This is a genomic window from Streptomyces marincola (assembly GCF_020410765.1).
Taxonomy (GTDB): Bacteria; Actinomycetota; Actinomycetes; order Streptomycetales; family Streptomycetaceae; genus Streptomyces; species Streptomyces marincola.
In genome coordinates this window covers 3437847-3493998 of record NZ_CP084541.1, presented here as the reverse complement: position 1 = coordinate 3493998, position 56152 = coordinate 3437847, and the positions used below count along the sequence as shown (strand labels likewise).

Below are 56152 nucleotides of genomic sequence, written 5' to 3'. Positions count from 1 at the left end.
CTGGGGCCGTGATTGACCTTCGCCTGCTTCGTGAGGACCCCGACCGCGTGCGCGCCTCCCAGCGCGCCCGAGGAGAAGACGTCGGCATTGTCGACGCGCTCCTCTCCGCCGACGAACGGCGGCGGTCCTCCGGCTCACGCTTCGACGAGCTGCGCGCGGAGCAGAAGCAGCTGGGCAAGCTCATCCCGCGCGCCTCGGCCGAGGAGAAGGCGGGACTGCTCGCGCGCGCCGGCGAGCTGGCCGCCGCCGTGAAGGCGGCCGACACCGAGCGGGCCGAGTCCCAGGCCGAGGCGCACGCCCTGCTGCTGCGCCTGGGCAACATCGTGCACCCCGACGTGCCCGTGGGCGGCGAGGACGACTTCGCGGTGCGGGAGACGCACGGCACGATCCGCGACTTCGAGGCGGAGGGCTTCACGCCCAAGGACCACCTGGCGCTCGGCCAGGGGCTCGGCGCGATCGACACCGAGCGCGGCGCCAAGGTGTCGGGCTCGCGCTTCGCCTACCTCACCGGCGTCGGCGCCCTGCTCGAACTCGCGCTGGTCAACGCTGCCATGGCGCAGGCCGCGGCGGCCGGGTTCGTGCCGGTGATGACCCCGGCGCTGGTGAAGCCGCAGGCCATGGAGGGCACCGGGTTCCTCGGCCAGGCCGCGCAGGACGTCTACCACCTGCCGCAGGACGACCTCTACCTCGTCGGCACCTCGGAAGTCCCGCTCGCCGCCTACCACATGGACGAGATCATCGACGCGGACCGGCTGCCGCTGCGCTACGCGGGCTTCTCGCCGTGCTTCCGCCGCGAGGCCGGCTCGCACGGCAAGGACACGCGCGGCGTCATCCGCCTGCACCAGTTCGACAAGGTCGAGATGTTCTCCTACGTGCCGCCCGAGGAGGCCGAGGCCGAGCTGCTGCGCCTGCTCGACTGGGAGAAGCAGTGGCTCACCTCGCTCGAACTGCCCTTCCGCGTCATCGACGTCGCCAGCGGCGACCTGGGCGCCTCCGCCGCGCGCAAGTTCGACTGCGAGGCGTGGCTGCCGACGCAGGGCAAGTACCGCGAGCTGACCTCCACGTCGAACTGCGACTCGTTCCAGGCCAGGCGGCTCTCGGTGCGCATGCGCGGCAAGGACACGGGAACGCGCCCGCTCGCCACGCTGAACGGCACGCTGTGCGCGGTGCAGCGGACCATCGCGCTGCTGCTCGAAAACCACCAGCAGGCGGACGGTTCCGTGCGCGTGCCCGAGGTGCTTCGGCCCTACTTGGGCGGCCGTGAGCTGCTCGAACCGGTGGCCGCGTGACCTCCCCCGCGCCCGAGGGCGCCGCCGCCGGCATACCGCCGTCGCTGCCCGAACGGTTCCCCTACCGGCTGGTGGCGACCGATCTGGACGGCACGCTGCTGCGCGGCGACGGCACGATCTCGCAGCGCACGCGCAACGCGCTGACCGCCGCGCAGGCTGCGGGCGCGCACCACGTGGTGGCCACCGGGCGCAGCGTCAGGTGGACGCGGCACATCCTCGACGGCCTGGGGTACCGGGGCCTGGCGGTGTGCGGCCAGGGCGCGCAGCTGTACCACGCGGGCGAGCACCGGCTGCTGACGTCGGTCACGCTGGACCGGGCGCTGGCGCGTTCCGTGGTCGCGCGGCTTGAGGAGGAGCTGGGCCCGGTGGGCCTGGCCGCGAACCGGGACGGCCTCGACGGCGACATCGTGATGGACGCGCGCTACGCGCACGCGGCCGGCGGCATCTACCGCGCGAACGAGGACGACCCGTACCCGGCGGAGGTGCCGGACCGCGAGGCGCTGTTCGCGGAGCCGATCATCAAGATGTACCTGGCCTGCCCCGGCATGGACGAGGACGCGCTCTCCGCCGCGGCCGAGGCCCTGGTGGGTGACGCGGTGGGCCTCGTAGTGTCGGGACCCTCGCTGGTCGAGATGCTGCCGCTCGGCCTGACCAAGGCCACCGGCCTGTCCCTGGCCGCGCGGCGGCTCGACGTGCGCGCCGCCGACACCATCGCCTTCGGCGACATGCCGAACGACATCCCGATGCTGACGTGGGCCGCGCACGGCGTCGCGATGGCGGGTGCGCACCCCGCGGTGCGCGCGGTGTCCGACGAGGTGACGGCGGGCAACGACGCGGACGGCATCGCGCTCGTGCTCGAACCGCTCCTCGCCGCCGCACGCGGCTGACGTCGCATCACTCCGGTTGTCCACAGGGCGATTGACGCCCTGTGGATAACCAAGCCGGGTTGTCCACAGCCGATTTGACCCGATGTGCCCGCGCGCCCGCAGGGCGCTCCACCGGCGCGTCGCGGGCGCTCGCGGTGGCGCCCGGTCAGTGGCGCGCGCTGCGGCGGGAGTTCGCACTCCGGTCGGCGCAAGTGCCGCAAGGGAACGAGCGCGTGACGTGTGGGGAACCTCTGACCGGCCGTTGTGGCGCGTGTGGCGCATGGGACAAGTGAGGCGGAGGGGGCGCCGCGTTCCCGCACACATCCGTCGGCACACGCGGTCACGGAACGGTTCGACCGGTCGCGCATGGTAACCGCCGGCCGAACGCGCGCCCCAGCGCGACCTCCGGCGGAACGCCCGCGCCCCCAGCGGGTTTTCCACCGTCCGTGCACAGGCGGGCGTGGGAGCGGAAAAGGTTATCCACAGGCTGTGTGCAACGGTCGCGCCGCGCCCCGCGGACGGCCGCCCCACCGGCGGTAGCGCTGACCCGCACCCCCGGGGTGGTGCCAGCGCCACCCCGCATTCTCGTCCCAGGCGGCTGGGTACCGGCGGTGCGACGCGGCAGGCTTGAGCACATGAACCAGTCCCTGACACCGACCCGCCCCCACACCACCGACCCGGTCCGCGCCACCCCGGCGACGGGCAGCCGATTCGGGCGGTTCGGCCGGGAGACGGGCTACCTGCTGTCCGGACTGCCGCTCGGTGTGGCGGCGTTCGTCGTCGCCGTCTCCGGTTTCCTCCTCGGCCTCGGCACGTTGATCATCTGGGTCGGCATCCCCGTCCTGGTCGGAACGCTGGCCATGGCCCGCTTCCTCGCCGGCGCGGAGCGCGAGCACGTCCACACGGCCACCGGCCGCCCGATCCCCCGCCCCGAGTACCGCACGGGCGGCCTGATGCACGTGATCCGCGACCCGCAGGCGTGGCGCGACCTGGTGCACGCCGTGGTGGCCCTCCCGGTCCGCGTCTTCAGCTTCTGCGTCACGGTGACCTGGCTCGCCGGCGGCATCGGCGGCCTGACCTACCTCACCTGGTCGTGGTCGCTGCCCGACGGCGACGACCAGGAGCTTCTGGTCGACCTGATGTGGGGCATCGAGTCCGAGGCCGTCGACATCGCCTTCCACACCGGCGCCGGCATCTTCCTGCTGCTGACCGCCCTCCCCGTGGTCCGCGCCCTCACCACGGCGCAGGCCGGTCTTGCCCGGCTGCTCCTCGCGGACGCCAGGCGCTGACCCCCCGCCCCCTGCCGCGCAACGGCCGTCACAGGCCCGCGCGTTCACTCGATCCGGTGGCCGCCGTCCCCTTTCCGGGACGGCGGCCTCCGCGCGTTCCACAGTGGGCGGGAACGGTCGGGCGCCGGGCGGCCGGGAGCCGCCGCGGCGCGCGGACCGGCAGATCACCGACAGGTGACCGACAGATGGCCGACAGCTGGGAAAGGCGGGGCACGATGCGGACGGAACGTTCGGCAGGGGCGCAGGAGCGGATCAGGCTGGTGTTCACCCTCTTCGACGTCAACGGGAACGGCGTCGTCGAGGCCGAGGACTTCGCCCTCATGGCGACGCGCGTCGTCCAGGCGGCGCCGCGCTCCAGCGAGGCGGACAAGCAGGCGATGCGCGACGCGCTCGACGGCTGGTGGGCCGCCCTCGCGCGCGAGTTGGACCGGGACGGGAACGGCCGGGTGGACTACGAGGAGTTCGGGTCGTTCGTGCTCGTGCCGGAACGGTTCGGCGCGGCGCTCGACACGTTCGCCCGCGCCCTGGCCGCCCTGGGCGACCCGGACGGGGACGGGCGCATCGCCCGGCCCGACTTCCTGGCGCTGATGACGGCCATCGGGTTCAGGCCGGACCGGACGACGGCGCTGTTCGACGCGTTCGGCCCGGATTCCTCCGACCGCATCGCGGTGGACACCTGGATCGCCGGAATCAGGGACTACTACGCTCCGCAGAAGTCGGGGACTCCTGTCGATCTGCTGGTGCCTGCGGCCGGCGCCTGACGGGTCCTGGGGCGCGCCCCCAGGCGGTGTGGACGGCGAGCGAGAGATCGTGGAAGCCGGGGTTCGCCAACTCGATGTAGGCGGCCTCGAACTCGGCGTCGGTGGCGAGCCCGGACTCGATCATGGACGGGCGCGCCGCCTCCAGGTTCAGCTTCCACCACTCGGACTCGTCGTCGCCGCCGTTCACGTGCTGGATGCGGACGTCGAGCCCGAGGCCGACGAGGCCCGCGCGCGCCAGCGGAACGGGCAGGGTGCGGGCCCACGAGGTGTCGGAGCCGATGGACCGTTCGAGGTGCGTGCGGTAGGCGCGCATGATCGTGCGGTACCCGGGGTGCGGCGAGTCGAGCGTCGGGAACGACGTCGGCTCCTCGACCAGCAGCACGCCGCCGGGGGCGAGCCACGAGGCGAGCCGCGCGATGGCCAGGTCCGCGTCCGGCAGGTGCGTCAGCACGAACCGCGTGTGCACGAAGTCGAACGACCCGGGCGGGAAGTCCTCGGTGTACAGGTCGTGCCGCAGCACGCGCACGCCGTGCGAGTCGGCCAGCTCGTCGATGAACCGGGTGTCGAGGTCGGTCACGGTGACCTGGGCGCCCTCTTCGGCCAGCAGCCGGGCCACGGACCCGCCGCCGCCCCCCGCTTCGAGCACCCGGTCGCCCGGCTTGAGCCCGAGGGCGCGGAACCGTTCCCGCGTCGCCCCGTCGAGCAGTGTTTCCAGCAGCGCGAGACGGCGGCGTTCGTTGCTGTGCCCGTGGCTGAAGAAGCCCTCCGAGTACCGGTCGCCCGTCCACTCCCACCGTTGGGTCGTCATGGCTCCCCTTTCTCCGAGGACACGGTGCCAGGAGAAGGCCCAACTGTGGGGAAAATGGGGAGGGTTGGCGTGAACACGTCGGTCAGGGAGCCGGAACGCGCCTTTCCGGCTCCCCGCCGGGCCCCCGGTGGGGCGGAACGAACCTCAGCGGGCGGTGGTGAAGTCCACGAACGCCGACCACGCGGCTGTGGAGGCGGTGAAGGAGGGGCGGGTGGTGTCCTTGGAGTCCCGGACGTGCACGGCGTGCGGGCAGGCCGCGACCTCCACGCAATCACCGCCGTCACCCGCGCTGTGGCTGGACTTGTGCCACCCGACCTCGACGCACTCGCCGCCTTCTCCGCTGCTGTAGCTGGACTTGCGCCACTCGACGGCGACCTCGACGCACTCGCCGCCGTTGCCCGCGCTGTAACTGCTCTTGGACCAGGCCAGTTCGCTGTTCACAGTTCTCCTGCCAGCTTCTCGATGAACCGCGCCGACTCCAAGGGGGACAGCGCCTGCGATCGCAGGATGCCATAACGTTCCTGGAGGAGAGACACCTGTTCCTTGTCGACAATGAGCTGGCTACCGCCGTGGTGCTCGACGTAGGCGTAGTGCTGGTGCTCCTTGCTGATCAGCAGCGACAGCATGCCGTCCAGCGCGACGTGCTCCTCGCTGTCGGTCGGCATCACCTGCACCGACACGAAGTACAGCCGGGCGCAGTCCAGCAGGTGCTTGACCTGCTTGCGCAGCACCTCACGGCCGCCGATCGGGCGGCGCAGCACGGACTCCTCGATCACGAAGCCGAGGAAGGGCCTGGGGACCCGCTTGAACACCTGCTGCCGCTCCATCCGGGCCGCGACCTGCTTCTCGATCTCGTTCTCGTCCCACGACGGTGCTCGCATTCGGAACGTCGCCCGCGCGTACTCCTCGGTCTGCAACAGCCCGGGGATCAGCAGCGGCGCGTACGCGTTCAGCGAGTAGCACTGCCGCTCCAGCGCCGCGAAGTTCCGGAAGAACGCGCGGTACTTCTCCGCCGCCATGAAGTCGCTGACCGAGGCCAGCAGCCCGTGCGCGCCGAGCACCTGGTCCATGTTGTGGATCAGGGCCGTGTCGGGGATGCGTTCACCCCGCTCCACCGCGCCGATCATCGAGCCGGAGACCGAGCACGGCTCCCCGACGTCGTCCCGGGTCAACTTCCGGTATTCGCGCAGCAACCGGCACTGCCGGCCGAAGGACATCCTCAGCGCGGACACTTCCTGCTCAGCCATCTCTCCCACACCGCCTTCACATCGGGGCGCCGGGCACCACCGGGACTCTCAGATCACCGTCTGTGATGCCTCAAATACTGGTCACGCTAGACGGCAAGCGGCACGGTTGGGGCATGAACTGGGAAAATGACCCTCCCGAGTGGATCCCCGCGCAAGGGTGCGCGTTGTCGAAGACCGGTGCGTGGTTCGACGCCGTGCGCGTCGCCGGCGCCGAAGGGGAGCGGGCGGCGGCACTGCTCGCCGCGTGTTGCGAAGGCGAACCGGGGCCTGTGGTGGGCGAGTTGGTCGGCGCGCGGGCGCTGTACTTCCTGCTTCCCGCGGGCGCGGCGCGGGCGTTCGACTGGCCGCGGGGCGCCCGCGCGCACGGCGCGCACGCCGAGGACGCGGTGACGTTCGTGGGCGTTCCGGCGCTGCGCGGGGACACGTGGCCGCTGTTCTGGTTCGCGCGGCCCACGCGGAAACGGCCGTTCGTCGAGGCCAGGTTGCTGCACGTGGCGCTGGGCGCGACGCTGACGGAGGTGAGCGCGCATGCGCCGTCGTGACGGTGGGCGCCGTTCGGCCCCGGGCGCGAGCCGCCGGGAGGCCGTGGCGCAGGTGCTGGCGGGCTGCGGGCTCGTGGTGGCGGTGGCGCTCGCGGTGGTGGCGCGATGAAGGGCGTGCTGGTGGCCGTGGAGATCGACGCGATGACCGTGCGGCGCGGGGATCAGATCATGATCGGCGGACAAGCGTTCACCGTTCGCGACATGACGGCGATCGGGCTCGGCAGGAAGCGGCTCGAATTCGCGAGCGGCGAGACGTTGGTGATGGGGCGCACGACGGTCCTGTGGGCCGCGCGCCGGGTGTCGCCCCGGCTGCGGCGCTACTGACGTTGCGGAGTTGACCGGAGGGCGGCGGGGGGCGGCGGGGGGCGCGTTCAGACGCGCAGGAGGGCCTTGACGGCGCGGCGTTCGTCCATGGCCCGGTACGCCTCCGCCGCCTGGTCGAGCGGGAGGTCGAGGTCGAAGACCTTGCCGGGGTCGATCCTCCGCCGCCAGATCAGGTCGACGAGGTCGGGCAGGAAGCGGCGCACGGGCGCCGGGCCGCCGTGCAGGTGGACGAGGGAGTAGAACAGCTCCTCCGCCGGCAGCGCGACGCCGTGCGTCACGCCGACGAAGCCCACGTGACCGCCGGGGCGGGTGGAGCGGATGGCCTGCGTCATCGACTGCTCGGTGCCCACCGCCTCGACCACCGCGTGGGCGCCGAGCCCGCCGGTCAGGTCCTTGATCCTGGCCACGCCCTCGTCGCCGCGTTCGGTGACGATGTCGGTGGCGCCGAACTCCCGGGCGAGCCGCTGGCGCGGCTCGTGGCGGCTCATCGCGATGATCCGTTCCGCGCCCAGCTGCCGGGCGGCGAGCACCGCGCTCAGGCCGACGGCGCCGTCGCCGACGACCACGACGGTCCTGCCGGGCCCGGCCTGCGCCTCGACGGCGCCGAACCAGCCGGTGCCGAGCACGTCGGAGGCGGCGAGCAGGCTGGGCACCAGGTCCTCGGGCGGCAGGTCGGGGGTGGGGACCAGGGTGCCGTCCGCGAGGGGGACGCGCAGGCGTTCGGCCTGGGAGCCGAACGTTCCCATGAGCACGCGGTGGACGCACGCGCTCTGGTAGCCGGCGCGGCACAGCTCGCAGGTGTTGTCGGAGGCCCAGAACGAGCCCACGACGAACTGGCCCGGCCTGATGTCCCGCACCTCGGCGCCGACCTCCTCGACGACGCCGACGTACTCGTGGCCCATCGGGGCCGGCTCATCGACGGCCTCGACCCCTCGGTACGGCCAGAGGTCGGAGCCGCAGACGCAGGTGGCGGTCAGGCGGAGGACGGCGTCGGTCGGCTCGACGATCCTGGGGTCCTCGCGTTCCTCCACCCGGACGTCGCCGGGGGCGTGCAGCACGACACCACGCATGGGTTCTTCTCCTGACTGCCGGGGGGTGGGGCGGGTCGGCGGTGCGGGTCGCGCGGGGCGCGCGGCCAGGGGCGTTCCCGCTCATTGAAGGGCGGGCGGCGCGGCGGGGCGCCCCGGCGCCGGGTGTCGCGCGCACAGTCACCCGAGTGCGCGGCGGGGGCGGGGGTAAGGAGGCACCGGGGCGGGGGTCCGGGGGCCGTTCCGGTTATCCACAGGACGGCTGTGGATAACCTGCGGCCGGTCGGGAGGCGCGGCGGGCGCGAGGCTGTGACCTGGGGTTCTTCCAGAGTGACAAGATGTCACTCTGGGGCGGGAAGTTATCCACAGGCAACTCATCGGCCCAACCCCGTGACCGTATGACTATCCGGCTCGTTGGGCCATATGCGCGGAGGCGACTGGAGTACGTGACGTCGAGGGTGCGTGAAGTGGTGGTGGCCGGTGGCGATGAGTTCCTGCCGGTAGTGCAGTTCGTGGCGCGATGAGCAGATCTCCGCTCCTGGGCCCTGGATACGGGCGTTCCTCAGCAAGCCCATACGGGACCGAAAGGGGTCTTTCCCTCATGCACGACGACAACGTGCTGCTTGAGTCGCGCACTCTGCGCGACCGTTACACGGAGCGAGTGGACGCGCTCGACAAGGTCAAGGCGCTCGAACTGCTGCCCGACGGACTGCACGTGACGACGGAGGCCGTGGCGGCGTACTTCGTTGTCCACAGGGAGGTCGTCAGGAAGGTCGTGGAACGTCACCGGGAGGAGCTGAGCGAGAACGGCCTGACCGTGCTCCGGGGCTCTGACCTGCACCTCTTTAAGAGTGACAACATGTCACTCTATCGCGAGAGTTATCCACAGCCACGGAGCAACCTCACCCTCTACACCCGCAGGACCGTGCTCAACATCGCCATGCTGCTGCGCGACAGCGCCGTGGCGCGGCGGGTCAGGAAGTACCTGCTCGACGCGGAGGCGGCCGACAGGCTGCCGTCCGGTGACGTCTCGCGGGCCATCCGTGAAATGGGCCGGTCCCTCCAGGAGTTGGGGCCGGTTATCCACAGGATGTCCGTTCGACTGGAACGTGTGGAAAGGCGTGTGGATAACACGGAGCGTGTTGTCTGCGCGATGAGCGAGCGCCTCGCGACCCTCCAGAGCCGCGACGTCTCGTAACCCTCCGTAGCCCGTGGGGCGGTCGGGACCTGGTCCCGGCCGCCCCACGGCCGTGTGCGCGGCGGGTTCAGTCGTCGTTCGCCACCTTCAGGACGCGCAGCCGCTGCCCCGCGTACCACGTGCCGAGCACGGTGGCCGCGACGAGCAGGATCACGGCGGTGGGCAGGGCCACGTCCGAGGTGATGTCCGCGCCGTCCCCTGCGACGCGTTCGGCCACGGCGAGCGACCACTGCTGGATCGACAGCGTGCGGGCGCCCGGCACGAGGGAGCCGAACAGGGCCTCCCACACCAGGGCGTAGACGAGGCCGAAGACGACGGCGTTGCGCGAGACCGTGCCGAGCAGCAGGAACACGGCGCTGTAGGCGACGGACGCGACGGCCGCGCCCACGGTGAACGCGGTCGCGATCTGCTGGCTGTTGCCGTTGAGGATCAGCCCGGCCACGAGCATCGGGACGGTGGTGAACGCGAGCGTCACGCCGATCGCCACGATCAGCTTCGTCGTGATGATCGTGCGCCGGTCCAGCGGCTTGGACAGCAGGTAGACGATCGAGCCGTCGTCGATCTCCGGCGCGATGGCGCCCGTTCCCGCGATGACGCCGACCAGCGGCACCATGGAGGCGAGCGCGAAGCCGCCGAGGATCTCCGTCGCGGCGCGGTCGTCCGCGCCGCTCAGGGCGCGCACGGCGACGGCGATGATCAGGAGCACCGCGGGCAGGGCGCACAGGATCAGCGCGCGGCGGCGGCCGAGCAGGGCGCGGTAGGTGAGCCGGGCGACGGTGTGGTTGTACAGCATCGTGTCGGGTCCTATCGGCTGACCAGGTAGGAGAAGACGCTTTCCAGCGACTCGTCGGACGGTGAGACCGTGAGCAGCCGGATGCCGTGCTCCCGTGCCAGGCGGGGGAGTTGAGTGGTGAAGCGGCCGAAGTCGACGGCCTGGACGCGCAGCGCGTCCTCGGCCGCGTCGAACTCGATGCCGCTGGTGGAACGGTCGGCGATGAGCGCCGCCGCCAGGGCCCTGTCGTCGCTGGACCGCACGAGGTAGCGGTGCGGCCGGTCGGTCATCAGGCGGCGGATCTTGCGGTAGTCGCCCGACGCGGCGTGCCGGCCCGCGACGATCACCTCGATGTGGGTGGCGAGTTGCTCGACCTCCTCCAGGATGTGCGAGGAGAACAGCACGGTCCTGCCGTCCTGGCCCATCTTCCGCAGCAGGTCCATCAGTTGCATGCGCTGGCGCGGGTCCATGCCGTTGAACGGCTCGTCGAGCAGCAGCACCGAGGGTTCGTGCACGAGGGCCGAGGCCATCTTCACGCGCTGCCGCATGCCCTTGCTGTAGGTGTCGATGCGGCGGTCGGCGGCGTGCGCCATGTCGACCGTGTCGAGGGCGGCGCGGGTGGCGGCGCCTGGGTCGGACAGGCCGTGCAGCTCGGCGTTGGCGAGCACGAACTCGCCGCCGGTGAGGTAGTCGTACATGCCCTCGCGCTCGGGCACGAGGCCGATCTCGCGGTACGCGGCGGCGTTGCGCCAGATCGTGCGGTCGTCGAGGGTGACGGACCCGGACGAGGGGGCGAGGAAGCCGCTCATCATGTGGATCAGCGTGGACTTGCCCGCGCCGTTCGGGCCGAGGAGCCCGGTGATGCCCGGGGCGATCTCCATGGTGATGTCGTTGACGGCGACGACGTTGCCGAACCAGCGGGAGGTCCGGTCGATGCGGATGGTGGTCACTTAGCCCGCCTTCCGGTAGCGGCGCGCCAGCAGCACGTGGCACAGGGCGATGAGGGCGATGATGACCACGGCGTACACGGCACCCGCGGCGCCCGAGAGCGAGTCGATGCCGGGGAACTCGAGCTCCCCGCCGAGGAACGCGGCCTGGAAGCCTTCGAACAGCGTGCCGGGCGAGAAGAGGCCGATCCACTCGACGGCGTCGGCGCTGCCCTGCTCGTCGGCCACGACCATCAGGGAGAGGACCGCGAAGTAGGGGATCGTGAGCACCGAGATGATCGCCGCGACGCCGAAGCCGCGGCGCGGCGTGAGCGAGGCGATGAGCAGGCCGATCGCGGCGTGCAGCACGGCGAACACGGCGGTGGCGAGCAGGCCGCGGGCGAACCCGCTGGTCTGGTCGGCGAAGCCGAGTTCCGCGAGGAGGCCGCCCGCGTAGGCGATGACCAGCGGGACGCCGACGAAGAGGAACAGCGCGGCGACGAGCGCGGCGCTCTTGGCGACGACGTAGTCGGTGCGCGTGATGGGGCGGGAGAAGTACAGCGGGATCGTCTTGTAGCGCAGGTCGAGCGACACCATCTGCGGTGCGGCGAGCGCGAGGTAGAGGCCGAAGATCGGCTGCATGAACACGCCGTAGGACGTGTACTCGATCGGCAGCTCGTCCAGGCCCGCGAACACCGCGACCGCGACCATGACGACCGCGGGCGCGCACATGATGGCGAACAGGCCGAAGGGCAGCACCTTGGAGCGCGCGGAACGGCCGAGGCCGAACGCCCCGCGCAGCGAGTGGACGAACAGCGAGCGCCTGGCGTACAGGGCGCCGAGCCGTTCGCCCTCGTACCTGCGGTACCCGATGTCGTGGATGCGCGCGTCCGGCGCGGGGGCGGTCATGAACGGACCTCTTCCCGGTCGTTCCGGTCGTTCTGGAACACCTCGGCGATGCGGTGGCGGCGCTGCTCCATCCGGATCAGGCCGAGGCCGAGGTCCGCGACGGTGTCGCGGACGACGTCGTACACGCGGTCGGCGTCGGTATCGGTATCGGCATCGGCATCGGCACCGGCTTTCGTGTCCGGGGCGGACGCGTCGACGTGCACGACGTGGCCGGTGCCCGCGGTCGCGGCCAGGCCGCGCGCGGCGAGCGCGTCGAGCAGGGCCCGGGTGCCGTCGGGGTGCGCGTCGCTGTCGGTGACCTCGACGGCGAGGGAGGCCGTGGCGCCGGTGAAGCCGCCGATGCTCTGGGAACGCAGCAGCTTGCCGCCGTCGATGACGACGACGTGGTCGCTGATGCGCTCCAGCTCGCCGAGCAGGTGGGAGGTGACGAGGACCGAGATGCCGAACTCGGCGTGGACGCGGCGGATCAGGCCGAGCATCTCGTCGCGTCCCGCCGGGTCGAGGCCGTTCGTCGGCTCGTCGAGGAGCACCAGGCGCGGGTCGTGCACGAGGGCCTGCGCGAGTTTCACGCGCTGCTTCATGCCCGTGGAGTAGCCGCCCATCGGGCGGTAGCGCTCCTCGTGGAGGCCGACGTGCCGCAGCGTGTCCGCGGTGCGTTCGCGGGCCGACGTGCGCGGCAGGCCCGCCATGCGGGCCATGTGCACGACGAACTCGGTCGCCGACACGTCGGGCGGCAGGCAGTCGTGCTCGGGCATGTAGCCGACCTGCTCGCGGATGGCACCGCCCTCGTGCGCGGAATCCTTTCCGAGCACGCGGGCGGTGCCCTCGCTCGCGGGGGCGAGCCCGAGCAGTATTTTGATCAAGGTGGATTTACCGGCCCCGTTGGCGCCGACAAGACCGGTCACCCCCGGCCCGATATCTACGGTCAGCCGGTCCAAAGCGGTCACTTTGGGGTACCGCTTGGTCAGGCTCTCGGTCTGAATCACGCTCACCCGGGTGACGCTAGTGCGTTCCGTGCCCGGTACGCGTCACACTTTGGTAGGGCGCCCGCGGACTTTGGTAGCCCGGCACTCCGGGGCCTCCCCCTAGGGGGCGGCCCGCCGCGTCACTCCGCCCGCAGGAACGCGCTCGTCGTGACCTGCCCGATCTTGGTCAGCCGCGTGCCCTCGCCCGCCAGGTGCTCGTCCGTCGCCTCCTTCACGCCCGGCCACACGCGGTCGTCGTAGTCGTCGATGACGACGACGGCGCCCGGGGCGGCCAGCTCCTCGACCCAGTTCAGGTCGGCCTTCACGCCCTCCGCCGAGTGGTCGCCGTCCACGACGATGACGCCGAACTTCCCGCCGGCGAGCTGCGCGTGTATCGCCTCGTCGGTGGAGTAGCCGCGCAGCAGGCGCAGCCGGTCGGGCAGCACCCCCGCGTAGTGCAGATTGGCGCGAACGATGTCCTCGTTGATCGGCGTCGCGGAGGGGTCGTGGGTGATCTCCATGCCCTCCTGGAGCTGCACCGGGGCGATCGGGTCGACGATCGTCAGCTGGTAGGGGATGCCGGCCCGCAGCATCTGGCGCGCCAGGCAGCCGGCGAACAGGCCGTAGAGCGTTCCGATCTCCAGCACGTCCCCGTTCGGCGGCTTGAGCAGCGGGGTGGCGGCGAGCTTGCCCAGGATGTTCGACGTGCCGCCGGCCAGGCGGCCCACCCCGCGGTTCTCCACCTCGACCAGCGTGCGGTACGCCTGGATGACGGCGCGGCGCGCGTGCTTCTCGCCGGTGATCTCGCCGACCTGCCGCGCCACGGCGCTGAGCTGCGCGGGGGTCGGGTAGCGGTGGAAACGGCGGCCGTCGCTGCCGAGCAGCATCTCGATGGCGTGCTGATGCTCCTTGAGACGCTTCAGCTCGTCCTTGGTATCGCGCAGTTCCTTGCGCAGCTTCCTGTCGATGCGCTGGTCAATACGCCTGAGTACGGGCTGCGCTGTCGTGCGGAGGAGGCTCATGATGCGACGCTAATGGTCGGAAACGCGTTCGGCTATCGCATCATCCGAATGTCGTACCGAGCCGAGACACTTTTTACCTGGTATTCAACTCGCCTGACCACACAGGGGTTTCCTCCGCACACCGCGGGGAACGGCCGCCGGGGCCCGTTCCCCCACGCTCACCCGGCGAGCTGCGGCAGCCCCTCGGTGACCACGCGCTCGAACACGTCGAGATCGGCGGCGAACACCGAATCGGGCACCGGCCAGTGCAGCACCAGCTCGGTGAATCCCAGCTCGGCGCACGCGCCCGCGTAGTCGACGAAGGCGTCGACCGAGGCCAGCGGGGCGATCCCGGCCGGCGTCCCGCTCGCGTCGAGCAGAATTCTGTCCAGCCCCGCGGGCTCCCGGCCCGCGTCCTCGCACACGCTCTCCAGCTGCTCGACCTGCCGGGCCAGGCCGGTCATGAAGTCGGCGGCCGAGCCGTCGAACGTCTTCGGGTCACCCGTCGTCACCCACGCCTGCCCGTGCCGCGCGGCCAGCCGCATCCCGCGCCGCCCGGTCGCGGCCACCGCGAAGGGCAGCCGCGGGCGCTGCACACAGCCGGGCACCGTGCGGACCTCGTACGCCGAGTAGAACTCGCCCTGGTACGAGACGCCGCCCGAGCCGTTCTCGCTCAGCAGCCGGTCGAGCAGCCGCACGAACTCCTCGAAGCGGTCGGCCCGCTCCCGCGGCGGCCACGCCTCGTTGCCGAGCGCGGTGGCGTCGAAGCCCGTGCCGCCCGAGCCGATGCCGAGCGTGAACCGGCCCTGCGACACGTCGTCGAGCGTCATCAACTCCTTGGCCAGCGACACCGGGTGCCGGAAGTTCGGCGAGGAGACCAGCGTGCCGAGCCGGATGCGCTCCGTGACGGCCGCGGCGGCCGTCAGCGTCGGCACCGCGCCGAACCACGTGCGGTCGCGGAAACTGCGCCACGAGAGATGGTCGTACGTGTAGGCCGCGTGGAAGCCCAGGTCCTCGGCACGCCGCCAGATCCGCCGACCGTCCGGGGACCAGCGGTGAATCGGCAGGATCACGGTGGACAGCCGCAGCGGAAGCTCGGGAGAAGCACCCATGGCAGCAGCCTAGGCCCTTTTCGGTCAGTGTTTCGCCGGTTTCGGAAGCCGCCCCCGGCGTGAGCACATGCGAGTACTCCTCTGCACGCATGTGCGCGCATATGCTGATGGATTGTGCCCACGCTTCCGCGCCTCATCGCCACCGACCTCGACGGCACCCTGCTGCGCAACGACGCGACCGTCTCCCCCCGCACCGTCGCCGCCCTCGCCGCGGCGGAGCGGGCGGGCATCCACGTCCTGTTCGTCACCGGCCGGCCCGCGCGCTGGATGGGCGTGGTCAGCGCGCACGTCCACGGCCACGGCCTCGCCATCTGCGGGAACGGGGCGGCCGTCGCCGACCTGCACCGCGGCGGCGAACTGGTCGAGACCCGCCCCATCCAGCCCGAGAACGCGCTGGCCGTCGTGCACGCGCTGCGCCGCGTCGCGCCCGGCGTGAGCTTCGCGGTCGAACGCGCCGGCGGCATCCACCACGAGCCGGCGTACCCGCCGTTGACCATGGACGTCGCCTCGGAGGTCGCCCCGGTCGAGAAGCTGCTCTCGCCCGCGCGCGACCGCGCGGCGCACCCGGTGCTCAAACTCCTGGCCCACCACGGGGACCTGGACCCGGACGAGTTCCTGCGGCTCGGGCGGGAGGCCGCGGCGGAGCACGGCGAGTTCACCCGGTCGAGCCGCAGCGCGCTGCTGGAGATCAGCGCGCCGGGCGTCAGCAAGGCCAGCACGCTGGCGCAGCGCTGCCGCCGTTACGGCATCAGGCCCGACGAGGTCGTGGCGTTCGGCGACATGCCCAACGACCTGGAGATGCTCGGCTGGGTCGGCACCGGATACGCCATGGCCAACGCCCACCCCGCCGTCCTCGCGGCGGCCCACCGGCGGACCGCGTCCAACGAGGAGGACGGGGTCGCCCTCGTCATCGAGGAGCTGCTGAGCCGCGCGGCCGGCTGAACCGGGCGCGCGGGCGTTCTCCCCCGGTTCCGGGAGCCCGGTCCCGGACGCCGGTGCCGGGGCGCGCCGGGCTCGGTCGTCAGTCGCGGTCGTCAGTCGCGGTCGGCGCCGCCCTCGGCCGGGGACGAGAAGTCGGGCGAGGAGAACCGCGGCGAGGAGAACCGCGCACCGCCGCGGCGCGGGGCCGGTGCCTCGGCGCGGCGTGAGAAGTCGGGCGAGGAGAAGTCCGGCGAGGAGAACCGCGGGCGCGCGCCGCCGGGCGGCCGTTCCCCCGGCGCGTGCTCCCGCAGGAACGGCGCGATCCCGCGGTCGAGCAGCGCGCGCCGCCACTCCGCGCCGGCCCGCGCGAGCTGGTCCCGCGCCGCGGCCGTGTCCTGGCCCGAGGTCGCGCCGTTGCGCGCGGCGGCCACCACGAGACCGGCGACCGCGCCCAGCAGCCCCAGCGCGGCCACGGCGGCGAACGTCCAGCCCGCCGTCCGCATCGGCGCCGCCACCGCGGGTTCCGGGTCGCCGAGGGCCAGCACGTGGCCGAGCAGCAGGAAGACGAGCGCGGCCACGGCGGCGAGCGCGGGGACCAGCGCGAGGACGAGGGCGGTCACGCCCGTTCCCGCGCCCGGCGCGGACTCCGGCGGGCGCGGCGGTTCGCCGGCCGGCCGCCGGTCGCGCAGCCGCACCAGCCGTTCGTGCTCGGGCGCGGCCGTGGCGGCCAGCCGGGGCAGCGCGTCGACGGCCAGCGCGCGCAGCGCCTCGGCCCCGGCCGCGTCGACCCGGCCGGCGGACCTGGCGGAGCGCAGGGCCTCGTCGAGGACCTGCTCGAACGCGGCGCGGTCCTCCGGCGGCAGAGCGTCAGGGCTGCTCATGGGTGACCCCGGATGCTTCTGGTGGCGGAGAGCTCAATGAGCGGGCCCCGATGGTAAGGCCAACCGACCGTTTTTGACAGGGAATTGCCGGGATCTGCCCGATCTGGACCCGACCGGTCACGCCCGGTGACAGCCGACCGGGCCCGCCCGACCGGCCCTCAGCCCTCCAGCGGCAGCCGCGCGACGAGCAGCTTCCCCGCCATGGTGACCCCGCCGTCCATCGCGACGGCCAGGGCGTCCGCGTACACGTGCGGCCCGTCCACGCGCGGCGCGCCGTTCACGCCCTCGCCCCCGTCCCCGTCGGCGCCGCCGGTCTCGCCCGTGAGGTAGGGGATGGGGCTGTGGCCGTGGACCACGCGCCGGCCGCCGTAGGTGTCGAGCAGCTCCCGAACGGCCTGCGGCCCGGCCTCGTCGCGGAAGGCGAAGCGCTTGGTGAACTTGCGGAACAGGTCCCAGGTCTCCTCGACGTCGTTGCGCTGGAGCGCCTGCCAGATCGCGTCGTTGACGTCGTCGATCGTGTCGCCGTAGTCGAGGTAGGCCGTGGTGTCGGAGTGCAGCAGCAGGTGGCCGTCCGCCAGAGCCATCGAGTCGAGGCGCGACATCCACTGGATGTGGTGATCGCGCAACCGCTCCATGTCCGTGCGCTGGCCGCCGTTGAGCAGCCAGGCCGCCTGGAACGACGCGGTACCGGCCGCCGAGTCCACCGGGGCGTCCCCGAACCGGCTGGCGCCGATCAGCAGCAGCTCGTGGTTCCCCAGCAGCGCCTTGCAGTACCCGCCGGCCGCCGCGGCCTCCGCGGACAGCCGCATCACCAGGTCGATCACGCCGACGCCGTCGGGCCCGCGGTCGGTGAAGTCCCCGAGGAACCACAGCCGCGCCGTGCCCGCAGCCCAGCTGTCGTTCTCGTCCGTCAGGCCCGCCGCACGCAGCGCGGACCGCAGCTCGTCGAGGTATCCGTGCACGTCACCGACGACGTACAGCGGGCCGGCGCCGTCGATCACGGGCAGGTCGGGCACCGTTGGGGAGTAGACGGCGTCCGGCTGGTCGGGGCCGCCTTGCCCCGCGTCCCGCCACGCTTCCGGTCCCTGGCCGGCCCCCTGAGTCATCGACCCCTCCACCACTACGCGCCGCCTCGCCTTCACAACCTGCCCGTCCGGCCAGGTCACGGTGCCATTCGCCCATCATAGGAATCCCGGTGCACGACAGTGACACACCCGGGGGCACCATCGGCAGCCGGATAACTGTCTACCCGAAACTACTGGTCGACGGCAGGGGGTGTGAGCGGGGCCGTCACCGTGGCGTGCGGAAGCCGGGGCGACGGGCACCTGCGGCGCTGCGACGAGGCGCGGACGATCAGCTCGGTCGGCATCACCCGCGGGGTGCCGCGGCCCGCGCCCGGCGCGCCCTCGATGGCGTCGATCAGGAGGTGGATCACGGTGGTGCCGATCCGCCCCGGCTTCAGCGACAACGTGGTGATGGGCGGCTCGGTCGTCGCGTAGACGCTCGACTCGCTGCAACAGACGAGGAGCAGGTCGTCCGGCACGCGCAGCCCGTATCTGCGGGCGGCGGCCAGGAGGTCGGTGCCGTTCGGGTCGAACAGGCCGTACACGGCGTCGGGCCGGTCGGGGCGGGCCAGCAGCCGGTCCGCCGCGACGGCGCTCGCGCACGGGTCGTGCGCCGGGTACGCCTCGTAGACGGGCTCCTGCCCGGCCCGGGCGCACCAGTCGAGGTACGCGGTGGTCGACAGCCGCGTGTAGGTGTCGGTGCTCGTGCCGGTCAGCAGGCCGATGCGGCGGGCGCCGGCGGCGGCGAGGTGGTCGAGGAGCCCGGCGACGGCGGCCTCGTGGTCGTTGTCCACCCACGCGGTGACCGGCAGGCTGCCGCCCGGTCTGCCGTCGGAGACGACCGGGATGCCCTGCCTGACCAGCTCGGCGACGACCGGGTCGTGGTCGGACGGGTCGATGACGACCGTGCCGTCGAGCGCGACGTTGGACCACACGTCGAAGTCCCGGTGCCGCGAGGTCGCGGGCAGGATGACCAGGGCGTATCCGCGGGCGAGCGCGGCGGAGGTGGCGGCGCGGGCCATTTCGGCGAAGTAGGCGAACTCCGTGAAGGTGAACGGTTCGTCGCCGTAGGTGGTGACGGTGAGGCCGATCAGCCCCGACTTGCCGGTCCGCAGCGTGCGCGCGGCGGCCGAGGGCCGGTAGCCGAGGCGGTCGGCCACCGAGCGGACGTGGCGGCGGGTGGCGTCCGGCAGCCGCCCCTTGCCGTTCAGCGCATCGGAGACCGTGGTGATCGAGACCCCCGCGGCTGCCGCGACATCCCGAATGCCCGCGCGACCGCCGGTGCGGCGGCCGGAGGACCGGGTCATCTGATGCTTCGCTGCTGTCATGGCGACCTGATGGTAGGCCCGGGTAGGGCGGGGGACAGCGGGATCAAGCCCAACGGCCGACAGTACGTTTCTGCAAGGTCATTCGACCGTTCCGCCTTGCATATGAAGATCATCAGCGGGATTGGTGACCAGAGAACCAACGTGCGACGGCGTACTTCGAGTGAGCGCGCGCCGTTCAACATCCGGGCCCTCACCCTCACGGGTGGAGCGCGCCAGGGCGCCCGCCAGGGGCGCGGAACCGTCGGGAGTGCGCTTCACAGAAGGGCTACGCCGGACGGGGCGTTCCCCATAAAGTGAGGAGGATGAGCACATCTTCTCAGGGCCCCGTGGTGCCGGCGGCCGTGGGCCCTCGGCTGCGCGCAGCGCTCGACGGAATCCCCGCCTACGCCCCGGGCCGGCCGGCCGGCACCGGGCCCCGCTCGTTCAAGCTGTCCTCCAACGAGAACCCGTACCCGCCGCTGCCCGGCGTCCTGGAGGACGCGGTGGTAGCGGCGGGCTCGCTCAACCGCTATCCGGACATGGCCGCCTCGGCCCTGCTCGACGGGCTCGCCGCGCACTTCGGCGTGCCGGCCGCGCACCTGGCGGTCGGCACCGGCTCGGTCGGCGTGGCCCAGCAGCTGCTCCAGGCCACGGCGGGGCCGGGGGACGAGGTGATGTACGCCTGGCGCTCGTTCGAGGCGTACCCGATCATCACCAGGATCTCAGGGGCCGTGCCGGTCGAGGTGCCGCTCACGGCCGACGAGGGCCACGACCTGCCGGCGATGGCCGACGCGATCACGCCGCGCACCCGGCTGATCTTCCTCTGCAACCCGAACAACCCGACCGGCACCGCCCTGGGCCGGGCCGCTCTTGAGGCGTTCCTCGACCGGGTGCCGCCCGACGTGCTCGTGGTGCTCGACGAGGCGTACCGGGAGTTCGTGCGCGACCCCGAGGTGCCCGACGGCCTGGACGTGTACCGCGACCGGCCCAACGTGTGCGTGCTGCGCACCTTCTCCAAGGCGTACGGCCTGGCCGGTCTCCGCGTCGGCTTCGCGGTGGCGCACGAGCCGGTGGCGGCGGCGCTGCGCAAGACGGCGGTGCCGTTCGGGGTGAGCCAGATCGCGCAGGACGCGGCGCTGGCCTCGCTGCGCGCGGAGCCGGAGCTGCTGAAGCGGGTCGACGCCCTGGTGGAGGAGCGGACGCGGGTGGCGGACGGGCTGGCCGCGCAGGGCTGGCGCGTGCCCGTGTCCCAGGCGAACTTCGTGTGGCTGCGGCTCGGCGAGCGCACCGCGGCGTTCGCCGCGGCGTGCGAGGAGGCGGGTGTCATGGTGCGGCCGTTCGCGGGCGAGGGGGTCAGGATCACGGTCGGGGAGCCGGAGGCCAACGACATCCTGCTGGCAACCTCCGCGCGGTTCGGGGCACTTGGGGAACAGGGCTGACACGTCCCCCCGCCGGCCGGTGCCCCGGGCGACCCCCGGGGCACCGCGGGGACACCCCCCTGGTCAGGGGCGTGGAGCGGGGTGGTCCATAATGGCTTGTGAATGTGAATACGTTCACAAGATATGTCCGCGCACTGTGCGGAGGAGAAGGACATGGACCTCGCTCTCGCCCCGGAGACCCTGGCGCGGTGGCAGTTCGGCATCACGACCGTCTACCACTTCCTCTTCGTCCCCCTCACCATCTCCCTGGCCACCCTGACCGCCTGCCTCCAGACGGCGTGGGTGCGCACCCGCAAGGAGAAGTACCTCAAGGCCACCAAGTTCTGGGGCAAGCTGTTCCTGATCAACATCGCGATGGGTGTGGTCACGGGCATCGTGCAGGAGTTCCAGTTCGGCATGAACTGGTCGGACTACTCCCGCTTCGTCGGTGACGTCTTCGGCGCCCCGCTGGCCTTCGAGGCCCTGATCGCCTTCTTCTTCGAGTCGACGTTCATCGGCCTGTGGATCTTCGGCTGGGACAAGCTGCCGCCCAAGCTGCACCTGGCCACGATCTGGACCGTCGCCGTCGGCACCGTGCTCTCGGCCTACTTCATCCTGGCCGCGAACTCCTGGATGCAGCACCCGGTCGGCTACCGCATCAACGAGGAGACCGGCCGCGCCGAGCTGACCGACTTCCTGCACGTCCTCACGCAGAACACCGCGGTCGCGCAGTTCGCCCACACGATCACGGCCGCGTTCCTGACCGGCGGGGCGTTCATGGTCGGCATCGCCGCCTACCACCTCATGCGCCGGCGGCACGTGGCCGTGATGCGCACCTCCCTGCGGCTGGGCCTCATCACCATGGTCGCCGCCGGCATGCTCACCGCCCTCAGCGGCGACCGGCTCGCCAAGATCATGTACGAGCAGCAGCCGATGAAGATGGCCGCCGCCGAGGCCCTGTGGGACACCGAGGGGCCCGCGCCGTTCTCCCTGTTCGCCGTGGGGGACGTGGACGAGGGCCACAACACGGTCGCCGTCGAGATCCCCGGCCTGCTCTCCTTCCTCGCGCACGACAACTTCTCCGAGCCCGTGCCCGGCATCAACGACATGAACGAGGCACTCGCCGAGGAGCACGGACCGGGCGACTACCGGCCCAACATCCCGCTCGCCTACTGGAGCTTCCGCTGGATGATCGGCTTCGGCATGGCCTCGGCCGCGCTCGGCGCGCTCGGCCTGTGGCTCACCCGGCGCCGCTTCCTGCTCGCCCCCGGGCTGCGCACCGGCGAGGACGAACCGCCCCGCCTGGCGTTGACGCCGCAGCGCGAGCTCGGCCCCGTGCTCAGCGGCTGGTACTGGCGGCTGGCGCTGTGGACCATGCTGTTCCCGCTGGTCGCGAACGTGTGGGGCTGGATCTTCACGGAGACCGGACGCCAGCCCTGGGTCGTCTACGGCCTGCTGCGCACCGACGCGGCCGTCTCGCCCGGCGTCTCGCAGGGCGAAGTGATCATCTCCATGACGGTGTTCACGCTGCTGTACGCGGTGCTCGCGGTCATCGAGGTGAAGCTGATGGCCAAGTACGCGAAGGCCGGCCCGCCGGAACTCACCGAGGCCGACCTCAACCCGCCCACCCGCATCGGCGGCGGCACAGGGCCGCGCGGCGGCGATGACGACGACGCGGACGCCGACCGGCCGATGGCGTTCTCCTACTGAGCCCGGCGGCCCGGCCGGGCCGCACCCCGGCCGGGCCCCGCGCCCCCGACACGACCAACCTGCGACAACCCCTGAGTGAGGAGCGTGCGATGGACCTCCCGGACGTCTGGTTCGTCCTCATCGCCGTGCTGTGGACGGGCTATTTCTTCCTCGAAGGCTTCGACTTCGGCGTCGGCATCCTGACCGGCACCCTGGCCAGGAACCGCCCCGAACGCCGGGTGCTGATCAACACGATCGGCCCCGTGTGGGACGGCAACGAAGTCTGGCTGATCACCGCGGGCGGCGCGACGTTCGCCGCCTTCCCCGAGTGGTACGCCACCCTGTTCTCCGGCTTCTACCTGCCCCTGCTGCTGATCCTCGTGTGCCTGATCGTGCGCGGCGTCGCGTTCGAGTACCGGCACAAGCGGCCGGAGGAGCGCTGGCAGCGCAACTGGGAGCACGCCATCTTCTGGACGTCGCTGCTGACGGCGTTCCTGTGGGGCGTGGCCTTCGCCAACATCGTGCGCGGCGTGCCCATCGGCTCCGGCCACGAGTACACCGGGACCGTGTTCGACCTGCTCGGCCCGCACGCGCTGCTCGGCGGCGCGGCCACCGTCCTGCTCTTCACCTTCCACGGCGCGGTCTTCACCGCGCTCAAGACCGTCGGCGACATCCGGCTGCGGGCCCGCCGCGTCGCGACGGGCACCGGCGTCGCGGCCGGTGCGCTCGGCGCCGCGTTCCTGCTGTGGACGCAGGCCGACCACGGCAACGTGCGCAGCCTCGCCGCCCTGGCCGTCGCGGGCGGCGCGCTGCTCGCCGCGCTCGCGGCCAACGGCCGGGGCCGCGAGGGCTGGGCGTTCATCTGGTCGGGGGTCGTGGTGGTCGCCGCGGTCGCCATGATCTTCCTGGCGCTCTTCCCCGAGGTCATGCCGTCCTCGACAGCCCCCGAGTGGAGCCTCACCGTCGACAACGCCGCGTCGAGCCCGTACACGCTGCGGATCATGACGTGGTGCGCGGCCCTGGCCACCCCGGTCGTCCTGCTGTACCAGGGCTGGACGTACTGGGTCTTCCGCAAGCGGATCGGGACCCAGCACATCGCCGGTCAGGCGGACGCGCCGGCGGCGGCGTCCTGAGCACGGCACCGAGCGGGACGAGCGAGGAGTGACCACGTGACCTCGGCACGGATACGGGACGCGGCCCGCGAGCCGGTGGCGGCCGGGCGGCCCGCCGCCCCCGGCGGGGAGCGGCGCAGGGGACCCGTCGACCCGCGGCTGCTGCGGCACGCCCGGGCGACGCGGGGCTTCCTGCTGGCCTCGGTGGCGCTCGGCCTCGCCGGCGCGCTGCTGGTCATCGCGCAGGCGCTGCTGATCGCGCAGATCGTGGCCGACGCGTTCACCGAGGGCCGCGGCCTCGACGACCTGGGCACGCCGTTGCTGCTGCTCGCGGCCACCGCCGCCGGGCGCGCCCTGGTGACCTACCTGACCGAGCTGGCCGCCCACCGGGCCGCCGCCGCGGTGAAGTCCGAACTGCGCCTCAAGCTGCTCGCCCACGCCACCCGGCACGGGGGCGCGCTGCCGGGCGGCCGGTCGACGGGCGAGCTGACCACGCTCGCCACGCGCGGCATCGACGCGCTCGACGGCTACTTCGCCCGCTACCTGCCCCAACTGGGCCTGGCCGCGGTCGTGCCGGTCGTCGTGCTGGCGCGCATCGTCACCGACGACTGGGTGGCCGCCGCCACCATCGCCGTGACGCTGCCGCTGATCCCCGTGTTCATGGCCTTGATCGGCTGGGCCACCCAGGCCCACATGGACCGGCAGTGGCGCCGGCTGGCCCGGCTCTCCGGCCACTTCCTCGATGTCGTCGGCGGCCTGGCCACGTTGAAGGTCTTCGGCCGGGCCAAGGCCCAGGCCGAGAACATCCGCCGCATCACCGACGACTACCGGCGCGGCACCCTGCGCTCGCTGCGGATCGCGTTCCTGTCCTCGTTCGCGCTCGAACTCCTCTCCACCATCTCCGTGGCCCTGGTCGCCGTCGGCATCGGCATGCGGCTCGTGCACGGCGACCTCGACCTGTACACGGGCCTGGTGGTCCTGCTGCTCGCGCCCGAGGCGTACCTGCCGCTGCGGCAGATCGGCACCCACTACCACGCGGCGCAGGAGGGGCTGTCCGCCGCGGACGAGGTGTTCTCGGTGCTCGCGGAGGAGCCGCCGCCGCACGGCACGGCCCCGGCGCCGCGCGCCGAGCGGGCCGTGATCACGCTGGAGGACGTCGTCGTCCGCTACCAGGACCGGGAGACCGACGCCCTGGCCCGCACCAGCCTCAGCATCGCGCCGGGCGAGACGGTCGCCCTGACCGGGCCGTCCGGCGGCGGCAAGTCGACGCTCATCGCCGCGCTCCTCGGCCTGGTCAGGCCGACTGCCGGCCGCGTGCTGATCGACGGCCGGGACCTCGCCGACGTCGACCCGGCCGACTGGCACCGCCAGGTGGCATGGGTGCCGCAGCACCCGTACCTGTTCGCCGGCACGGTCGCCGACAACGTGCGCCTGCTGCGGCCCGACGCCGACGAGGCCGCGGTCGCCGCCGCGTTGAAGGCCGCCGAGGCCGCCGGGATCGATCCGGAACTGCGGCTGGGCGAGGGCGGCTCCGGCCTGTCCGCCGGGCAGCGCAGGCGGGTGGCGCTGGCCCGGGCGTTCCTGGCCGACCGGCCGCTGGTCCTGCTCGACGAGCCGACGGCCGCGCTCGACGGCGCGACCGAGGCGGCCGTGGCCGCCGCCGTGCGCCGCCTCGCCGCCGGCCGGACCATGGTCCTGGTGACGCACCGGCCGGCGCTGCTCGCGGCGGCCGACCGGATGTTTCACGTGGAACCAAGCATCGCCCCGGCCCCGGGCCCGGACTCACCCGAACGGCCGGACCCGGCCGGTGCCACCGGGACGGGACCCGCGCGGCCCCAGCCGTCCGGCGAGACGCCCACCGGCCCCGGCACACCGGAGGAGACCCCGCCCGGGGCCGCGGAGACCCGGCCCGCGCGCCGGGGCGGCCCGCTGGCCCGGGTCCGGGCGGAGGGAGCCACCCGGCGCTGGCGGCTGCTGTGGTCCACGGTCCTCGGCGCGCTCGCGCTGGGCAGCGCCGTCGGCCTGATGGCGACCTCGGGCTGGCTGATCTCGCGCGCGTGGGAACAGCCGCCCGTGATGTACCTGATGATCGCCGTGACCGCGACCCGCGCGTTCGGCATCGGCCGCGCGTTCTTCCGCTACACCGAGCGGCTGCTGTCGCACGACGCGGTGCTGCGCATCCTCGCCGGCCTGCGCGTCACGGTCTACCAGCGGCTCGAACGCCTCGCTCCCGCGGGACTCGGGCGCGCCCGCCGCGGCGACCTGCTCTCGCGGGTGGTGGCGGACGTCGACACGCTCCAGGACTACTTCCTGCGCTGGCTGCTCCCGGTGGCCGCCGCCGCCACCGTCGGCACCGCGGCCGTGGCGTTCACCGGCTGGCTGCTGCCGGCCGCGGGCGCCGCGCTGGCCGCCGGGCTGCTGGTCGCGGGCGTCGCCGTGCCCGCCCTGACCGGCGCCGTCGCCCGCCGCACCGAGCGCCGCCTCGCGCCGGCCCGCGGCGAGCTGTCCGTCCGCACCCTCGACCTGCTGACCGGCACCGCGGAACTCACCGTCGCCGGCGCCCTGCCGGCCCGGCACGCGGCCGTCCGCGACGCCGACACGGAACTGACCGCGCTCGCCGCCCGGTCCGCCTCGGCCACCGCGCTCGGTGGCGCGCTGACCACCCTGACCACCGGGCTGACCGTGACGGCCGCCGCCTGGGCGGGGGTGCCCGCGGTGACCGGCGGCGGGCTCGAAGGCGTCTGGCTGGCGACGGTCGTGCTCGTTCCCCTCGCGGCGTTCGAGGCCGTCGCCGGGCTGCCGCAGGCGGTCCAGCACCGGCAGCGCGCCCACGAGGCGGCCCGCCGCATCCAGGAGATCACCGACGCCCCGGCGCCGGTCAGGGAGCCGGAGCGCCCGGCCCCCGCCCCGGCCACGCCGTTCCCGCTGCGGCTGCGCGGGCTGACCGCCCGCCACCCCGGCGGGGCGCGGCCCGCGCTCGACGGCGTCGACCTGGACCTCACGCCGGGCCGCCGCGTCGCCGTCGTCGGCCCGTCGGGCGCGGGCAAGACCACGCTCGCGCACTGCCTGCTGCGCTTCCTCGACGCCGAATCCGGCTCCTACACGCTCGGCGGCACCGACGCCGCGGCCCTGGACGGCGACACCGTCCGCCGCCACGTCGGCCTGTGCGCGCAGGACGCGCACCTTTTCGACAGCACCCTGCGCGAGAACCTGCGGCTGGCCGCCCCCGGCGCCGACGACGCCACCCTGCGCGAGGCCCTGCGCGCGGCGCGGCTCCTGGACTGGGTGCGCGGCCTGCCCGACGGCCTCGACACGCTCGTCGGCGAGCACGGCGCCCGCCTCTCCGGCGGGCAGCGGCAGCGCCTCGCGCTGGCCCGCGCCCTGCTGGCCGACTTCCCCGTGCTGGTACTCGACGAGCCCGCGGAACACCTCGACCTGCCCACCGCGGACGCGCTCACCGCCGACCTGCTCGCGGCCACGGAGGGGCGCACCACCCTGCTGATCACGCACCGGCTGACCGGCCTCGCGGCGGTCGACGAGGTGATCGTGCTCGACGCCGGCCGCGTGGTGCAGCGCGGCCCGTACGCCGCGCTCGCCTCGGCCGACGGGCCGTTCCGCGACCTGCTCACGCGCGAACGCGCGCAGGACGCGCAGAACGTGCGGGAGCGGCAGCGGGCGGCGGAACGGGCGGACCCGGCGGCCCGGAACGGCTCGGCGCACCCGGCGCCTGGAACAAAGCCGACTTTCGCCGCCAATCGGAACTAAGTACCCTCAGTGGCATGGAGGCCATGCCCCGGCTGCTCCAGGCCATGGAGGCCATCGGCGGCGACATCGAGCCCGGCGCCCTGCTGGACCGCATCGTCACGACCGCGGCCGACCTGGCGGGCACCCGGTACGCGGCACTCGCCGTGCTCGGCGAGGACGGCGAGACCATCGGCCGGTTCGTCACCCACGGCACCGACCACCCCGCGGGCGCGGAACGGCTGATCCGCACCCTGCTCGACGGCGGCAGGCCGCACCCGGACGCGCCCGGCACCCTGTGCGTCCCGGTCCTGGTGCACGGCGCGCGGTTCGGCGCGCTGCTGCTCGCGGACAAGACCGACGGCCTGTTCACCCCCGCCGACCGGCAACTCCTCGCGATCCTGGCCGGCGAGGCGGGCATCGCCATCGGCAACGCCCGCCTGCACGAGGCGGTCAGGCAGCAGGCCCGCTGGATGGACGGCAGCTTCGAGGTGTCCACGGCCCTGCTCTCCGCCGAGGACGACGAGGACGCGGGCAACGCGCTCGCCGTGGTCGCCGAGCAGGCCAGACGCCTGGCCGGGGCCGCGACCGGAGCCGTGCTCGAACCGGGCCGCGACGGCGGCCTCGAAGTGGTCGCCGCGTCGTCGGCCGGCGCCGCCCGCCTCATCGGCGCCACGGTCCCGGCCGGCAGCCCGGCCGTGCACCGCGTGCTCGCGGGCGAACCCGTCTTCATCGACGACCCGGCGACCGACACGGAACCCGTCACGGGCCTCGTGCCGCACCCGGGCCCGAGCATGCTGCTGCCCCTCGCCGACGACGGAACGGCCCTCGGCGCGCTGTCCCTGACCCGCGCCGAGGGCGCCGCGCCCTACTCGGTGCCGGAACGCGCCCTGGCCACCCAGTTCGCCCAGCAGGCCGCGCTCGCCCTGGTCGTCGCGCGGGCCCGCCGCGACCGCGAACTGCTCGCCGTGCTCGCCGACCGCGACCGCATCGCCCGCGACCTGCACGACCTGGTGATCCAGCGCATCTTCGCCGTCGGCATGAGCCTGGAGAGCGCCCGCCGCGCCACCCCGTCCCAGGACCTGCGCGACCGCATCGACTCCGCGACCCGCGAACTCGACGCCACCATCCAGGAGATCCGCACCGCGATCTTCGCGCTGCGCCAGCCGCCCGAGGACGCCCCCGCCGGGCTGCGCGCCCGCGTGCTGCGCGAGACCGCGTCCGCCGCCCGCACGCTGGGGTTCACCCCGTCGGCCACGTTCACCGGGCCCGTGGACAACGCCGTCGGCGAGGTCGCCTCCCGCAACCTGCTCGCCGCGCTCCGCGAAGCCCTGTCCAACGCGGCCCGCCACGCGCACGCCTCGCGCGTCGAGGTCGCCGTCGACGCCACGGCCCACCTGCCGGACGGCCGCGGCGCGGTGCGGCTCACCGTCGCGGACGACGGGGTCGGCCTGCCGCCGGGCGCCACGCGCCGCAGCGGCCTGGCCAACCTCGCCGACCGCGCGGAAGCGCTCGGCGGCTCGGCCGGCACCGGCACCGGCCTCGGCGGCCGGGGCACCGAGGTCACCTGGCAGGTGCCCAGGTGACCGGGCGGGTGGCGCGGTTCGCGCCCCCGGTGACACGGCGGCGGGTTACCGTTCCGGCATGACGGCACGCACAGTGATCATCAGCGGCGGGGGCACCGGGATCGGCCTGGCGACCGCCCGCTGCTTCGACCGCGACGGCGACACGACCGTCCTGATCGGCCGCCGCGCCGAGGTCGTCGAACGCGCGGCGGCCGGCCTCGACCACGCGGTCGCGCTCCCCGCCGACCTGACGGACGCGGCCGAGGTCGCCCGCGCCGCCACCGCCATCGCCGACCGCTTCGGCACGGTCGACGTCCTGGTGCACGGCGCGGGCGGCAACGGCGGACTCGAACCCCGCCCCGCCACGGAGGACAGGCTCGCCGCGACCGCCCACGACTGGGCCCTGAACTTCCGCACCAACACCCTGTCCGCCGTCCTGCTCACCGAGGCCCTGCGCGACCGGCTCGCCTCGCCGGGCGGCCGGGTCCTCTTCCTCAGCTCCATCGCCGCCTACCGCGGCTCGGGCTCCCCCGCCTACGCCGCGAGCAAGGCCGCGCTGCACCCGTACGCCTACGCCCTCGCCGCCGCCCTCGGCCCCCGGGGCGTCACCGTGAACCTGGTGGCGCCCGGCTACGTCGACGACACGGAGTTCTTCGGCGCGAACATGACGCCCGAACGCCGCGCGGCCCGGATCGACGAGACCATGACCGGCCGCGCCGGCGCCCCAGGGGACGTCGCCGAGACGCTGCACTGGCTCGCCTCCCACGCGGCCGGTCACATCACCGCCCAGACGATCCAGGTCAACGGCGGGGCGGAACGCGGCCACTGACCACTGCCGCGCACCCGCCCCCGGGCTCACCCCGGCGCGGCCCCGCGGCCCGTCCCGGCGGCCGAGGCACCCGCGGCCGGGGCCCCGGTCAGTTCCCCGACCGGCACCGACCCGGGGCCGGCCACCGCCGAGGGAACCACCGTGCCGAGCACGGGCGTGACCAGCACGGGTCCGCCGCGCCCGAACGCACCGCGCCCCAGGCGCGGCCGGATCGGCCGCGGCCCCCCGCCGCGCGCCAGGACCGCCGCGCCGCCGGCCACCGCGCCCGCGCAGCCGCCGAGCGCCACCGAGAGCCACGGCACCGGCGACGCCGCCGCCGTGGGCAGCGCCGCCTCGGTCAGCGGCACCACCCGCACCCCGGTGGCCTCGCCCGCCGCCTCGGTGTGCGCGACCAGGGCGCGCGCCACCGCGCCCGCCGCCCTGGCCGCGTCCTGCGGGCGCGGCCCGGTCCCGGTGATCCCGATGACCGGCGCGTCGGGCGACGTACCGGCGCGCACCCGGGTGCGCAGCGTTCCCGCCGTAACCCCCGCGTCCGTCTGCGCGGTGCGCAGCACCGCGTCACCGGTCGCGAGCCGCCCGTAGGACTGGGCGAAGCCGACCGCCTCCGCCGGGTCTTCTGCGGTCACGACCACCGACGCCTCGGCCGCGTACTCGCGGTCCGCCCACAGCGCGTGCCCCGCGCCCGCGAGCAGCCCGAGCAGCAGGCCGAGCACCGCGGGCCACCAGCCGGGCAGCCCGGCCGCCCAGGCGCGCAGTCGCCCCATCACCCGCTCACTCCTTCCCTGGTCCACTCGGCTTCCCCGGTCCACTCGGCCGCCCCGCCGCCCGGAACCGCCACCGGCCCGACCCGACCGAACGTTTCGAACGCCCCCGACGCCCCCGTCCCCCCGCACGATCCGGGCCACCCGGCGGTCCCGGCCTCGCGCCGCACGGCCCGGTACACGCCGAGCAGCCGGTCGGCCGCCTGCCCCATGCCGTAGCGCTCCACCGCGCGCGGCACCGGCAGCCGCCGCACGCCGAGGGCGAGTTCGGCCCCGAGCGCGCCCGCGAGTTCGCCCGGCGAGGCACCGGTCCGCCGGGCGCCCGGCGCCTCGCCGCGCGGCAGTTCGTCCACGGCCGGGCACGTCACGTGCAGCACGGGAAGCCCCGACGCCAGCGCCTCCACCACGGCGAGGCCGAACGTCTCCTCGACCGAAGGCGACACGAACACGTCCATCGCGGACAGCACCCCCGCCACATCGCCCACGTCCCCCGCGAACACCACGCGCCGCGCCACGCCGAGGCGCACCGCGAGCGCGTCGAGCGAGGCGCGTTCAGGACCCGCCCCGGCCAGGACCAGCCACACGTGCTCCGGCAGCCGGGCCAGCGCCCGCAGCAGCACGTCGAACCGCTTGCCCGGCACCAGCCGGCCGACGCCGCCCACCACCACGGCGTGCCCCGGCAGCCCGAGTCGGCCGCGCACGGCACGGCGCGCGGCGGCGTCGAAACGGAAGCGGGCCGGCTCGATGCCGTTCGGCACCACGTGGATCCGCCGCTCCGGCACCCCCCAGGCCCGCAGCCGCCCCGCCACCGCGCCCGACACCGCGACGGTCGCCGCGCCGAGCCGTTCCGTCGCCAGGTACAGCGCCCGGTTCGCCGGGTTCAACGCCCGGCCCTCGATGCGGTCCTGCCCCAGCGAGTGCTCGGTGGCCACCACGGCCCGCACGCCGGCCAGCCGCGCCGCGACCCGCCCGTACACGCACGCGCGGTACAGGTGGGTGTGCACCAGGTCGTAGCGCCCCCGCCGGATCAGCCGCGCAAGACGCAGCGCGGCGCCCGTGTCGCCGTTGCCCTCCATCCCCAGGTGCGCCACGCGCACCCCGTCGGCGCGCAACTCTCGCGCGACGACGCCCGGGTGGGTGAGCGTGACCACGTCGCAGGCCACCGGGAGGCGGCGCAGCAGCGCGCGCAGCTGGCGTTCCGCGCCTCCCGTGCCGAGCCCGGTGATGACGTGCAGCGCGCGCGGCGGGCCAGCCGCCGGGGCGTACCGCGCGGTCACCTCGCCTCCAGCGGCTCGGCCGGCGCCGCCGGCGCGGGCAGCGGCGGCACCCGGCGGCGGCGCACGGGGTGCAGCGCGCGCTTCAGACGCAGCCGCAGCGGCCCATCGTGTTCGCCGACGTGAATACGCGGCAGCGCGAACTGCCCGGTCGCGCGCCCCGGGCTGATCGCGCAGGCGTAGCCGTAGCCCGCCGCCTCGACGGCGGCCACGGCACGCCGGTCCAGCTGGCCGTACGGGTAGCAGAACCCTTGCACCGGAACGCCGGTGAGGTCGGTCAGCCGCCGCCGGCTGTTCGCGACCTCGTGGTCGAGCACCTCGTCGTCGGCGCCGCGCAGCGTCACGTGCGTCATGCCGTGCGAGCCGATCTCCATGCCAGCCGCGGCGACCTCCTTGATGCCATCGGCGTTCAGCAAACGTTTGCGAGGCCCATCCGGGTCCCACGCGTTGCTGCCGTGCAGCCGCCCGGGGAGCACGAAGACGGTCGCCGTGCAGCCGTGCGCGCGCAGCAGCGGCAGCGCGGTGTCGAGGAAGTCGCGGTACCCGTCGTCGAAGGTGAGGCCGACCAGGCGTTCGGCGCGGCCTGCGGCGCGGGCCCGCAGGAGTTCGCCGACGGACACGCCGCGCAGGCCGCGCCGCCGCAGCCACGTGAGCTGGCTGTGCAGCCGGTCGGGGCTGACGGTGATCTTGTAGGGGTCGTACGCCGTGTAGGCGATCGAGTGGTACATCAGCAGCCACAGCGGCGGGGGAGCGGCGGCGCGCCGGCCGGTCCTGCCCGCGGACCGCGCGGACGCCGGCTCCGGCGGCTGCCCGTCGGGCGTTTCAGCCGGCCCCGGTTTCCCCGGGCTTTCCACCGACCTTTCCACGGGCCGTTTCACGGGCTTCTTCACGGGCCTTTCCACGGGCTTCTCCACGGACATGGCGAGACCTCCGTTCTGGGGTGCGGACGCGGGTGAGGAGGGAGGCGACGGGCGGCGCGACGGGCACGCCTGACAGGCGCAGGCCCGCGGCGAACACGGCGGGCACCACCGCGCAGCCGAGCGCGAGCGCGGGCAGCGGCGAGGCGCCCGAGGGCGCCGTCGCCCAGCCGGCCGCCGCCGCGAGCGCGGCGGCCCCGGCGAGCCGGGCGAAGCGGCCGAGCAGCCGCCCGGTGTCGACGGGAACGGCCCTGGCGGCCAGGCCGCGCAGCAGCAGGAACGCGGTCAGGGTGATGCCGGCCGCGTTCGCCGCCGCGATGCCGGGCGCGCCGAACGGCCCCACGGCCGCGAGGCCGCCGGCCACGGTGACGAGCAGTCCTGGCAGCATGGCGGCGACGGGGAACCACACGGGCCGCCCCGACGCGAAGAACGGCCGTACCAGCGCGCCCACCAGCGCGTGGCCCAGCAGCCCGAGGGCGTAGACGCGCATGACGGCGGCCGTGGCGGCCGTCGCCCCGGCGTCGAACGCGCCGCGCTGGAACAGCAGGTGGATGATCTGCGGCGCGTAGGCCACGACGTACGCGGCGCCGAGCAGGACCACGACCCCGGCGGCCACCAGGTCGCGCTCGACCCGCCGCCTGGCCCGTTCGAGATCGCCGTCCGCGAGCGCGCGGGCCACCAGCGGCAGGGTGACCGTGCAGATCATCAGCGCCAGCACCATCGGCATCTGGGCGACCTTCTGCGCGTAGTTCAGGCAGGAGATCGCGCCGGGCGGCAGCCCTGAGGCGAGGAAGCGCTCGACGAGCACCTGTGCCTGCCGGGCCAGCGCGAACAGCGCCACGGGCCCGGCCACCGCGAGCAGCGCGCGCCCGCGCCGCGCGGGCCCGCGCGGCGCGGGCGCCGGGCCCGCGGGGCGCCGCGTGCGGCGCAGCACGGACGGCAGTTGCACGAGCACCATCAGCAGCCCGCCGACCGCGACCCCGGCCGCCGCGGCCCGCACGCCCCACGGGCCGTGCAGGGCGAGCGCGGTGCCGACGATGCCGGCGTTGCAGGCGAGGTACACGGCGGCCGGCGGCAGGAAGCAGCGGTGCGCGCGCAGGACCGCGCTCGCGTAGCCGGCCGCGCCGAACGTGAGAAGAGTCACTGCGGTCAGGCGCGTGCAGTCCACCGCGAGCCCGGGCTCCGGCAGGCCGGGCGCCAGCGCCCCGACCACGAGCGGCGCGGCGGCGGCGACCACGGCGGCGGCGCACGCCAGCACGAGCAGCAGGCGCGGGAACGTGGCGCGCAGCAGGTCGCGCACCCCCCGGCGCCCGCCGCGCGCCAGCGCCAGGCTGAACGCCGGCACGAGCACCAGCGCCATCGCCTCGTCGATGAGGAGCGTCGCGGCCACCTCGGGCAGCGTCCAGGAGACGAGGAACGCGTCGGTCGCCCCGTCCGCGCCGAACAGCGACGCGACGATCTGGTCGCGCAGCAGGCCGGCCGCGGCACCGAGACCGGTGAGCACGGCGGTCGCGGTGGCCGCGCGCGCGACGAACCGCTCCCTGCCGCGCGGCGCGGGAACGACCGCGCCGCCGGCCGCTCCCTCCTCAGGCGGAAAGCCGGGCGAGGACTCAGGCGAACGCGCCGGCCCGGCGCGCGAGCCCGTGCCCGCGCGGGCGCCGCTCACCGCGCCTCCCGCCGCGCCGCGGGCGAGAACGCCCACCAGGCGGCGAGGCCCAGCGCCACGGCGGTCAGCACGCTGTGCGGGCCGCCGATGTCCGCGTACAGGAAGTTCACCGCCTGCCACACCAGCAGCCCGGTCGCCGCGAGGCCCACGTCCGGGGCGCCGGTGCGGCGCAGCCGCGCCAGGCAGCAGGCGAGCAGCGCGGCCCAGCCGCCGACCAGCGCGGTGGCCCCGACCAGGCCCTGCTCCGCGAGGACGAGCAGGTACATGTTGTGCGGGGACTCCAGCTCCTGCCGCCTGAACTCCTCGCCCGCGCCCCCGGTGTCGCTGCCGCCCGAGAGGGCGAGCGAGGCGTGGGAGTCCCGGTGCTCCGCGAAGCCCCTTGGCCCCGTGCCGAGCCACGGGTCGTCCCGCCACATCGACAGCGCCGCGTCCCACATCGCGTAGCGGTCGGTCACCGACTGGTCGGGGCTCTCGGTCACGTCGCGGATGCTGCCGACGCGTTCGCCGAGCCGTTCGCCGACCGCGGCGCCCCCGGCCGCGACGGCGCCCCCGGCCAGGAGCACGCCGCCGGCGAGCAGCGCGAGCAGGGTGCGGCGCGTCAGCCGGCACGCGGCGATCACCAGCACGGCGAGCACCGCGACCGCCGTCGCCAGCCAGGCGCCCCGGCTGAAGGAGAACGCCAGCGGCGGCGCGAGCAGCGCGGCGCAGGCCAGGGCCGCGAGCCTGCGCCACCACGGCGCGCCGCCCGGCGCCGCGACGCCCAGGCACAGGGCCGCGACCAGGCCGTAGGAGACGACCGTGGCCATGCCCATGACGGTGAGCGGGCCGAACGTGCCCACCGCCCTGACGTTCTCGCCCATGTACGAGGCGCCGGTGCCGGTCAGGTGCTGCGCCGTGCCCAGCGCGCCCTGGAACAGCGCGAGCGCGACCACCGCGACGAGCAGCACCCGGGCGTCGCGCCGGCCGCGCAGGAGCAGCAGCACGGCCAGCGGCACGAGCACGAACAACTGGAGGAAGCGCACGAACCCCGGCAGCGCGGCGAGCGGGTCGCCGCTCGCCATCGTCACCGCGGCGAGCGTGAGAGCGGGCGCCGCGAGGACGACGGCGGCCCGCCGCCCCGGGCGCGGCCGGTGGCCGCGCGCGAGCAGCGCGGCGCAGGCCGCGGCCAGGCACAGCGAGGCCAGGTCGGCGACGGCGATCCTGGTGCCCGCGAACGTCAGGCGGCCGGGCAGGGACAGCAGCAGGACGACGGCGACGGGCGGCAGCAGGTGCCCGCGGCCGCGCGCGACGCGGGTCGCGGCGGCGCGCATCAGCGGCCTCCGGGGCGGAAGCACAACGCGGTCGTGCGCAGCATGATCCGCACGTCCTGCCACAGCGACCACGTCTCGATGTACAGGTTGTCGAAACGGGCCCGGTCCTCGATGGAGGTGTCGCCGCGCAGCCCGCTGACCTGCGCGAGCCCGGTGAGTCCCGCCGGCATGCGGTGGCGGTCCGCGTAGCCGGGGTAGAGGCGGCTGAAGCGCTCGACGAAGTGCGGGCGCTCGGGACGCGGCCCGACCAGGCTCATGTCGCCGCGCAGCACGTTCCACAGCTGCGGCAGTTCGTCGAGCGAGGTGCGGCGCAGCAGCCGGCCCACCGGGGTCAGGCGCGGATCGCCCGCGACGGTCCAGCGGGTGGCGGCCTCGCGTTCGTCCGCGGGCCGCAGCGTGCGGAACTTCAGCATCGCGAACGGCCGCCCGTCCTCCCCCACCCGGGTCTGCCGGAACAGCACGCCGGGGCCCTCGGAAAGCCGCACGGCCAGCGCGCACAGCGCGAGCAGCGGCGCGGCGGCGAGCAGCGCGGCACAGGCCACCGCGATGTCGAGGCCGCGTTTGGCGAGGCGGGCGGCGCGCCGGCCGGGCGGCGGGCCGAGCCGCAGGCAGGCGAAGCCCCACAGGTGCCCGCGCACGGGCCCGGCGCGGACGGCGGAGGGCTCGGCCGCCACCAGCCACACGGCGCAGCCGTGCGCGCGGAACAGCCGGAGCAGCGCGTCCTGCGGGGCCCGGGTGAACACGGCGTCGGTCACGCCGTCGCGCACGATGGCCCGGCGCACCTCGCGCGTCGAGGTGAGCACCGGGAGCGGCGCGGTCGCGGGCAGCCGCCGGGGCACGGGCCCGACCATGCCGACCGGCCGCATGCCGTACTCGGGGTGCCGGGCGAGCACGGCCACCACCCGCTGCGCGGCCGGCGCGGTGCCGACGACGAGCGTGGCGCCCGGCCGCGCCCGCGCCGCGCGGCGCCTGGCGTGGTGGGCGAGGGCGCGGGCCGCGGCGGCGAGCACGGTGTGCGCGGCGACGAGCGGCAGCAGGGCGGCGGTCGAGCCGGCCGCGCCGGACAGGAGCTGCGCCGCGCCCCACGCGAGCGCGATGTGGCCGAGCAGCCGGGGCAGTTCGTCGAGCGCGGTGTCCGCGGGCGCGGGACGGTAGAGCCCGGCGGTGCCGCCGAGGCCGGCGAGCAGCACGAACACCGCGGGCGCCGCCGGCGCCACCGCGGGCGCGGCGGCGGCGAGCACCGCGACGGCGCCCGCGTCGGCCACCAGCAGCGGGACCGGCCCGCCGCGGGCCCCCGGCCGCCGCCGCGCGCGCGGGCCGCGCCGCGGCGGCGGCCCCGGGCGCGGGCCGCGCGGGGGGTGGACGGCCGCGCGGCGGGCGGGGGCCCGGCCGGGCGGCGCGGGCAGCGGTGCGGCGCCGATGGTGCCTTCCGTGGTCATGAGCGCAGCAACTCCCCCGCCTGCCCGGCCGGCCGCCGCCCGCCCCGACCCGCCGCGCCCCCCGAGGCCCGCGCCTGCGCCCCGAACGCCCCGCCCCCGACCGTTCCGCTTCCGAACGCCCCGCTTCCGAACGCCCCGCCCCCGTGGGACGCCAGCACGTCGCGGTACAGCCGCGCGCACGCGTCCGCCACGCGCCGCACGTCGTGCGCCGCCCGCGCGTGGGCGGCGGCCTCGCGGCCCAGCGCACGGGCGCGCGCCGGGTCGCCGAGCAGCGCGGTGAGCGCGCCGGCCAGGGCGTCGAGGTCGCCGGGCGGCACGAGGCAGGCGGCGGCGTGCCCCGCCGGCAGGCTCTCGCGGGCGCCTCCGGTGTCGGTGAGCACAACCGGGCGGCCGGTCGCCATGGCCTCGATCGGCGCCAGCGCCATGCCCTCCCACCGGGAGGGCAGCACCACGACGTCGGCGGCGGCGTACCAGGGGCGCGGGTCGTCCGTGCGCCCTGGCAGGAGCACGTCAGAACCCGCCGCCGCGCGCAGCGCGTCCGCCGCGGGACCGTCCCCGACGAGGGCGAGCCGGGCGCCGGGAACGCGCGCGGCGACCCGGGTCCAGGCGCGCAGCAGCAGGTCCTGCCCCTTCTGGTGGCACAGCCGCGCCACGCACACGACGAGGGGCGCGCGCAGCGGAACGGCGTGCACGGCGGCCAGCGCGGCGCGCGCCCGGCGGCGTTCCACGCCGTCGGCGACGGGGTGGCGGCCGAGGTCGACGCCGTTCGGGATCACGGTGCTGGGCGCGCGGACGCCGGCCGCGGCGCCGCGCGCGCGTTCGGCCTCGCTGACGCACAGCACGCGGTGCGTCCAGCGGGCGGCGAACCGCTCCCACCCGGCGGCCGGCGGCCCGGCCGGGCCGCGCGCGGCCTCGAACGACCAGGCGTGCGGCTGGAGCACGGTCGGCAGCCGGCCGCGCAGCGCGAGGCGGCCCGCGAGCCCGGCCTTGGCGCTGTGCAGGTGGGCAAGTCCTGGCGCGGCCCGCCGGATCGCGCGGGCCGCGCCCGCCACCTCGGCCGCGAGCCAGGGGCCCGGCGTCCGCCGCGCCCGCCACGGCAGCACCTCGGCGCCGCCGGCCGCGGCCCACGCCGCGAGCGGGCCGCCGGGCGGGCAGGCGACCAGCACCCGCAGGCCGGCGGCGGTCTGGGCGCGCACGAGGTCCGCGACGACCCGTGCCACGCCCCCGTCGGCAGGCTGGACAAGATGCAGCACGTCACCGCCCATGACTCACCCTTCGCAGGCCACGTTTCGCAAGGCGGTGAAAACCATGACAGAAACCAAATCGGAAATCACGCAAAACGCACAGAACGGACACAAGTCCCTAATCTGTGATTTTCATACGAAGAAACGGGGCAGCAGTTGATCAACGCCCCCGGTCGAGCCCCCCGCCGCGCACCCGGGCAGCCCACCGCACCCCCACCGCACCCCCACCGCACCCCGACCCGCGCCCCCGCGCCCCACGCGCGGAAAAAGCCCCGGAACAGCAGAAAGACCCCTGGTGACCAGGGGTCTTTCTCATGGTGCGCGAGGGGGGAGTTGAACCCCCACGCCCTTTCGGGCACTGGAACCTGAATCCAGCGCGTCTGCCTATTCCGCCACCCGCGCATGTGCACCGCCGCAAGCGACTCCCGGTCTTCCCGTCGGCCTCCCGGGCGCTTCCGACATCCAGAAGGCTAACACGCGCGCGGCGGTGCCCTCACCCGCCTTCCCCGCCCCCGCCGCCGCTCCCCGCGGCCCCTCCGCATCACCTCCGCACATGCGCGACACTGTTCCTTGCTCCCCCTACGATCCGGGGAGCGGGGACCGGTGCCCGGACGGGAACCACCTGATCGTCTCGCGCGTGGATACGATCAGTAAGCCGTACCACTTCAGCCGCGCGCCGGGACCTCGGAGAAGGAGGTGCACATGGGAGTACTGAAGCGCTTCGAGCAGCGGCTGGAAGGCCTCGTCAACGGCACCTTCGCCAAGGTCTTCAAGTCCGAGGTGCAGCCGGTCGAGATCGCCGGCGCCCTCCAGCGCGAATGCGACAACAACGCGACCATCTGGAACCGCGACCGCACGGTCGTCCCCAACGACTTCATCGTCGAGCTGAGCGCGGGCGACTACCAGCGTCTCTCCCCCTACGCCGCCCAGCTCGGCGACGAGCTGGCCGGCATGGTCAGGGAGTACGCCAAGCAGCAGCGGTACACGTTCATGGGCGACATCAAGGTCCACTTGGAGAAGGCCGAGTCCCTCGACACCGGCCTGTACCGGGTCCGCAGCCGCACGCTCGCCTCCGCCACCTCGGGACACCAGCAGGGCGCGCCCCACCAGCCGCCGCCCCACGGCGCGCCGCCGTCCGCCCCCGGCGGCTACCCGGCCAGGCCGCCGGGCGCACCGCCCGCGATGCCGCCGCAGCCGCCGGGCGCACCGCCCTTCGGGCAGCCCGCGGCCGGCCGCACCCGCCGCTGGGTCGAGATCAACGGCACCCGGCACCAGATGGCGCGGCACAGCCTCGTGATCGGCCGCAGCACCGAGGCCGACGTGCGCATCGACGACCCCGGGGTCTCCCGTCGGCACTGCGAGATCCAGGCCACCGAGCCGGTCACGATCAGGGACCTCGGGTCCACGAACGGCATCGTGGTGGACGGGCAGCACACCAAACGCGCTACGCTCCGCGACGGCTCACGGATCGTCGTGGGCAGCACCACCGTCATCTACCGGCAAGCCGAAGGGTAAGCAGGGGGCAATGTCAGAGCTGACCCTGACGGTCATGAGGCTGGGGTTCCTGGCCGTCCTGTGGCTTTTCGTGATCGTCGCCGTCCAGGTGATCCGCAGCGACCTGTTCGGCACCCGGGTCACCCAGCGCACCGCCGCCAGGCGTGCCGAGCCGGCCCCGCAGCAGCCGCGCCGCCAGCAGCAGCCGCAGCAGCGCGGCCGGCAGCGCCGCGGCGCCCCCACCAAGCTCGTGATCACCGAGGGCTCCCTCGCCGGCACCACTGTCGCCCTCCAGGGACAGACGATTACGCTCGGCCGGGCGCACGACTCGACGATCGTGCTGGACGACGACTACGCCTCGGGCCGGCACGCCAGGATCTACCCCGACCGGGACGGCCAGTGGATCGTCGAGGACCTCGGGTCGACCAACGGCACCTACCTGGACCGTGGCCGGCTGACCACCCCGACCCCGATCCCGCCCGGCACGCCGGTCCGCATCGGCAAGACGGTCATCGAGTTGCGGAAGTAGGCCGACCACTATGACGACCGGAGGGTGGGAGAGGCGCGCATGAGCCTGTCACTGAGATTCGCCGCGGGTTCCCACACCGGCATGATCCGCGACCACAACGAGGACTCCGGCTACGCGGGCCCGCGCCTGCTCGCCATCGCCGACGGCATGGGCGGGCAGGCCGCGGGCGAGGTCGCCAGCTCGGAAGTGATCTCGACCATCGTCCAGCTCGACGACGACATCCCCGGCTCCGACGTCCTCACCTCGCTCGACCACTCCGTCCAGCGCGCCAACGACCAGTTGCGCGCCATGGTCAACGACGACCCGCGCCTGGACGGCATGGGCACCACCCTGACCGCGCTGCTGTGGACCGGCCAGCGGCTCGGCCTCGTCCACGTCGGTGACTCCCGCGCCTACCTGCTGCGCGACGGCGAGCTGACGCAGATCACGCAGGACCACACGTGGGTGCAGCGGCTGGTCGACGAGGGCAGGATCACCGAGGAGGAGGCCACCACGCACCCGCAGCGCTCGCTGCTGATGCGGGCCCTCGGCAGCGCCGACCACATCGACGCCGACCTGTCGATCCGCGAGGTCCGCGTCGGCGACCGCTACCTGCTGTGCTCCGACGGCCTCTCCGGCGTCGTCAGCCACGAGACGCTGCGCGACACCCTGAACGCGTTCGCGCCGCCCGAGGACACCGTGCGCGAGCTGATCGAGCTCGCGCTGCGCGGCGGCGGCCCCGACAACATCACGTGCATCGTGGCCGACGTCCTCGACGTCGACACCCAGCAGAGCGACACGCTCGCCCGCCAGCTGTACGACGCGCCCCAGGTCGTCGGCGCCGTCGCGGAGACGCAGAACCAGCGCTTCGGGGACAAGCAGACCCCGGCCTCGCGCGCCGCGGAGCTGGGCCGTTCCGCGCCCCAGACCGACCGGGGCGGCGGCGGGGCGACCGGCGCCACGGACCCGCCCACCGGCGTCTTCGGCTCGTTCGCCGACGACGAGTACGTGCCCGCGCGCGCCCCGCGGCACCGCGCGCTGAAGCGGACCGCGCTGATCGCCCTCGCGCTCGTCGTCGTCGGCGGCGGCCTGTACGGGGGCTACCGCTGGACCCAGACCCAGTACTACATCGCGGCCAACGGCGACCACGTCGCCCTCTACCGGGGCGTCAGCCAGAACCTGGGGCCGCTGAGCCTGCACAGCGTCGAGGACGACCACCCCGACATCAGGCTCGAACACCTGCCGCAGTATCAGCGCAGCCAGGTCGAGAACGCCATCACGGCCGGCAGTCTCGGCGAGGCCCGCGACAGCATCGCGGAGCTGGCCGAGCAAGCCGAGGCGTGCCGCCTCCTCGCGGCGGAGCAGGACGGGCAGAACGGAGAGCAGAACGGTCAGGAGCCGGGCAACGGCGAGGACGGCAAGGGCGGTGGCGCGGACTCCGGCAGCAACCCGGACGCCCCCACGATGACCGACCGGCAGCGCGAGCTGGCCGGGCAGTGCACACGCTAGGCCGTGTCGTCACGACCTGACACCGCGTGCGCGCCGATGACCACCGACGACCCAGCAGAGACCAGGGCATGAGCAGCACCAGCAACACCACTGTCTCCACCGGCGGGCTTCCGAGCCGCCGGAACACCGAGCTGGCGATGCTCGTGTTCGCCGTGCTCATCCCCGTGTTCGCCTACGCCAACGTCGGCCTGGCGAAGGACGGTTCCCTGCCCGCGGGCATGCTCGGCTACGGCCTCGGCCTCGGCCTGATGGCCGGTGTCGCGCACCTCGTGGTCCGCAGGTGGGCGCCCTACGCGGACCCGTTGATGCTCCCGATCGCCACCCTGCTGAACGGCATGGGCCTGGTGCTCATCTGGCGCCTCGACCAGGAGCCGCAGATCACCACGCCCTCGCTCGGCGGCCCGATGGCGGCGGACCAGCTGATCTGGTCGACGGTCGGCGTCGCCCTGTTCCTCGGCGTGCTGATCTTCCTGAAGGACCACCGCATCCTCCAGCGCTACACCTACATCTCCATGGTGGTGGCGCTGGTCCTGCTGGCCTCCCCGATCTTCATCGGCGAGGAGATCAACGGCGCGCGCATCTGGGTGCAGATCCCGGGCGTCGGCTCCCTCCAGCCGGCCGAGTTCGCCAAGATCATCATCGCGGTGTTCTTCGCCGGCTACCTGATGGTCAAGCGCGACGCCCTGGCCCTGGCCAGCCGCCGCGTCATGGGCGTCTACCTGCCGCGCGGCCGTGACATGGGGCCCATCCTCGTCATCTGGGCGATCAGCCTGATGATCCTGATCTTCGAGACCGACCTCGGCACCTCGCTGCTGTTCTTCGGGATCTTCGTCGTCATGCTGTACGTCGCCACCGAGCGCACCAGCTGGATCATCTTCGGCCTGCTGCTGTCCGCGAGCGGCGCCGTGCTCGTCGCGAGCACCAACGCGCACGTCGGGGACCGCGTGCACAACTGGCTGAACCCGCTGGAGCGAGGGGCCAACGACGGCGTCACCGAGACCGCGAACGTCATGTTCTCCTTCGGCTCGGGTGGCCTGTTCGGCTCCGGGCTCGGCCAGGGCTACTCGCGGCTCATCGGCGGCATCGGCGCCAAGAGCGACTACATCCTCGCCACCGTCGGCGAGGAGTTGGGCCTGGCCGGCACAATGGCGATCATCCTGCTGTACGCGCTGCTCATCCAGCGCGGGATGCGCACCGCGCTCGCCGCCCGCGACCCGTTCGGCAAGCTGCTGGCCGTCGGCCTGGCCGGCATCTTCGCGATCCAGATCTTCGTCGTCGCCGGCGGTGTCACCGGCCTCATCCCGCTCACCGGCATGACGATGCCGTTCCTGGCCCAGGGCGGTTCCTCCGTCATCGCCAACTGGGCCCTTATCGCGCTCCTACTGCGCATCAGTGACACTGCCAGGAGGCCCGCCCCGGCCCCGGCCCCCAACCCCGACGCGGAGCAGACTCAGGTGGTCCGAGCATGAACAAACCGATGCGGCGGGTTTCCGTCTTCTGCGGCCTCCTCATCCTGGCCCTGCTGGTGCGCGTCAACTGGGTGCAGTTCGTGCAGGCCGACGAGTTGCAGAACCACGCGGACAACCGCAGGGTCACCATCGAGCGGTACTCGCACCCGCGCGGCGACATCATCGTGGACGGCGAGCCGATCACCGGCTCCCGGGAGACCGACAACCCGGACTTCCGCTACGAGCGCACGTTCACCGACGGCGAGATGTGGGCGCCGGTCACCGGGTACTCCTCGCAGGGGTTCGGCGCCAGCATGCTGGAGGGCGTGCACGACTCGATCCTCACCGGCGACGACGACCGGCTCTTCTTCAACAACACGGTCGACATGTTCACCGGCGAGGACCAGCGCGGCGGCAACGTCATCACCACGCTGAACGCCGACGCGCAGCGCGCCGCGTTCGAGGGCCTGGGCGACGCCAAGGGCGCGGTGGCCGCGGTGAACCCGGAGACCGGCGAGGTCCTGGCGCTGGCCTCCACGCCGTCCTACGACCCGGGCACCATCTCCGGCACCGGCAACGAGGCCGGCGAGGCCTGGCTGGCGTACGAGAACGCCGAGGACGACCCCAGGGTCAACCGGGCGCTGCGCGAGACCTACCCGCCGGGCTCCACGTTCAAGGTGCTCACGGCCGCCGCCGCCCTGGAGCACGGCCTGGTCGAGGACGTGGACACCGAGACCGAGACGCCCTCCCCCTACTACCTGCCCGAGACCGACCAGGTCGAGCTGCCGAACGACGCCGACCCGGGCAACTTCTGCGAGGACGCCACCGTCCGCACGGCGATCCGGTACTCGTGCAACAGCGTGTTCGCCAAGCTCAGCGACGAGGTCGGCAACGAGCAGATGATCGAGATGGCGGAGGAGTTCGGCTTCAACGAGGAGCACTTCGTCCCCATCAGGACCGCGATGAGCTCCTACCCCGAGGACAACCGGCCGCAGAACGCCCAGGCCGGCATCGGCCAGGCGTCCAACCGGGCCACCCCGCTCCAGATGGCCATGGTCGCCTCCGCCATCGCCAACGACGGCACGCTGATGCGGCCCTACATGGTGGACCAGCTCGTCGCGCCCAACCTCAACGTGATCGAGCAGCACGACCCCGAGGAGATGAGCCAGCCGGTCTCCCCCGAGAACGCCCAGATGCTCCAGTCCGCCATGGAGACCATGGTCGAGGAGAGCGTCATCGACGTGAGCGGGCTCGGGGACGTCCGCGTCGGCGGCAAGACCGGCACCGCGCAGCACGGCGAGAACAACGAGGAAACGCCCTACGCCTGGTTCATCTCCTACGCCATGACCGACGAGGGCTCGCCCGTCGCCGTCGCCGTCGTCGTCGAGGACGCCAACGTGGCGCGCGAGGACGTCTCAGGCAGCGGCCTGGCCGCCCCGATCGCCGTCGACGTGATGGAGGCCGTTCTCAATGGCGAGAACGCCGGATGACCCCGTTCCCGGTCTGAGCAACCGCCGGCCGGGCACCGCACGTCCTCCACACGACCGCAAGTTCTTCGCGGCCGTGGTACAGGGCGATACCGGTTGGGTATCGGCCCGTCGCCGCGGTCGGGCGGGTCATCACCGGCAGGTACCGTAAGCCAGGGCTTGGACCCCTGGCGCCCCGGGCCCACCGGGACATGCGGCCCGGGACCGAACGGAGAGGGCTGGAATCATGGAAGAGCCGCGTCGCCTCGGCGGGCGGTACGAACTGGGCCGGGTGCTCGGGCGCGGTGGGATGGCCGAGGTCTATCTCGCCCACGACACACGCCTCGGCCGTACCGTGGCCGTCAAGACGCTCCGTGTCGACCTGGCCCGCGACCCCACGTTCCAGGCCCGCTTCCGGCGGGAGGCGCAGTCCGCCGCCTCGCTGAACCACCCCGCGATCGTCGCCGTGTACGACACCGGCGAGGACTACGTCGACGGCATCTCCATCCCGTACATCGTGATGGAGTGCGTCGAGGGCTCGACGCTGCGCGAGCTGCTGCACTCGGGCCGCAAGCTGCTGCCCGAGCGGGCCATGGAGATGTGCATCGGCATCCTCCAGGCGCTTGAGTACTCGCACCGCAACGGCATCGTCCACCGGGACATCAAGCCCGCGAACGTCATGCTCACCCGCACCGGCCAGGTCAAGGTGATGGACTTCGGCATCGCCCGCGCCATGGGCGACTCCGGCATGACGATGACGCAGACGTCCGCCGTCATCGGCACCGCCCAGTACCTCTCGCCCGAGCAGGCCAAGGGCGAGACGGTCGACGCGCGCTCCGACCTCTACTCCACCGGCTGCCTGCTGTACGAGCTGCTGACGGTCCGGCCGCCGTTCATCGGCGACTCCCCGGTCGCCGTCGCCTACCAGCACGTGCGCGAGGAGCCGCAGCCGCCGAGCGTGTTCGACCCGGAGATCACGCCCGACACCGACGCCATCGTGCTGAAGGCGCTGGTCAAGGACCCGGACTACCGCTACCAGAGCGCCGACGAGATGCGCGCCGACATCGAGGCGGCCCTCGACGGCCGCCCGGTCGGCGCCGCCGCGGGGCTCGGCGCGGCGGGGCTCGGCGCGGCTCCCTACGGCTACGACGACCGGCCCACCACGGCGCTGCGCGCGGCCGACCCGGCGACCACGATGATGCCGCCGGCGAACGACCCCGACTACGACGACTACGGCGGGCGCGGCGACCGGCGCAGGCGCAACCGGAACACCTCGACGATCCTGCTGGTGCTCGCCGGCGTCCTGGTGCTGATCGGCGCCGTGTTCATCGGCCGCGCGCTGTTCGCGAGCGATCCGCCCGCGGGGGACAAGACGGTGCCCGACATCACGGGTGTCTCGCTCGAAGAGGCGCGTTCCCAGTTGGAGAACGACGGCCTCGTGCCCGAGGAGGGCGCGAGCGAGCCGTGCGCGGAGGAGGCGGACACCGTGTGCCGCACCGAGCCCGCGGCCGGCGAGGAGGTCGAGCGCGAGTCCGTCGTCACGATCATCATGTCCGAGGGCCCCGCGCCGGTAGAGGTGCCCGACGTGGTCGGCGACAGCTTCGAGGACGCCGAGGCGGAGCTTGAGGAGCTGGGCTTCGAGGTCGAGCGCGAGGACGAGCAGACCGGGGACGCCGAGCCGGGCACGGTGCTCGGCCAGGACCCGGAGGGCGGCGAGGAGGCCGAGCCCGAGTCGGTGATCACGCTGACCGTGGCCGCCGAGCCGGACGGCGTGGAGGTCGCGGACGTGGTCGGCGACCCCATCGAGCAGGCCACCGCGACGCTTGAGGCGGCCGGGTTCGTCGTCACCACGCAGAACCAGGTGGACGACTCGCGGCCCGTCGGCCAGGTCATCCTCCAGCAGCCGAACGCGGGCACCACCGCCGAGCCCGGCACCGTGGTGACCCTCACCGTCGTGGAGCACTCGCAGCCCTCGCCGCAGGTCACCATTCCCGGCAACCTGAACGGCCAGCCGCTGGTCATGGTGCGACCGCAGCTGGAAGGGCTCGGCCTGACGGTCAGCGTCGAGGGGCCCGACTCGGGGACCGCCATCGTCGTGAGCACAGAACCGGGCGGCGGCGCCCAGGTGCCGCCGAACAGCACCGTCACCGTCCGCACCGAGGAGCTGGGCGGAGGACCGGGCGGCGAGAACGGCGGCAACGGCGGCGGCCCGGGCGGGAACGGCGGGAACGGCGGGAACGGCGGCGACGAGGGCGGACCGTTCGGCGACATCCTCGGCGGCAGGGGCAGGGGGGACGACTGACGTCGTCCGGCCCCCAGGACCACCGCACCACCACGGCGGGGTGATTCCCGCGGACGCGAGTCCGCGGGAATCACCCCGCGGTGCTTTGCTCCGACTCCTGCTCGGGCACCGCCCTGCTGTCCTCCCGGTCCGCCGACGCCGCGGACTCGCCCGGGGCGATCTCGGTGGCCGGGGAGGGCTCCATCAGCCAGTCGGGGTTGGTCTGGCTGCTCCACCACCGCCACACGGCGAACGTGCCGCCCGCCACCAGCGTCAGCAGCCCCACGCGCCTGACCGCCCGTCCGGCGCGCATCCGGCGCTCGCGCTTGCGCACGGCGCGGGCGATCTCGCCCGGCGAGATGTCGCCGCGCAGCGCGGCGAGCGCCGCGGCGGACCGCGCCGCCGCCTGGTCCTTCGCCGGTCCCGCCGCGGCCTTGGCCAGGGCCACGCGCGGAACGACCTGCTCGGCGTAGCGCGCCCTGGCCTCCGCGGCGGCCCGGCGGGCGCGCGGCGCGAGGTAGGTGCCGGCCCTGTGGGCGTACCGCACAGCGTTGTCCTTGGCCGTCACGGCGTACGGCGTCACCATGTCCGTGGCGTGCCGCACCCCCGACTTCCCGTTGTGGCTCACTGATTACTCCTTGTTCGCGCTCTTGATGGCCATTGCTCGCTGCCCATTCGTCTTGTCCACTTGTGCGCAAATCATGCCGGGTGGGACGAAGCGAGGCACGCGAAACGGCCATCCGGGGGCGAGGCGTGTCGCCGGCGCATGGCAGGATCGGGGAACGTCACTGACGTAGACGGAAGGTACATCGTGGCCGAGCAGCTCTATGCCACCCTGAAGACCAACCGAGGCGACATCGAGGTCCGGCTCTTCCCGAACCACGCCCCGAAGACGGTCAAGAACTTCGTCGAGCTCGCCGAGGGCTCGCGCGAGTGGACCCACCCGGCCACCGGCAACCGCTCCGCCGAGAAGCTGTACGACGGCACGGTCTTCCACCGTGTGATCAGCGGCTTCATGATCCAGGGCGGAGACCCGCTGGGCAACGGCACCGGCGGCCCCGGGTACAAGTTCGAGGACGAGATCCACCCGGACCTGGCGTTCACCCGGCCCTACCTGCTGGCGATGGCGAACGCGGGCCCCGGCACCAACGGCTCGCAGTTCTTCATCACGGTCGCCCCGACCACCTGGCTCACCGGCAAGCACACCATCTTCGGCGAGGTCACCTCGCCCGCCGGGCAGCAGGTCGTGGACGCCATCGCGAACACGGCGACGGACGGCCGCACCGACCGCCCGGTCGAGGACGTCGTCATCGAGTCGGTCGTCATCGAGACCCGCGAGGGCTGAGACCGCACGGGAACCTTTCCGGCCCCCCGTCCGTAGGATGCTGGGGGCCGGAAGGGACCGGCAGGCCGGCACACGCACGTAGCGCGGCCGTGGCGCGCCCCGCGCGGGGCACGTGCGGGAGGCGCGCGGAAGGGAAACCATGGCGGAGCCGTACGGACAGGCGCGGCCGGACCCGGGCCTGGCCCACTGCTACCGGCATCCCGACCGCGAGACCGGCATCCGCTGCGCGCGGTGCGACCGGCCCATCTGCCCGTCCTGCATGGTCTCCGCGCCCGTGGGCTACCAGTGCCCCGAGTGCGTGCGGGGCGCGGCTGCCACCGCGCGCGCCACCCGGCCGCGCACCATCGCGGGCGGCAGTGTGGCCGCCGACCCGCGGCTGGTCACCATGATCCTGCTCGGCGTCAACGTGGCGGTGTTCATCGCCGTACTGGGCGCCGGGCGGTCGATGGTCATCGACCTCGGCATGCTGGGCCACGCGATCGCCCCCGGCGCGTTCTCCTGGATCGGCGTCGCGGACGGCGAGTGGTACCGGCTGCTGACCTCGGCGTTCCTGCACGAGGAGATCTGGCACCTCGGGTTCAACATGCTGGGGCTCTGGTTCCTCGGCCCGCCCCTCGAAGCGGCCCTGGGGCGCGCGCGCTTCCTCGCCCTGTACCTGATCTCGGCGCTGGCCGGCAGCACGCTGTCCTACCTGCTGGCCGAGCAGAACCAGCTGTCGCTCGGCGCGTCCGGCGCGATCTTCGGGCTGTTCGGCGCGACGGCGGTGCTCGTGCGGCGCCTGCGCCAGGACTTCCGGCCCATCGCGATCCTGCTCGCGATCAACCTGGTGATCACCTTCACCTGGTCGAACATCGCGTGGCAGGCCCACATCGGCGGCCTGATCGCCGGCGCGGCCATCGCCTTCGGCATGGTGAACGCGCCCCGCGCACGCAGAACGCTCGTGCAGACCGCGACCTGCGCCGCGGTCCTGCTGGTCATCGCGGTGGCCTGTGCGGTCAGGACCGCGCAGCTGCTCGGCTGACCGCCGGGCGGCGGGCGGACGGGCGCGCGGACCGCGTTCGGAAACCGAAGTTATCCACAGCGGAAGGGCCCGCGGGCGCGAGCTGTGGAAAACCGGTGCGCCACCCCGCCCCCGGGCACGTTTCCCCAGGCGAACAGGGGTGCGAGGCGACCCGGGAACCGGATGGACGTTCCCGCGCTCGCACAGTTATCCACAGATCTTGTGATGGTCGACCGGGCTGTGGACAACGCGTGCGGCCCCGGCGCGAACCGTCACTTCCACTGCGTGGAGACGACGAACCCCACGGCGATGAACCCGAAGCCGACCACGATGTTCCAGTCGCCGAGCGACTCCACCGGCAGATCCGCCTGGGTCACGTAGTACAGCACGATCCAGGCGAGACCGATGACGAACATCGCGAGCATCAGGGGCGCCACCCACCGGCGGCCCGACGTCATGGAGATCTTCGTCGTCTGCCCCTTCTCCGGGGGCGTGAACGTGTCGTCCTTCTTCTTGCGGATCCGTGACTTCGGCACGAGTGGCTCTCCTGTCGATGCGCTGCCTGATCGCGCCGGACAGCGCGTAACCAATGGATCGTCCGTTAGCGTAGTGCTTCCTCGGCCGATTAAGGAGACCAGGGGTACGGTGAGGATCGGACGCCCCCGGCCGGCGCGTCTCGGCACGACCGCCGTGTTCGCACTCGCCGGGCTCATATTCTGGCTCAGCTTCACGGTCTCGGGCGGAAACAACATCCGCACCGACGACTCGCTGCTCCACATGTCCGACCTCATCCGCGAGCGCGCCCGGCAGAACGAGTCCCTGGAATCCGCCACGGCCGCGCTGCGCGAGGACATCGCCGGCCTCACCGCGGAGAGCGAGCGCGAGGAGCCGGGCGCCCCCGACCGGCGGCGCGGGCTCGAACAGCTCACCGGGGCCGCCGTCCTGGCCGACCTCACCGGCGGCGGGCTCACCGTCACCCTCACCGACGCCCCGCCCGACGCCGTTCCGCTGCTGCCCGACGTTCCCGAGCCCTCGCCGAACGACCTCGTCATCCACCAGCAGGACCTCCAGGCCGTCGTCAACGCCCTGTGGGCGGGCGGCGCCTCCGGCGTGCAGGTCATGGACCAGCGGCTGGTCTCCACCAGCGCCGTCCGCTGCGTGGGCAACACCCTCATCCTCCAGGGCCGCCTGTACTCGCCGCCCTACACCGTCACCGCCGTCGGCGACCGCGACCGGCTGCGCGCCGCGCTCGACGCCTCCCCCGAGATCGCCAACTACCGGCAGTACGTGCGGGCCTACGGCCTCGGCTGGCAGGTCGACGCGCACGAGTCCGTGACCCTCCCCGCGTACGGCGGCAGCGTCGCGCTCCGGCACGCGCGCCCCGTCGAATGAACGCCCCGCGCCCGGCGGCCCCTCGAAAGAGGGTGAATACCTCGTACCCCTCCGGCGTGTCACCCGAGCGTCGTACGCTTGGGGCACGCGGCGTCAGCTGACGCGTCGGACGAAGGGTGTAAGCAGCGACCATGTACGGGTGGATCTGGCGTCACCTGCCGGGCAACGTGCTGGTGCGGGCACTGATCTCCCTGGGGCTCGTGCTCGGAGTGGTGTACCTCCTCTTCCAGTACATCTTCCCCTGGGCCGAGCCCATGCTCCCGTTCAACGACGTGACGGTGGACGACGGAGGGGAGGAGACAGGCCCATGAGGCCCACGCGCATCCTTGTCGTCGACAACTACGACAGCTTCGTCTACAACCTCGTCCAGTACCTCTACCAACTGGGCGCCGAGTGCGAGGTGCGGCGCAACGACGCGGTGCGCACGGACGACGTCGCCGGGGGCGGCTTCGCCGGCGTCCTGCTGTCCCCGGGACCCGGCACGCCGGAGAGCGCGGGCGTCAGCATCGACATGGTGCGGCACTGCGCGGCGACCGGAACGCCCGTCTTCGGCGTCTGCCTCGGCATGCAGGCGATGGCGGTGGCCTACGGCGGCGTCGTGAGCCGCGCCCCCGAGCTGCTGCACGGCAAGACCTCGGAGGTGACGCACGAGGAGCGCGGCGTCTTCGAGGGCCTGCCCGTGCCGCTGACGGTGACCCGGTACCACTCGCTGGCGGCCGAGGAGGCGACCCTCCCGGACGAGCTGAAGATCACCGCGCGCGCCGGCGGCGTGCTGATGGGCCTGCGGCATCGCGAACATGCCGTTGAGGGCGTGCAGTTCCACCCCGAGTCGGTCCTGACCAGAGGCGGCCACCGCATGCTGGCCAACTGGCTCGCACGCTGCGGCGACACCGGCGCCGTCGCCCGCTCGCACGGCCTCGCGCCGGTGGTGGGGCACGCCGGCCGGCAGGGACCGGCGGCGTGACCACCGGGCGCCCGGCCGAGGGCGCGGGGTGGGGACACGAGGGCGACGGGTACGGCGGCCCCGAACCGTACGGCTCCGAGCCGTACCGCCCCGACGCGTACGGCCCCGGTCCCACCGGCCCCGACTCGTACGGTCCCGAGCGGTACGGTCCCGACTCCACCGGTCATGACCCGTACGGCCACGGCCCCTCGGGCGTATACGAAGGTCAGGACGCGTACCTGGCGGCGGTCGGCGCCCTCGACGACCCGCTGAACGACCCGCTGCCGGGCGGCCACCACCGCCAGGGCCAGGCCGGCCCGCCCCCGGCCGACGCCTACGCCCACCCCTCCGGTGCGCACGGCCCCTGGCTCCCCGGCGCGAACGGCGGCCCGCCGGGCGGCGGCCCTGACCACGACCCGGCGACCGTGGGGCTGCGCCGCCCGGACGGCCTCGGCTCCCGCACCGGCCCGCCGCCGCCCGGCGATGACCACGGCACGTTCCCGCCGCCCGCCGCCTCCGACACCGACGCCCCCGCCGCCGTCCCCGGCGGCCGGGCCGCGAGGCGGCGCGCGGCGGCGGCCGGCGGGGCCGCCTCGACTGCCACCGACGCCGCCGCCTCCGACACCGACGCCCCCGCCGCCGTCCCCGGCGGCCGGGCGGCGCGGCGCCGCGCGGCGGCGGCCGGCGGCGCGGGGACCGGGCCCTCGGGCCCGGCCGGGTCGGGCCCGGCCGGGGCGGAGCCGGCGGCCGGCGGGGGCCGGGCGGCCCGGCGCAAGGCGGCCAAGGCCGCCGCCAAGGCCGCGAAGCAGACCGGCACCGCGATCAGCAACGTCATCGGCGAGCTGTTCATCACCACGGGCGCGCTGCTGCTCCTCTTCGTCGCGTACCAGCTCTGGTGGACGAACGTGGAGGCCAGGGCGCACGCCAGCGGCGAGGCCGACCGGCTCACGGAGCAGTGGGAGGGCAACGGCGGCGCGGACGAGGGCGAGGACCGCGAGCCCGGCGTGTTCTCGCCCGGAGAGGGGTTCGCGATCCTCTCCATTCCGGACCTCGACGTGCGCGTTCCGATCGCGGAAACGGTCAACCCGGAGAACGTTCTGGACAAGGGCATGGTCGGGCACTACTCGGCCGAGGACCGGCTGCCCACGGCGATGCCCTGGGACAGCGAGGGCAACTTCGGCATCGCCGGGCACCGCAACACCCACGCGGAGCCGTTCCGTTACATCAACCGCCTGGAGCCCGGCGACCCCATCGTCGTCGAGACCGAGGACACCTACTACACGTACGCGATGGCCAGCCGCCTCGACTCGACCGAGCCCTCCAACACGGCCGTGCTCGACCCCATCCCCGAGCAGGGCGGGTTCACCGAGCCGGGCCGCTACATCACCCTCACCACCTGCACCCCCGAGTTCACCTCCACGTACCGTCTGATTGTGTGGGGGGAACTGGTGGAAGAACGTCCGCGCAGCGAAGGGAAGCCGGATGCCCTCGTCAACTGAGCGGAGCGCACCGGCGACACCGCGGGACGAAGAGAACGCGCCCGACGCGGCGCCCGACGAGCACGCCCGGGAGGAGACGGCCGCGGGGGAGACACCGGAGGAGACGGCCGCGGGGGAGACTCCGGAGAAGGCAGCCGCGGAGGAGACGGCCGCGGAGGAGCCCGAGGAGGCGGCTCCCCGGCCGAAGGCCCCCGCGCGCCGCAGGCGGCTGGCCATGGCGGTCAGCGTGTTCGGCGAACTCCTCATCACCGCGGGCGTCGTCCTCGGCCTCTTCGTCGCCTACTCCCTGTGGTGGACCAACGTCGTCGCGAACCAGGAGGCGGCCCGCGACGGCGACGCCGTGCGCGAGCACTGGGCGGCGGGCGCGGACGACGACGGCGACGACCGCACCGCGCCCGCGACGTACGACCCCGAGGACGGCATCGGCTTCCTGCACGTGCCGACCATGTCGGACGACGACATCCTCGTGAAGGAGGGCATCGACCTCGACACCCTCAACGGCGGCGTCGCCGGCTACTACGACGAACCCGTCGAGTCCGCGATGCCCTGGGACGACGAGGGCAACTTCTCGCTCGCCGCGCACCGCGACGGCCACGGCGCGAAGTTCCACGACATCCAGCGCATCGAAGAGGGCGACCCGATCGTCTTCGAGACGGCCAACACCTGGTACATCTACCGCGCCTACGCGATCCTCCCCGAGACCTCGAAGTACAACATCGAGGTGCTCGACCCCGTCCCCGCGGAGTCCGGGGCGACCGAGGCCGGCCGCTACATCACGCTCACCACCTGCACCCCGCTCTACACCTCGCGGCACCGCTACATCGTGTGGGGCGAGCTGGAACGCACCGAGCGCATCGACGAGAACCGCACGCCGCCCCGCGAGCTGCTCGACGCGGACAACGGCTGACCGCGCGGAACGGCCGGGCCGCCGCGCTCCCCCGCGGCCCGGCGGCCCGTTCCCTCAACGGCCCGGCGGCCCGTTCCCGCGCCGCGCTCAGTCGCCGAACACCCCGTCGAGCGCCGCGAGATCCGGCGGCACCAGCGTGGTGGACATCATCAGCTCCCGGATCAGGTTGTCGTTCAGCGCGTTGCCCACCGGCTGCTGCACCTCCGCCTCGACGAGGCCGAACACCCCGGCCCGCGACAGCCGTTCCCGCACCCGGGCGACCATGTGCGCGAGCACGGGAACGGTCCACCCGCCGGCCGGCCTGAGCGCCTGGAGCTGCGCCGCCGCCTGCTTCCAGGTCAACGGCTGCGGGCACGCCTCGTGCAGCAGGTACCGCTGGCCGAGCACGGTCAGCGCGAGGCGTTCGTCCGGGGAGAGCGGCCAGGTCCTCGGCGGCCGGGTGGGGTCGTCGGGACGCGTCGGCCGCTCGTCGGCGTCCGCGCCCGACACGAAGAGTTCGAGCAGGTGCTCCCGGCCGCTCGACCCGCGCACGAACAGCGGCGTGTACCCCTCGCCGAGCGGCACCGGCTCCTCGTCGGTGAACAGCAGCAGCGATCCCGGCAGCCGCAGCGGCAGCCGGCCGGTGTTCCGCAGCCACCACCGCTCGGCCCGGTGCAGCACCACGCCCTGCCTGCGGCTGACGCGCCCGTCGTCCTCGCCTACGCACACGTGGACGTCGTCGCGGTTGCGGCCGAACACGATCTCGCGGCCCTCGCCCGGCCGGAGCCTGAAGTCACCGCCGAGGGAGCGCAGATGGATGGTGCCGCGGGGCGCGGGCGGCACTCCGAGGGCCAGGCTGGCCCGGTCGGGCGGTACGGATGCCATGGGACACCGGCCTTTCTGAACGACGTGCCGCTGCGGGCTGGCCCGGCCTCGGGTCCGCCCTCATGGTCCCGCGACCCGCCCGGGACCGGTCGCGAGGAGTGCCGCGGCCTCTTCGAGCAGGCCGCTCGCGGTCGCGCGCACGCGCCAGCCGCACGCCGATCGCGGCCGCCCGCCGCCACGCCTCGCCGCCGCCACGCCTCGCCCTGGCCGCCCTCGTCGAAGCGCTCGGCCGGGACGTGGCGGCCGCCGGCCATGTCGCCGATGCTCACACGACCCGTCGTACCAGCGCTCACCCTCCGGCATCCAGCGAATGCACAGAATGACCACAACAGGAACGCGGTCGGAAGAAGACAGAAGGAAGAGAAACCAAACACGTCGCCGCCCGGCAGAACCGGGCGGCGACGCGGCGGGGTGGAGCCTAGGAGAGTCGAACTCCTGACATCCGCCATGCAAAGACGGCGCTCTACCAACTGAGCTAAGGCCCCGCGGCCCCTCAAGGCGGGCCGGAGTCAAGGTTACCCAATCTTCCCGCGGGATACCGACCGGGTATCGCCCCGAGTACGGGTCCCTCCGTAGGATGACGCGCAACTTCGCTCAGGTGAAGCGATCAGGGGAGAACAGGGGAGACAGGATGGACGCAGCTCAACAGGAGTCCACCGAAAAGGCCAGAGAACAACAGACGACGTGGTACGGAGAGCCGCTCGGCTCCCTGTTCCGCCGGCTCATCGCCGACCTGGGGCTCAACCAGGCGCGGCTGGCTGTCGTTCTCGGCCTTTCGGCGCCGATGCTGTCCCAGTTGATGAGTGGTCAGCGGGCGAAGATCGGCAACCCGGCGGTCGTTCAGCGTGTCCGTTCGTTGCAGGATCTGGCCGGGGAGGTCAGGGCGGGCCGCGTCAGCGCCGCCGAGGCCACCGCGGCCATGGAAGAGATCCGGCGCACGTCAGGGGGAAACGTGCTCAGTGCCGGCTCGACGCCGACCAGGACGGGGTCGAGCGGCGTGCCGGCGAATCCGACCAAGCGCGTGGTCCGTGAGATCCAGGCCCTGCTGCGGTCGGTGTCCGACGCCACCGAGATCCAGAGCGCCGCCCGGATGCTCACGGACAGCCACCCGGAACTGGCGGAATTCCTCCGGGTGTACGGCGTGGCAAGGACCCGGGAGGCCGTCGAGCACTACGAGAGCCACCAGGGCTGAGCGCCTGGGGCAACTCCCGGAAATTCGCGTGTGCACACGAAAAAGCCCCGGGCCCCCGCACCGTCGCACGCGGTCGGGGACCCGGGGCGCGCGCGTCCCTCACGTGCCGCGCGCCGCGAGTCGTACGTG

At 73.7% G+C, this 56152-nt stretch carries 52 protein-coding genes and 2 tRNA genes; 29 read left to right on the top strand and 25 right to left on the bottom strand.

The window, feature by feature from the left end; all coding sequences use genetic code 11:
• Window positions 1–8: 8 nt before the first annotated feature.
• The 4 genes from serS to LC193_RS15045 all read left to right on the top strand — a co-directional run bounded on the left by serS (window position 9) and on the right by LC193_RS15045 (window position 4205).
• Window positions 9–1289, top strand: coding sequence for a serine--tRNA ligase (gene serS / locus LC193_RS15060; RefSeq protein ID WP_226074698.1), 1281 nt, complete (start codon window positions 9–11; stop codon window positions 1287–1289).
• Window positions 1286–2176 carry a Cof-type HAD-IIB family hydrolase gene (locus tag LC193_RS15055; protein WP_226074697.1) on the top strand — a complete coding sequence of 297 codons (891 nt, stop codon included), beginning with the start codon at window positions 1286–1288 and terminating at the stop codon, window positions 2174–2176. The genes serS and LC193_RS15055 overlap by 4 nt, the downstream gene beginning before the upstream one ends.
• A gap of 614 nt (window positions 2177–2790) precedes the next feature.
• Window positions 2791–3444 carry a sensor domain-containing protein gene (locus LC193_RS15050; RefSeq protein ID WP_226074696.1) on the top strand — a complete coding sequence of 218 codons (654 nt, stop codon included), beginning with the start codon at window positions 2791–2793 and terminating at the stop codon, window positions 3442–3444.
• A gap of 215 nt (window positions 3445–3659) precedes the next feature.
• Complete coding sequence (locus LC193_RS15045; protein WP_226074695.1) at window positions 3660–4205, top strand: EF-hand domain-containing protein; 546 nt, start codon at window positions 3660–3662, stop codon at window positions 4203–4205.
• Here LC193_RS15045 and LC193_RS15040 read toward each other — a convergent pair.
• From LC193_RS15040 to LC193_RS15030, 3 genes are all read right to left on the bottom strand, one after another.
• Window positions 4135–5013 (bottom strand): class I SAM-dependent methyltransferase, encoded by an 879-nt coding sequence (locus LC193_RS15040; RefSeq protein WP_226074694.1) that lies wholly within the window; start codon window positions 5011–5013, stop codon window positions 4135–4137. The genes LC193_RS15045 and LC193_RS15040 overlap by 71 nt on opposite strands.
• 144 nt (window positions 5014–5157) lie before the next feature.
• The gene (locus tag LC193_RS15035; RefSeq protein ID WP_226074693.1) at window positions 5158–5454 is read right to left on the bottom strand and encodes a DUF397 domain-containing protein; all 297 of its coding nucleotides are present in this window, start codon (window positions 5452–5454) and stop codon (window positions 5158–5160) included.
• A complete protein-coding gene (locus LC193_RS15030) occupies window positions 5451–6260 on the bottom strand; it encodes a helix-turn-helix domain-containing protein (RefSeq protein WP_226074692.1) in 810 nt (269 codons plus the stop codon). Before LC193_RS15030 ends, LC193_RS15035 begins: the two co-directional genes overlap by 4 nt.
• Before the next feature lie 164 nt (window positions 6261–6424).
• Here LC193_RS15030 and LC193_RS15025 point away from each other — a divergent pair, with 164 nt between their 5' ends.
• The 3 genes from LC193_RS15025 to LC193_RS15020 are packed head-to-tail and all read left to right on the top strand — an operon-like array spanning window position 6425 to window position 7126.
• Window positions 6425–6802 (top strand): hypothetical protein, encoded by a 378-nt coding sequence (locus tag LC193_RS15025; RefSeq protein ID WP_226074691.1) that lies wholly within the window; start codon window positions 6425–6427, stop codon window positions 6800–6802.
• On the top strand, window positions 6789–6911 hold the full coding sequence (locus LC193_RS28990) for a hypothetical protein (protein ID WP_264086271.1): 123 nt from the start codon (window positions 6789–6791) through the stop codon (window positions 6909–6911). Before LC193_RS15025 ends, LC193_RS28990 begins: the two co-directional genes overlap by 14 nt.
• Window positions 6908–7126, top strand: a complete 219-nt coding sequence (locus LC193_RS15020) for a hypothetical protein (protein WP_086159558.1) — start codon at window positions 6908–6910, stop codon at window positions 7124–7126. Before LC193_RS28990 ends, LC193_RS15020 begins: the two co-directional genes overlap by 4 nt.
• A 47-nt stretch (window positions 7127–7173) precedes the next feature.
• On the opposite strand, the gene LC193_RS15015 is transcribed toward LC193_RS15020, so the two are convergent.
• Complete coding sequence (locus LC193_RS15015) at window positions 7174–8196, bottom strand: zinc-dependent alcohol dehydrogenase family protein (RefSeq protein WP_226074690.1); 1023 nt, start codon at window positions 8194–8196, stop codon at window positions 7174–7176.
• A gap of 559 nt (window positions 8197–8755) precedes the next feature.
• Between LC193_RS15015 and LC193_RS15010 the strand changes: the two genes are divergently transcribed.
• A complete protein-coding gene (locus LC193_RS15010) occupies window positions 8756–9352 on the top strand; it encodes a hypothetical protein (protein WP_226074689.1) in 597 nt (198 codons plus the stop codon).
• Window positions 9353–9419: 67 nt separating this feature from the next.
• On the opposite strand, the gene LC193_RS15005 is transcribed toward LC193_RS15010, so the two are convergent.
• From LC193_RS15005 to LC193_RS14980, 6 genes are all read right to left on the bottom strand, one after another.
• Window positions 9420–10142 (bottom strand): ABC transporter permease, encoded by a 723-nt coding sequence (locus tag LC193_RS15005; RefSeq protein ID WP_226078646.1) that lies wholly within the window; start codon window positions 10140–10142, stop codon window positions 9420–9422.
• 14 nt (window positions 10143–10156) lie between these two features.
• On the bottom strand, window positions 10157–11074 hold the full coding sequence (locus tag LC193_RS15000; RefSeq protein WP_226074687.1) for an ABC transporter ATP-binding protein: 918 nt from the start codon (window positions 11072–11074) through the stop codon (window positions 10157–10159).
• The gene (locus LC193_RS14995; RefSeq protein ID WP_226074685.1) at window positions 11075–11959 is read right to left on the bottom strand and encodes an ABC transporter permease subunit; all 885 of its coding nucleotides are present in this window, start codon (window positions 11957–11959) and stop codon (window positions 11075–11077) included.
• A complete protein-coding gene (locus LC193_RS14990; RefSeq protein WP_226078645.1) occupies window positions 11956–12945 on the bottom strand; it encodes an ABC transporter ATP-binding protein in 990 nt (329 codons plus the stop codon). Before LC193_RS14990 ends, LC193_RS14995 begins: the two co-directional genes overlap by 4 nt.
• 119 nt (window positions 12946–13064) lie before the next feature.
• A complete protein-coding gene (locus LC193_RS14985) occupies window positions 13065–13946 on the bottom strand; it encodes a class I SAM-dependent methyltransferase (RefSeq protein WP_226074683.1) in 882 nt (293 codons plus the stop codon).
• A 158-nt stretch (window positions 13947–14104) separates the two neighbouring features.
• Window positions 14105–15037 carry an LLM class flavin-dependent oxidoreductase gene (locus LC193_RS14980; protein WP_226074681.1) on the bottom strand — a complete coding sequence of 311 codons (933 nt, stop codon included), beginning with the start codon at window positions 15035–15037 and terminating at the stop codon, window positions 14105–14107.
• 114 nt (window positions 15038–15151) lie between these two features.
• Here LC193_RS14980 and LC193_RS14975 point away from each other — a divergent pair, with 114 nt between their 5' ends.
• Complete coding sequence (locus tag LC193_RS14975; RefSeq protein ID WP_226074679.1) at window positions 15152–15979, top strand: Cof-type HAD-IIB family hydrolase; 828 nt, start codon at window positions 15152–15154, stop codon at window positions 15977–15979.
• A gap of 92 nt (window positions 15980–16071) precedes the next feature.
• On the opposite strand, the gene LC193_RS14970 is transcribed toward LC193_RS14975, so the two are convergent.
• The 3 genes from LC193_RS14970 to LC193_RS14960 all read right to left on the bottom strand — a co-directional run bounded on the left by LC193_RS14970 (window position 16072) and on the right by LC193_RS14960 (window position 19231).
• Window positions 16072–16839, bottom strand: coding sequence for a hypothetical protein (locus LC193_RS14970; RefSeq protein ID WP_226074677.1), 768 nt, complete (start codon window positions 16837–16839; stop codon window positions 16072–16074).
• Between the two features lie 158 nt (window positions 16840–16997).
• Window positions 16998–17945 (bottom strand): metallophosphoesterase, encoded by a 948-nt coding sequence (locus tag LC193_RS14965; RefSeq protein ID WP_226074675.1) that lies wholly within the window; start codon window positions 17943–17945, stop codon window positions 16998–17000.
• A gap of 149 nt (window positions 17946–18094) precedes the next feature.
• Entirely contained in the window at window positions 18095–19231 is a 1137-nt protein-coding gene (locus LC193_RS14960) for a LacI family DNA-binding transcriptional regulator (RefSeq protein WP_226074673.1), read from the bottom strand.
• Window positions 19232–19533: 302 nt separating this feature from the next.
• On the opposite strand from LC193_RS14960, the gene hisC reads away from it, so the two are divergent.
• The 6 genes from hisC (at window position 19534) to LC193_RS14930 (ending at window position 29564) form a co-directional block, all read left to right on the top strand.
• Window positions 19534–20649 carry a histidinol-phosphate transaminase gene (hisC, locus tag LC193_RS14955; RefSeq protein WP_318842160.1) on the top strand — a complete coding sequence of 372 codons (1116 nt, stop codon included), beginning with the start codon at window positions 19534–19536 and terminating at the stop codon, window positions 20647–20649.
• A gap of 153 nt (window positions 20650–20802) precedes the next feature.
• The gene (locus LC193_RS14950; protein WP_226074671.1) at window positions 20803–22338 is read left to right on the top strand and encodes a cytochrome ubiquinol oxidase subunit I; all 1536 of its coding nucleotides are present in this window, start codon (window positions 20803–20805) and stop codon (window positions 22336–22338) included.
• 89 nt (window positions 22339–22427) lie between these two features.
• On the top strand, window positions 22428–23450 hold the full coding sequence (gene cydB, locus LC193_RS14945; protein ID WP_226074669.1) for a cytochrome d ubiquinol oxidase subunit II: 1023 nt from the start codon (window positions 22428–22430) through the stop codon (window positions 23448–23450).
• Between the two features lie 75 nt (window positions 23451–23525).
• Window positions 23526–27194: a thiol reductant ABC exporter subunit CydD gene (gene cydD / locus LC193_RS14940; protein WP_226078635.1), complete on the top strand. Its 3669-nt coding sequence runs from the start codon at window positions 23526–23528 to the stop codon at window positions 27192–27194.
• A gap of 14 nt (window positions 27195–27208) precedes the next feature.
• Window positions 27209–28756, top strand: a complete 1548-nt coding sequence (locus LC193_RS14935; protein WP_226074667.1) for a GAF domain-containing sensor histidine kinase — start codon at window positions 27209–27211, stop codon at window positions 28754–28756.
• A 58-nt stretch (window positions 28757–28814) separates the two neighbouring features.
• Window positions 28815–29564, top strand: a complete 750-nt coding sequence (locus tag LC193_RS14930; RefSeq protein WP_226074665.1) for an SDR family oxidoreductase — start codon at window positions 28815–28817, stop codon at window positions 29562–29564.
• Between the two features lie 26 nt (window positions 29565–29590).
• Here LC193_RS14930 and LC193_RS14925 read toward each other — a convergent pair whose 3' ends face one another.
• The 8 genes from LC193_RS14925 to LC193_RS14890 form a co-directional block, all read right to left on the bottom strand.
• Complete coding sequence (locus tag LC193_RS14925; protein WP_226074663.1) at window positions 29591–30328, bottom strand: lipopolysaccharide biosynthesis protein; 738 nt, start codon at window positions 30326–30328, stop codon at window positions 29591–29593.
• The gene (locus tag LC193_RS14920) at window positions 30328–31602 is read right to left on the bottom strand and encodes a glycosyltransferase (protein WP_226074661.1); all 1275 of its coding nucleotides are present in this window, start codon (window positions 31600–31602) and stop codon (window positions 30328–30330) included. Before LC193_RS14920 ends, LC193_RS14925 begins: the two co-directional genes overlap by 1 nt.
• Window positions 31599–32327: a polysaccharide deacetylase family protein gene (locus LC193_RS14915; protein WP_226078629.1), complete on the bottom strand. Its 729-nt coding sequence runs from the start codon at window positions 32325–32327 to the stop codon at window positions 31599–31601. Before LC193_RS14915 ends, LC193_RS14920 begins: the two co-directional genes overlap by 4 nt.
• Window positions 32328–32421: 94 nt before the next feature.
• Window positions 32422–34182 carry a lipid II flippase MurJ gene (locus LC193_RS14910; RefSeq protein WP_226074659.1) on the bottom strand — a complete coding sequence of 587 codons (1761 nt, stop codon included), beginning with the start codon at window positions 34180–34182 and terminating at the stop codon, window positions 32422–32424.
• The gene (locus LC193_RS14905) at window positions 34179–35492 is read right to left on the bottom strand and encodes an O-antigen ligase family protein (protein WP_226074657.1); all 1314 of its coding nucleotides are present in this window, start codon (window positions 35490–35492) and stop codon (window positions 34179–34181) included. The genes LC193_RS14910 and LC193_RS14905 overlap by 4 nt, the downstream gene beginning before the upstream one ends.
• On the bottom strand, window positions 35492–36931 hold the full coding sequence (locus LC193_RS14900) for an exopolysaccharide biosynthesis polyprenyl glycosylphosphotransferase (RefSeq protein ID WP_226074655.1): 1440 nt from the start codon (window positions 36929–36931) through the stop codon (window positions 35492–35494). Before LC193_RS14900 ends, LC193_RS14905 begins: the two co-directional genes overlap by 1 nt.
• A complete protein-coding gene (locus tag LC193_RS14895; protein WP_226074653.1) occupies window positions 36928–38196 on the bottom strand; it encodes a glycosyltransferase in 1269 nt (422 codons plus the stop codon). Before LC193_RS14895 ends, LC193_RS14900 begins: the two co-directional genes overlap by 4 nt.
• Window positions 38197–38490: 294 nt before the next feature.
• A tRNA-Leu gene (locus LC193_RS14890) sits at window positions 38491–38577 on the bottom strand.
• 300 nt (window positions 38578–38877) lie between these two features.
• Here LC193_RS14890 and LC193_RS14885 point away from each other — a divergent pair.
• The 6 genes from LC193_RS14885 (at window position 38878) to pknB (ending at window position 46902) form a co-directional block, all read left to right on the top strand.
• A complete protein-coding gene (locus tag LC193_RS14885; protein WP_226074651.1) occupies window positions 38878–39690 on the top strand; it encodes an FhaA domain-containing protein in 813 nt (270 codons plus the stop codon).
• A gap of 10 nt (window positions 39691–39700) precedes the next feature.
• Window positions 39701–40198 carry an FHA domain-containing protein FhaB/FipA gene (locus LC193_RS14880; RefSeq protein ID WP_226074650.1) on the top strand — a complete coding sequence of 166 codons (498 nt, stop codon included), beginning with the start codon at window positions 39701–39703 and terminating at the stop codon, window positions 40196–40198.
• Window positions 40199–40237: 39 nt separating this feature from the next.
• Window positions 40238–41686 (top strand): PP2C family protein-serine/threonine phosphatase, encoded by a 1449-nt coding sequence (locus LC193_RS14875; RefSeq protein WP_226074649.1) that lies wholly within the window; start codon window positions 40238–40240, stop codon window positions 41684–41686.
• A 68-nt stretch (window positions 41687–41754) separates the two neighbouring features.
• The gene (locus LC193_RS14870) at window positions 41755–43155 is read left to right on the top strand and encodes an FtsW/RodA/SpoVE family cell cycle protein (protein ID WP_226074648.1); all 1401 of its coding nucleotides are present in this window, start codon (window positions 41755–41757) and stop codon (window positions 43153–43155) included.
• Entirely contained in the window at window positions 43152–44624 is a 1473-nt protein-coding gene (locus LC193_RS14865; RefSeq protein ID WP_226074647.1) for a peptidoglycan D,D-transpeptidase FtsI family protein, read from the top strand. The genes LC193_RS14870 and LC193_RS14865 overlap by 4 nt, the downstream gene beginning before the upstream one ends.
• A 223-nt stretch (window positions 44625–44847) precedes the next feature.
• On the top strand, window positions 44848–46902 hold the full coding sequence (pknB, locus tag LC193_RS14860) for a Stk1 family PASTA domain-containing Ser/Thr kinase (RefSeq protein ID WP_226074646.1): 2055 nt from the start codon (window positions 44848–44850) through the stop codon (window positions 46900–46902).
• 70 nt (window positions 46903–46972) lie between these two features.
• Here pknB and LC193_RS14855 read toward each other — a convergent pair whose 3' ends face one another.
• The gene (locus tag LC193_RS14855; protein ID WP_226074645.1) at window positions 46973–47509 is read right to left on the bottom strand and encodes a DUF5324 family protein; all 537 of its coding nucleotides are present in this window, start codon (window positions 47507–47509) and stop codon (window positions 46973–46975) included.
• A gap of 183 nt (window positions 47510–47692) precedes the next feature.
• Here LC193_RS14855 and LC193_RS14850 point away from each other — a divergent pair, with 183 nt between their 5' ends.
• Entirely contained in the window at window positions 47693–48226 is a 534-nt protein-coding gene (locus tag LC193_RS14850; protein WP_226074643.1) for a peptidylprolyl isomerase, read from the top strand.
• A gap of 139 nt (window positions 48227–48365) precedes the next feature.
• Window positions 48366–49247, top strand: coding sequence for a rhomboid family intramembrane serine protease (locus tag LC193_RS14845; RefSeq protein WP_226074641.1), 882 nt, complete (start codon window positions 48366–48368; stop codon window positions 49245–49247).
• A gap of 251 nt (window positions 49248–49498) precedes the next feature.
• Here LC193_RS14845 and crgA read toward each other — a convergent pair whose 3' ends face one another.
• The gene (gene crgA / locus LC193_RS14840; protein WP_226074639.1) at window positions 49499–49762 is read right to left on the bottom strand and encodes a cell division protein CrgA; all 264 of its coding nucleotides are present in this window, start codon (window positions 49760–49762) and stop codon (window positions 49499–49501) included.
• Between the two features lie 109 nt (window positions 49763–49871).
• Between crgA and LC193_RS14835 the strand changes: the two genes are divergently transcribed.
• The 5 genes from LC193_RS14835 (at window position 49872) to LC193_RS14815 (ending at window position 53967) form a co-directional block, all read left to right on the top strand.
• On the top strand, window positions 49872–50618 hold the full coding sequence (locus LC193_RS14835; RefSeq protein WP_226074637.1) for a DUF881 domain-containing protein: 747 nt from the start codon (window positions 49872–49874) through the stop codon (window positions 50616–50618).
• Window positions 50619–50749: 131 nt separating this feature from the next.
• Window positions 50750–50929, top strand: coding sequence for a hypothetical protein (locus LC193_RS14830; protein WP_086159593.1), 180 nt, complete (start codon window positions 50750–50752; stop codon window positions 50927–50929).
• Window positions 50926–51582 (top strand): aminodeoxychorismate/anthranilate synthase component II, encoded by a 657-nt coding sequence (locus tag LC193_RS14825; RefSeq protein ID WP_226074636.1) that lies wholly within the window; start codon window positions 50926–50928, stop codon window positions 51580–51582. The genes LC193_RS14830 and LC193_RS14825 overlap by 4 nt, the downstream gene beginning before the upstream one ends.
• On the top strand, window positions 51579–53060 hold the full coding sequence (locus LC193_RS14820; protein WP_226074634.1) for a class E sortase: 1482 nt from the start codon (window positions 51579–51581) through the stop codon (window positions 53058–53060). Before LC193_RS14825 ends, LC193_RS14820 begins: the two co-directional genes overlap by 4 nt.
• Window positions 53044–53967 (top strand): class E sortase, encoded by a 924-nt coding sequence (locus LC193_RS14815; protein WP_226074632.1) that lies wholly within the window; start codon window positions 53044–53046, stop codon window positions 53965–53967. The genes LC193_RS14820 and LC193_RS14815 overlap by 17 nt, the downstream gene beginning before the upstream one ends.
• Before the next feature lie 87 nt (window positions 53968–54054).
• On the opposite strand, the gene LC193_RS14810 is transcribed toward LC193_RS14815, so the two are convergent.
• Together LC193_RS14810 and LC193_RS14805 are read right to left on the bottom strand one after the other, a co-directional pair.
• Window positions 54055–54831: an FHA domain-containing protein gene (locus tag LC193_RS14810; protein ID WP_226074631.1), complete on the bottom strand. Its 777-nt coding sequence runs from the start codon at window positions 54829–54831 to the stop codon at window positions 54055–54057.
• Between the two features lie 412 nt (window positions 54832–55243).
• Window positions 55244–55316, bottom strand: a tRNA-Ala gene (locus LC193_RS14805).
• A gap of 146 nt (window positions 55317–55462) precedes the next feature.
• Between LC193_RS14805 and LC193_RS14800 the strand changes: the two genes are divergently transcribed.
• Window positions 55463–56023, top strand: a complete 561-nt coding sequence (locus tag LC193_RS14800) for a helix-turn-helix domain-containing protein (protein ID WP_086159598.1) — start codon at window positions 55463–55465, stop codon at window positions 56021–56023.
• The last annotated feature ends 129 nt before the right edge of the window (window positions 56024–56152 follow it).

Excerpts from the sequence above, each read along its gene's own strand:
- LC193_RS15050 (WP_226074696.1), top strand. The coding sequence starts at position 2,791 with ATGAACCAGTCCCTGACACCGACCCGCCCCCACACCACCGACCCGGTC.
- LC193_RS14950 (WP_226074671.1), top strand. The coding sequence starts at position 20,803 with ATGGACCTCGCTCTCGCCCCGGAGACCCTGGCGCGGTGGCAGTTCGGC.
- LC193_RS14875 (WP_226074649.1), top strand. The coding sequence starts at position 40,238 with ATGAGCCTGTCACTGAGATTCGCCGCGGGTTCCCACACCGGCATGATC.
- LC193_RS14905 (WP_226074657.1), bottom strand. The coding sequence starts at position 35,492 with ATGCGCGCCGCCGCGACCCGCGTCGCGCGCGGCCGCGGGCACCTGCTG.
- LC193_RS15030 (WP_226074692.1), bottom strand. The coding sequence starts at position 6,260 with ATGGCTGAGCAGGAAGTGTCCGCGCTGAGGATGTCCTTCGGCCGGCAG.
- LC193_RS28990 (WP_264086271.1), top strand. The coding sequence starts at position 6,789 with ATGCGCCGTCGTGACGGTGGGCGCCGTTCGGCCCCGGGCGCGAGCCGC.
- LC193_RS14815 (WP_226074632.1), top strand. The coding sequence starts at position 53,044 with ATGCCCTCGTCAACTGAGCGGAGCGCACCGGCGACACCGCGGGACGAA.
- LC193_RS14825 (WP_226074636.1), top strand. The coding sequence starts at position 50,926 with ATGAGGCCCACGCGCATCCTTGTCGTCGACAACTACGACAGCTTCGTC.
- LC193_RS14925 (WP_226074663.1), bottom strand. The coding sequence starts at position 30,328 with ATGGGGCGACTGCGCGCCTGGGCGGCCGGGCTGCCCGGCTGGTGGCCC.
- LC193_RS14960 (WP_226074673.1), bottom strand. The coding sequence starts at position 19,231 with ATGACAGCAGCGAAGCATCAGATGACCCGGTCCTCCGGCCGCCGCACC.
- hisC (WP_318842160.1), top strand. The coding sequence starts at position 19,534 with ATGAGCACATCTTCTCAGGGCCCCGTGGTGCCGGCGGCCGTGGGCCCT.
- LC193_RS15040 (WP_226074694.1), bottom strand. The coding sequence starts at position 5,013 with ATGACGACCCAACGGTGGGAGTGGACGGGCGACCGGTACTCGGAGGGC.
- LC193_RS15010 (WP_226074689.1), top strand. The coding sequence starts at position 8,756 with ATGCACGACGACAACGTGCTGCTTGAGTCGCGCACTCTGCGCGACCGT.
- LC193_RS14800 (WP_086159598.1), top strand. The coding sequence starts at position 55,463 with ATGGACGCAGCTCAACAGGAGTCCACCGAAAAGGCCAGAGAACAACAG.
- LC193_RS15015 (WP_226074690.1), bottom strand. The coding sequence starts at position 8,196 with ATGCGTGGTGTCGTGCTGCACGCCCCCGGCGACGTCCGGGTGGAGGAA.
- LC193_RS14870 (WP_226074648.1), top strand. The coding sequence starts at position 41,755 with ATGAGCAGCACCAGCAACACCACTGTCTCCACCGGCGGGCTTCCGAGC.
- LC193_RS14965 (WP_226074675.1), bottom strand. The coding sequence starts at position 17,945 with ATGACTCAGGGGGCCGGCCAGGGACCGGAAGCGTGGCGGGACGCGGGG.
- LC193_RS14995 (WP_226074685.1), bottom strand. The coding sequence starts at position 11,959 with ATGACCGCCCCCGCGCCGGACGCGCGCATCCACGACATCGGGTACCGC.
- LC193_RS14930 (WP_226074665.1), top strand. The coding sequence starts at position 28,815 with ATGACGGCACGCACAGTGATCATCAGCGGCGGGGGCACCGGGATCGGC.
- LC193_RS14830 (WP_086159593.1), top strand. The coding sequence starts at position 50,750 with ATGTACGGGTGGATCTGGCGTCACCTGCCGGGCAACGTGCTGGTGCGG.
- LC193_RS14895 (WP_226074653.1), bottom strand. The coding sequence starts at position 38,196 with ATGGGCGGTGACGTGCTGCATCTTGTCCAGCCTGCCGACGGGGGCGTG.
- LC193_RS14880 (WP_226074650.1), top strand. The coding sequence starts at position 39,701 with ATGTCAGAGCTGACCCTGACGGTCATGAGGCTGGGGTTCCTGGCCGTC.
- cydB (WP_226074669.1), top strand. The coding sequence starts at position 22,428 with ATGGACCTCCCGGACGTCTGGTTCGTCCTCATCGCCGTGCTGTGGACG.
- LC193_RS14980 (WP_226074681.1), bottom strand. The coding sequence starts at position 15,037 with ATGGGTGCTTCTCCCGAGCTTCCGCTGCGGCTGTCCACCGTGATCCTG.
- LC193_RS14915 (WP_226078629.1), bottom strand. The coding sequence starts at position 32,327 with ATGTACCACTCGATCGCCTACACGGCGTACGACCCCTACAAGATCACC.
- pknB (WP_226074646.1), top strand. The coding sequence starts at position 44,848 with ATGGAAGAGCCGCGTCGCCTCGGCGGGCGGTACGAACTGGGCCGGGTG.
- LC193_RS14970 (WP_226074677.1), bottom strand. The coding sequence starts at position 16,839 with ATGAGCAGCCCTGACGCTCTGCCGCCGGAGGACCGCGCCGCGTTCGAG.
- LC193_RS15020 (WP_086159558.1), top strand. The coding sequence starts at position 6,908 with ATGAAGGGCGTGCTGGTGGCCGTGGAGATCGACGCGATGACCGTGCGG.
- LC193_RS14845 (WP_226074641.1), top strand. The coding sequence starts at position 48,366 with ATGGCGGAGCCGTACGGACAGGCGCGGCCGGACCCGGGCCTGGCCCAC.
- LC193_RS14810 (WP_226074631.1), bottom strand. The coding sequence starts at position 54,831 with ATGGCATCCGTACCGCCCGACCGGGCCAGCCTGGCCCTCGGAGTGCCG.
- LC193_RS14885 (WP_226074651.1), top strand. The coding sequence starts at position 38,878 with ATGGGAGTACTGAAGCGCTTCGAGCAGCGGCTGGAAGGCCTCGTCAAC.
- LC193_RS15045 (WP_226074695.1), top strand. The coding sequence starts at position 3,660 with ATGCGGACGGAACGTTCGGCAGGGGCGCAGGAGCGGATCAGGCTGGTG.
- LC193_RS14935 (WP_226074667.1), top strand. The coding sequence starts at position 27,209 with ATGGAGGCCATGCCCCGGCTGCTCCAGGCCATGGAGGCCATCGGCGGC.
- LC193_RS14900 (WP_226074655.1), bottom strand. The coding sequence starts at position 36,931 with ATGACCACGGAAGGCACCATCGGCGCCGCACCGCTGCCCGCGCCGCCC.
- LC193_RS14985 (WP_226074683.1), bottom strand. The coding sequence starts at position 13,946 with ATGAGCCTCCTCCGCACGACAGCGCAGCCCGTACTCAGGCGTATTGAC.
- LC193_RS14865 (WP_226074647.1), top strand. The coding sequence starts at position 43,152 with ATGAACAAACCGATGCGGCGGGTTTCCGTCTTCTGCGGCCTCCTCATC.